This is a genomic window from Segatella copri, from assembly GCF_009495355.1.
Taxonomy (GTDB): domain Bacteria; phylum Bacteroidota; class Bacteroidia; order Bacteroidales; family Bacteroidaceae; genus Prevotella.
Genome location: NZ_VZAD01000091.1, coordinates 57,672 through 99,973, shown reverse-complemented (window position 1 = coordinate 99,973; position 42,302 = coordinate 57,672). Strand labels below are relative to the sequence as shown.

Below are 42,302 nucleotides of genomic sequence, written 5' to 3'. Positions count from 1 at the left end.
GCGGTTTCCTCTTCTTCCCTGAGGGGAGAAGACCGAGATGAGAGGTGGACCCTCCCTTAAGGGTAAGGGAGGACTGGTGGGTTTTCGAAAGCCCCTTCTTTAATGGGAAAAAGCGGTGCAAATGAGCGCAATGAAAGTTCACTTTCAAATTGCCGAGTGCAGCCCGCTTTATCAAAAAAAGAAGGACGGGTTGATTTTAGAAAAAACTTAAGGTTCAAGGAAGTTCTTGTAGTTTTTCGAAGGTTCAAGAATTTACTTTTAGTTTTTTGAATGTCAAGAAACTACTTTTAGGCTTTCGAAAAACCTCTCTTAATGCTTAGGAGGTTTTTCGAAAGCCTTTTTTAAGCCCTATTTCCTAAAAAAAATACCATATTTTTAAATTATAAGTAGAAAAAAGATAAAATCTTATACGTAATCCAACATAAATTAGTATTTTTGCAATAAAATCACACTTTTCATAAAAAAAGTGTGACGAAAGTAAAAGTCATGTGCATAGGCTGCGTGCCAGATAAAAACCCATAAATACAATTCAAATGATGCACATTATGCAAAAAGCGACAAAGCTACGACAACCATCGGGTATGGTTGCAGCAAAAGACATAAAGTAGAAAGCGAATATGACGCAGGATTGCTTGAATTCACCTTCTACAGCCGACGTAAGCTACCGCTTACCAAAGGGCATTCACGTAACTGGGGCTGACGACAAATCGGATCCAGCTATAGAAGGAATGCCCTGAAGTCATCTGTTCATTTTTGGTGATATACTGATTTACCTATGGAATAAGATACGTTAAAATCCGATAAATCCTTGGCGGTTTAGTAATAAATATTTTTGTCAAATTCAAGAAGAATAAGACAATGAAAACAAAAGATCAAATATTAAAGATTAAGGCTGTGGTGCTTTACATTCTGAAGGCATTTCCAGAAGGAGTGGATTATATCCACCTCTTCAAGGTAATGTATTTTGCCCAGCAGGATCAGCTGAAAGAGTATGGCTTGCCAATCGTCTATGATACTTTTGTGGCAAGAAAGCATGGACCAGTTCCAACGTTGACCTATAAGGTCTTGCGTGGTGTAGAAGGAAAGACCGAAATTTCTTCTGAATTGAAAGACTTTGCCGCTTCTTTGGATATAGAACTATCTAAGGAAGGTCATCAACTTATTTTGGCTTCAAAGAATGCAGTTTGTGATATGGACGAACTTTCAGTTGCAGACGTCAAGATGCTTGATAAGTGGATTGCCAAATGTAAGGATGTAGATTCTTTTGACTTGTCGGACAAGTCTCACGAGGATAAAGCTTGGAAACGAGCGAAGCGTCAAGCTGACAAAACGGGTGAGGACACCAAGATTACTATGTATGACATGGCTGACGCTGCTGGTGCCAGCAAGGCTATGTTGGCAGTTATCCGTGAGCGCCAGTCTGTTCAAAAGGCTTTGGCATGGATTTAAGGGAACTACAAAAGGCTTATCTCGACAATCTTCGTCAAGTTACAGAAGAGAAGTTGGAGATAGGTTCATTAATCAGAACCATCATTTCTGTTGACGAGGGTTTGGTATTTAAGGATGGAAGAAAGCAGAAGCCAAAGAAGTTGGTTATTATAGGAGTCGATAAGTTAAAGAAGGTTTGTTATGGTTTTGTTTTGGTAAATACCAAGAAGAGTCCTAAATCAGCCTATTCTGCCTCATTTCTCTCTGCCCAGTATCTCCTTCATCAGACCGATTATCCTGAATTTTTGAAGTATGACAGTTATGTAGATTGTGGTATGCTTTTTTCCATTCCGTTGGAGAAACTCATGGAAGGAGAGTACTTCGGCTCTCTGACCGATTCAGACCTTCAAGGCATTTTTGATGTTCTCAAAACAACCGAGACTCTTACGAACAAGGAAAAAAAGCGATTCGGTATTATTTAATAAGGTCTTTGTCATAATGATGTATTATGAAAGATGGGGATAAGAATTACCGAGCTATGCTTCCATGTTACTATGTTGAAAAATCCAATGAGTTGAAGGAGTGCGCTTAGGCAATCCTTCACCCTAAAAGATAATGCAAACGAGCGCGATGAAAGCTGGCATTCAAATTGCCGAGTGCAGCTTATCTTCTGCAAATCGATTATAAAATAACTTTTTTCAAAAACTGATAGGTGTAACTACTTGTAATATAGTGGGGACACAATATTGGTGGTTTACGATTAAAACTGCATAAATACTTTATGAATCATCTTCATATAGGATTAAGGATTTAACAAAATATATAATTAGAGGATATGTAAGCCTATGAAATCTCCAATTGATGATACATTAAGGCAAATGCTTCAAGCCAAGCTGGAAGCATTGGAACAGTATTTAAATGCTGATGTGTTTGTATATTATGGCAGCTTGGCTCCTGTCTCCGCCAATATGTTTGCCAAATTAGTGGAAGATTTGAAAGCAGATGTCGTGAAGAGAGATAAGCTTTATGTCATTTTGACGACACTTGGCGGAAGTGCTGAAATTGTAGAACGATATGTCAACATATTGCGATACCATTATTCTGAGATAAACTTTATAGTGCCTGATTATGCATATAGTGCTGGAACTATATTCTGTATGAGTGGTGATAGAATCTTGATGGATTATATTTCCGTATTAGGGCCTATTGATCCGCAAGTCCCAAATAAGGATAATAAGTATGTAGCAGCATTGGGTTATCTTGATAAGATCAATGAGTTTATTGACAAAGCCAGTAAGGGTACATTGACAAAAGCAGAACTAATATGGCTTAAAGAACTGGATTTGGGTGAGATTCGTAGCTTTGAACAGGCACGTGATTTGACAACGGATCTCTTGACTAAATGGTTGGTAAACTATAAGTTTAAAAATTGGACAAAGCATCAAGATGGATCTACAGTTACTCCTGATGAAAAGGAATTACGTGCGATAGAAATCGCTAAGAATTTGAGTGACAATAAAAAGTGGAAGTCACATGGTAAGGGAATTTCTATAGCAGAATTACGTGCTCTAAAATTAAAAATAGAGGATTATAGCAAAGATGCAAATTTACGCCCTCTGATTCGTGAGTATTATAATGCTATGGATGAGTACGTTAGAATGAAAAATATAAACTTGTTTGTTCAAAATAGAGTGTTTTTATAAATATGGATGAATCTATAAAAATAGAAGAACTGTTCCGTACATATCCAAGTTCTGATACGGATGACTCTATAGTTACTTTTTTGGAAGATTTCGATGCCTATTTGAAAGAGATGAAGATTCCACAAACAAAAAAGCAACTTATCATGAATAAAGAGGATGTAAAACCTTGCATATTGAACATCAATAGTTAAGCAGCATATGAAGCTCTATCATTATACAAGCATTGAGACTTTGGCTCTGATTTTAAAGCATAAGACAATACGTTTTTCTCGCTTAGACAGAGTTGATGATCCTGATGAGTATGCTTTCTCAGGTGATGGTGTTACTCCAGCTCATTATTGTTTCGTTTCATGTTGGACGAAAAATAGCCGAGAGAATCTTCCTCAGTGGTATATGTATGGAAATTCCACGCATGGTGTGCGTATCGAGTTGGATTCAGATATGTTTGAACTTCAGGAAAACAGAGTGTGTCCAAATTTCTTGAATAAGAAATATTTTGAAGATAATGGGATAGTAGTCATGCCAATACAGAATGATGGCTTTTTAAAGGAAATACAGTATGTCGATAATGCCCAAGACATGAAGACACAAATTTTCAAAGATTTGGGATTTAAACGTGGTATTGATTTTAAGAAAATAGGTATCTACAAAAGTATGGATTGGGCTTTCCAGCAAGAATGCCGTTTCATTCTTTGTGCTTTCCCTCTTATGCCAAATGGGTTGGTAAATCCTATTTATGTGCTACAAAACAATATAAGTCCTAAACTATCCTATATAGATGTGCCTATAAAAGAGGAATGTTTGCGAGCAATCAAAATAATGTTAGGACCTAAAATGTTTGAGGCAGAGAAAACAATTGTAGGATCACTTATGCAGACTTATTTACAAAGGAATGACTATATCTGTAGTAGCTATACTGGAAAGTTATAAATAAATTTATGTCCCTTCAATTAAATAACAACAAGCGAATAGCGAAGAATACAGGTAAATCACCGTTAGTCCGTATGGCGGTACCGATATAAAATATTACCTTTGCATCCGTAATCAAAACAGTTTGATAATGGAAACAAGGGAATATTTCTAAAAAGTGATGCAGGACTACAATCAAAAGAGCAAAGGTAGTAGTTTACGCAAGTATTGTAAGTAACTCACCCGACTGATGGAGGAAAGCAAGACTTCATGTCCCTAATCCCATGCAATTATAACTCAAACAAAAAGGTGAATGTCAAGGCTGCCTAATTGGCAGCTCTGGCAATACCATTTAATAACATGTTTTTTTGAAAAATGTTGGATGTGCTAACTGCTGAAAATCAGTAGTTACGTTCTAACGGTGATTTACGATACTTACGGTACAGCTTATATGTGGATATACAATAAGATAAATGAGTTTGCGATAATAGCAAGAAAAATAGAAAAGTATGCATAGTGGAAATAAACCTACACAAACTCATTTAGTGTATGTAATGGGCTTTAAAAAACAAATATTAAAATTAGGAGGAATATTATGGTTTCTATATTAGTTAAAATAGTCGTTATAGTTGTGAGTGCTATCGCTGGTGGTTTCTTTGGAGCATGGTTTTCTTACCGATTCCAAAGCCGAAAAATCGTCAAGGTACGTCGTATAGCAATCAAGGCATTGGAAATCTTCTTGAATTATGCAAAGAAAAGACAGACTTATGACTTGGCTGCTTCGGAATTTAACAATAAGATTAACATAGTAGAGAAAAGAGCAATATTGGTTGCATTATGTAAGCTTGGTATTCCTATTGCAAAACCAGTTGATGACGTGTTTTGTATTGAACATGTTCGGTTTGAGCACGAGGAAATTGACCGAGATACGATCAATTTGATGATAGAACAAATCAATAAGGGTAATTGTGATGAATTATTTTTCTCTGATGTTGAAGCCTATTTCTCATCAAATTCTCGTTTGTTGGCAGTTAGGGCTGTAGCTAAAAAATATGTAGATATTGACTTTTCTAAATGTGATTATGACAAAACGAATAATGTCATTAATCATCCTAATTTTCCTATAGAGTTGTTTACCCCAGGTGAATTTAATGTTATAAGCGTCTTTAGACTACGTACCAATTGGGATGCTTATTTCGATGCTAATGGAAAGGCAATTCCAGAGAAAATGACTACTCTAAAGAAAGAGATAGATTTAGGTATTTGGGATACCTATCTATTTTGGGATTTGGAATCTTATCAGAATATGCAAAATCAAAGCAATATGGCAAATGTTTTTGCAAAAGTGATGTTGCAAAACATGGGTATTCAGCTAAATGCAACAGCCTCTAACGAGAAGTTTGATGAAAAGAAATAAGATGTTTACAATCAAATCTCCATTAGTAAATCTGATAGGCTAAATCTTATATGCTTGTCTCAAAGTGAAAGTAAGTAATATTGCTATGCAAGGATGCTACTTCATTTTGCGATATACAATACGGAATTTATAGAGTAATAATATATTGCATTATGATTAAAAAAGAAGATTTAGGGCATCTAAAGGTTGCCTTTTTTCTCGACCAAAGTTTAATCAAGGAAAAGATAATAAGTAGTAAATATTAGTTATAAGAAAATATCTCATACATCAAATGTTATTTGTAAAAAAGTTTTATCAAATAGATGGTGATGTTGTATGACTTTATATTATGAATAAAAATTTATTATTTGAATATTTAGTATTCCGTTTGGATGAATGGAAGAAAAAAATAGAGAAAAGGAATGAGAAGGTTCCGGCGTTTACAAAGTTGCGTCTTCAGAAAATCCTTTTTCTTGTATGTGCTTGGAATGTTGAGAATACAAATCGAAAGTTGTTGAATATATTCGATCAATTCTATGCTCTACCATACGGTCCTGTAGAAATTGATATCTATGATGCAATGAAAAATAACAAGATTTTTCAGCATATCAATTTTAATGGTAATGAATGCATCTATAGTAAAATTGAATCTTCTGTGTTTACTTCTGTATCAAGCAGATATAGAAAATGGATTGACGAAGCTGTGGACAACTTTATAAAAAATGATCGGAAGTATTTGACGATGCCTGTATTTGATTTAGTTGAGTTGACGCATAAATGGTCGGTTTGGCAAATTGCAATGCAATATGCAAAGTTGTGCGGTCATAACAGAGAAAAGATGACTTCATTGGAAATTATAGAGAGTAAAAAATGTTATGACTAAAAAACGTGCTATTTCTTTAATAGAAAAGGTTGATGAACTTTTTAAAAGTTTATTTCCTGATGGTTGGATAGACTCTTTAGAATGGTCTGATGAAGAAAAAAGTAGAAAAAGTTTTTTCTTAGGCAAGGGTAAAATATCGGATGCAGAGAGTAAATTGTTTGTCCTTTTTAGTAATTTGGTAATGCAAGGAGATCATTTACGTTTTCCTACAGATGGCATAGATAGTTTATTGGATAAATGTACTTATGAAATAGTTGAAACTGGAGATAATAAGCAAAAAAACTCTTTGCAGAATGATTATCAGCAATTGCTGATAGAACTAAAGTCTGCAATCATGTTGACAAAGTTCTATATTTATATCACTTCTGAGATATATGAAAAAAGAGTTTCTCGAAAAAGAATATTGAATTTTATAGAAGTAGATAAACCCTCTTCTAAAAGGGATTCATGGTTAACATTACTCGATACTATAATAGATATTTGGCTATTTGAATATCGTTTTTCATACGATCAAAGAAAAATCAGAGACCTTCTTATTTGCAAAGAGCATCTGGAAAAAGCAGAAGGTAATATTGTAGATAGTGATGCAAAGAAAAATGTTGATTTAGCAATTTCAGAGATAGACATTTTACTTTTAAAACTTTCTCATTTTGCAAAAAATATGCGAATTGAGTATCAGTTTAATTTTAAAAATTCAGTAGTTGCTCCAAAAGGGATAGACATGTCTGCTAATGACGTGTATTCAAATTTTCTAAAATTTATTAATCCCGAAATATATATATTAGAAGAGGACGTTTATCAGTGGCAAAGTCATCCTAATAAGCGATGGGCTAAATTAGGTCAGATGGTCCTGCTGATGAGATATTATACAAAAGTGACAAAGAATGTAACGCAGGCAGAAAATTTATTAAAAGAATATGAACTTTTCTATGAAGATAAAGAAAAAACTATGTTCTATGAATTTAATAAATATGCTCTTCGGTCAGTTAGAGTTTATATGTATAATTGTCTATTTTCTTTAAAGTGTAAATATCCAAAAATATTTTCTTTCAAGGACATAAGAATATGTTTGGATAAAATTATTACCATTCAAAATATGTGTATGATATATAATTATCATCCATATCAAAAGGCTATAGAATATACCATCAAATCTATAAAAGAAGATATAGTCAATAGGGTTGACAAGAGTATCTTGATAGAGAAAATGGATTGCGTTAAACAATGGAATGAATTATTCCACGACAAAATTGAATGGAGTAAACAAAATCAATGTTATGCTTTTCAGCTAACATTTAATGAATGTACTGAAATTAACAATGAATATAGATTATTTCATCCCTCATCGTTTAGTCGTCCATTGAAATTTGATGATATTTTTAAGAAAAGGGACCAATTAGATTGGGAATATTCAATGCTAGAAAGCGAAATTGAACGATATGAAGATATTTTGTCTATACAAGAAGCGCAAAAGAAAATTAGCAATATGGAGCGTAAGAACATGGAGCAGATGGGATTGTTTATTACAATAACCACATTCCTTGTAGGCTTATTATCTATATTTATAGGAAATGATGCAAAAGTTTCTATTATAGAAAAAATGCGTTATGTTGTAGCGTTAGGTTGTATATTGATAGTTTTTGTCTGTTTGGGCTATTTTGCAGTAAAGGATAAGTATGATAAGACAAAATGTTGGCTATTTGGTATCTTAATGATATTATCATCATTGAGTATTTTATTTATTTGCAAATAGACATTGAAAAAGAATGATAGCAATCAATAAATGAGTTGTGAGAAGCTGATAATGTAAGCAGATACAGAACATCGGATAGAGTAGACTGGTGCATAGTTCCCCATGCGGTCCCATCCCGCACAAACACTCTGGCGAAACCTCAGATGCCCCGTCAACCATATAGCGCAGCGGATAAGAGCGACAGGAGGAGCGGTTTTCTCTTCTTCTCTGAGGTTCCTGTCCCCCGGAAACAGGAGAACCGAAGAGGGGCGTATAGACTATTGAAGAAGAACGAGAAGAGAGATGATGCCTTCTTTAATGGGAAAAAGCGGTGCAAATGAGCGAAATGAAAGTTCACTTTCAAATTGTCGCGTGCAGCCAGCTTTATAAAAAAAAGGACGGGTTGATTTTAGAAAAAAGAAAAAACACAAGAATCTGATTGAGGCTATCGTAGAGAGCAACCGTACCCGCAAAGACTATATCGCCGATGCCGTATTGCAGAAAGCTGGCTGGTATAGCTATACCGAGAACAACCAGTTTGGTGCCGAAGTCAGTTCATGCGTCATCGGTGTCTATTGCCTGACGATGAAATCCAATTCCGACAACTTCCGCCAGTCTGCCATTCAGGGCATCATGAAGCGTATCAAGGCAAAGGGTGCAGAGGTGATCATTTATGAGCCAACACTCGAAGATTGCAGCACCTTCTTTGGCAGCAAAGTAGTCAATGACTTGGAGACATTTCTTCACATTGCTATCCATGCAGCACTTCAAGAGAGTATCACCATAAACTCCGGTATGCTCAGCAACCAATACAGCATTGCTTGGAAGGGCTTCTAAAAACCTTCCGATATTCTTAAAATAGTTCTTTACAACCTTATGTGAAGGTTGGTTTGATACTTTTTTTGATGTCAAGTCGAAAAAACTTACGTCAAATTTCTCTTTTGCCAAATTTATTCCGTATATTTGCATATTGAATAAAGTTTTTTATAAGAAGGGTGCTCCGTTCTGAGCGGCTACAACTATACTACGAGTCCTGTCTTGTTCTACACAAGCAGGCTAATTTACTCTCAAGCTTCTGCTCAGAAAATATCCAGTTCCCCAAACAGGGCTAAGCCTTTACTATGTTAGAAAGGGCACAGGGTTAACGCTGGATATGGAGTATTCTTCTTTTTTATTGTACTTATCTATTTTCCTGCAAAGTTAACAAAAGTTTGCAGATATAAAGATTTTACCTCTTTATTTTTCCAAGTGCAAATATAATAGTAAGGGCAAAAGCTTTACATATCGCAAAGAATTTTCATTTTTTATTAGGTGTTTTTTTAAGCTTTTGCCCTTACAGGGCGCCAGGCTAACGCTCACAAACCCAGGGCGTTGCCCTGGGCTAAGAGCTTCTGCCCCTTCAGGGCGTGCTGCTTGCGTGAGCTTGGGCCTTCAGGGCGTGCTGGTTCTGTGAGCTTAACATTAAACACTAAAAATTCCCTTCAAGGCTGTTGTCCCTTAACTTCTTTAACTCCCCATGATATAGCAGAAAGGCTGTTGGCTATAACTTCTAACGACCGAAGGGAGTGATAACTTCTTTAACTTCTATAACTTCCCTTCCAAAGAAACTTCTTTAACTTCCCTCCCAAAGAAACTTCTATAACTTCTGGACTTGCTAAAGTTTACTCACAATAAAAGGAGAATAAAAAATCCCCGCAGCGGAGAAAGCTGCGGGGGAAGTAGTCAGAGGTTAGATGTGGAAGTCGATGTCTTCGAGCCAGTCTCGAACATCGAAGCACGGACAGTCCTTTCGGACATTAGGCAGGTCGCGGTGGCCCAGGATCTCGGCATCGGGATAATCCACGCACAGGCTATGCAGCAGTTCCTCCATCGTCACCTTCTGTGCCAGGGTACGGGTGTCGGCGGGATGGCCGTTCGCGTCGAGTCCGCCCTCATAGCAGATACCTATGGAGTGGGCGTTGTAGTGGCGGGCATGAGCCCCTGCGATGCGCTCCGGCCGGCAGGGATAGAGGGTGCCGTCCTTGGTGATGTAATAGTGATAGCCGATGGTGTCGAAGCCGCGGGCCTTATGACAGGCTTCCAGTTGTTCAACAGTGAAGTTCTGGTTCACTCTCGTGGCGCTGCAATGCACCACAATCAGATTGATGTCTCTCATGATATTCGTTTTTTACTCTTTTACCCTTTTTACCTTTTTACCCTTTTACCTTTTTACCTTTTTACCTTTTAAAGGTTCTGACAGGAGCTGACGCAAAAAGCGCTGGTTATCGCTGTGAGTACGGTGATGATGAAGTTGATGACTGCTTTCCAATTTTCTTTTTTCATGGTGATAAATGTTTTAAAATGTTTAGTGTTTAATTGAACTTTCGCATATCAGGAAGTTAAAGGAGTTAAGGAAGTTAAGGAGTTAAGACGTAAGTCTTGCTGCTTAAAAAACTACGCCAAAAAGACTGTTGTCTTAACTCCCCTCTAATTTAACTTCTGAAAGTCGGGCGATGGTTATTCTCCCTCGCCGCCTCCGGGATTGTCGCCTCCAGCAGATGGGGTGTCGCCGCCCTGAGAGGTACCGCCGCCACCAGATGGAGTGCTACCGCCACCCTGAGAGGTACCGCCGCCCGACGGAGTAGAAGGAGAGACCTTGTCGGTGGTGCCGTCACCAGTGAGCGCAGTAGCCTTCTTCAAGGTAGCATCGAGGTTGAGCTTGTCGCTCATCAACTCGCCAGTGGCACGGGCACGGAGCTTCACGCCCTCGATGTTCTTGGTGATGGAGAAGTCCTTCTCGGTGTCGGCACCCAGCTTGTTCTTGATGCCGATGGAGAAAATCGCCAGGTTGTCGATCTTCACGGCGATGCCTTGCAGGGCAAGTTCCCTGACGCAGATCACCATGTCGGTGAGCATGCCCTTGATGGCACCGGGCGAGAAAGGCGTGTTGTGGCCCGACATGTGGGTGGCAAGACCGTCCATTCCGATGGTTTGAGTTACTACAGGGTATGCGTAGTATTTGCCGTACGCATTCGGCATCTTCTTGTTCTTGTTTTTCTTTAAATTGTAGAGAATCATGGTGTTAAGTTATAAAAGTTAATAATATTTAGCGACAAAGGTCTGCGCGCTCGTCCCGATGTTTCGCTAAGTCACTCTCTCTGAATGACGATGCAAAGATACGACATTTTTGTGAGTCAACTATACGCTAATGGGCATAGGCCGAAAAAAAGTGCAAAAAAATTATGGATCACCTATAAAATCGTAAATAATCTCGCGCTGGGCGGGCGAAAAGTACCGTTTCTTGGTGCGATAGCCACAGGCCCGCAGCTTCTCAACGAGGGGAGGGCAGCGGTTGATCCAGCGCATCAGGTGGTTGACAGCCACGTGGCGCTCGGCATCAGGGAAAAATTCGTGGGCGAGGTCGTGCTTGCTGATGTAGTCTTTCTTCATGATAGATGTTTTATTTCTTCGTTAGCGATATAATGTTTGTCATGTCTCAATAAGTCACAGAGAAAGCTCAGTGACTTACCGGGAAATCTCTGTAAGTCATTGGCTGGCTTCCTGTTCCATCTTGTCGCTCGCACAATAGAAGGCTTCGGTGTTGATCTCGGCCCCCTCCTTCTCGACGACAAACCATCCGTTGCCCTTGCGGCGATGAGCCTTGGGGAATCCCAGCCTTGACATGATGCTGCCGATGCTCTGGTATTCAAAGTTCTTCCGCATGACAGGGTTGGTGCAGATGCGCTCCACAATCTCGGCGGTATAGCGGAACTTGATAAACCGCTCAGACGTGTCGGGAGTCGGAACACGATAGAAACGCTTGATTTGCTCCTCAGCATAGTTGGGCACCATGAAGAGCAAGTTGTGCTGTTGCATTTCGGCGATGTCCTCCTGGGTGAGCCAATACACCCATCCATCCTCGCCACGCATTTTCCGCTCCTTCACCTCCTTGCCAAGAGCCACGCACTGGGAGTAGATACCCACATAGTCCAACGGCTCGTCTCTCGGGCTCACGATGCTCTCCGCAATCCAGGGCGAGTAGCGTCGGTTCTCCGGGTCGGTGATGATCTGCTGGTTGTTGGTGGTACCCGCCACTGTGGCACGATGGTCCAGGTCGCTGCGGAATCGGTCGTAGGGCCTTCGGATGGAGAAATGCAGTTTGGTCATGTTGCTCTTGAAGGCATTGAGGTTCTTGCCGAAAGCGGTGTCGAACTCGTCGAGGCACATCAGGATCTTGCATGAGAAAGCCTCCATGAAGTCCTTGTCGGTGTATATCGCCGCCGACTCGTTGAGGTAGTAGTCGCGGAGCTGCGGCGGCAACAGGTAGTTGAAGAACGTGCTCTTGTAGATGCCGCCCTTTCCCACCAGGATGAGCATCACCTGGTTGACCACCTCCGGAGTGACCCATCCCACCACCATCGCCACGATCCACTTGCAGAAGTATTTCTTGAAGGTGGCCTGGTCGTGGTGGTAGCCCTGATGAGGGATGATGCGTATGCGGTCAGCCAGTTCGCCGATGTAGTCGCGTTTGCCGTCCCATGGCGGCAGCGACCGGAGGTAGTCCTCCACAGGGTCGCACTGCACGGCAAAATCGCTGTGTATGACAGAGATGAGCTTCTGCATGTTGATGTTCATGCCCTCTTCCTCCATCTTCACCCAGATCGAGTTGAGGATGTTGTCATCCAGGTTCACCCACTTCAGGAACTTAGGATTTCCCGCCATGCGGCTCATTATCTCGTGTCTGCCGGTCACCAAGTTGCGCTGTATCTGGTATCTCATCGAGAGCCACTGCTTGATATACTTCACGGAAGTTTGCCCGCGATACGACTCGCCCTCTCTGAAATAGTGCCAGGAGCCGAACCGCTCTGTCTTCTTGTAGCACGACTTGATGACGGCAGCCGTGTCGGGATATTCGTGAGAGAAATGAGCTTCGGCATAGTCGAGAGCCTCCCTGAATTCGATGCCATAGCGGTTGCAGATGCTTCCGAAGTACATCACATACTCGTTGTGGCGGTGCGGCTCGAAGACGAGCCCCCAGTTGTGGAGCGTTTCCATGACGTGCATCTTCACCTCCTCCATGGTAGGTTTCTCCGCCGACAGTTTGATGCCATTGGCTTTGCTTCCCCTGGCTACCTTGGAGCGCTCGGCAGCCTGCTTCTTGCTGTTCTTCTTGCGCAGCAGGGAGGAGGTGAACTTAGCCAGTTCCTTGTCGGTGAGGACTATCGGTTCAGCATCCCAGTTGAAGAAAGCCTGTTCGTCGTGGGCGAGTCCCGACAGCCGTAGGAAGTCCACGCACTGCCGGTCGGCCTTGATGCCCAGCAGGGAGTCGAACAGCGCCATCGCCTTCTGCAGCATCGCCTGGTGCAGTTCCACGAAAGACAGTTCGCATCCCTCGGGTCGCTGATAGCCCACGATGATGCGCAGCCCATTGCCGCTGATGGTGCGGTAGGCGATGAGGACGTGTGGAGAATGTCTGATGAGTTCGAAGAGAATCCCCATGGTCTCAGAGGACAAATGGTCGTAGTCGAGTCCCAGGCATCCCACTTCGCCCATCACGTTTTCCAGCAGTCTGCCCCTGCCGTCCAACTGTGCGGCGAAACAGATGCCAGTCGACAGCGGTTTTACCTTGCTGTCGGCAAGTTGCTTACTCACGGCCAGAGCCTTTCGATACGACTCAGTGATGGCAGCCAGTTCGTGGTTGCGCAAAATCAGATCCTCCAGCTCCTGACGGCAGCTTAGTGGGCGGCTCATCTTAGAGTCGAGCTGAGAGAAGACAGATGGCATGAAACCATCGCGTGACGTTGTGAACGCCTTTTTTAATATATTCATTCTTTTTTATATGTTTTATGGCATTACCCATATAGTTAAATTTCTTTCTTTATTTAATTTCTTTCGCGTATGCGTGTGAAAGTAAGAAACGAGGGTTCACCCTTCACATCAGCGTCGGAAGTCCGATAAACAGACGGGTTTCGGGGCGTGAACCCACCCTTCACAGGTATTCACGGAGATGTCACAAATAGCGTCAAACGGTGAACCCTTGGTGCAGCAAAAGTCCGAAAGGTGAACGCTCTTTATATAGGGAGTTTTCCAATAGGAAGTATGCTTAGACAGGTAGATTGTAACCGATGACAAAGATAAAATTAAATACATAAATAACCAAAATCTATATGTTCTACATGTAGAGTATAAAATTAACAAAAATTATGGCTTACATCAAGCATTTTACAAATCTTAACGCCTTTTTTGGGCATGTTTTGCACGCAGAAAAGCCCGGATTCGATAGGCGACGTAAGGAAGACCATGTCCGTCCGAAGACAATTAAGCGAGTCTAAGACGGAAAAGTTTTAGAGTTGGCCCAGGCCTATCTGCTCACCCGTCATACCCTCAAGACCGTATCGACGGACCGCCAGAAATTTGAGAAAATCTGCGAAATCCTCGACGCCTTGGAGGCCGACAACCAGGCAGCCAATCCCGGCGACGATCCCCTGTTCGAAGGCGGCTATCTGGCCGCCTTCCGCCGCCTGATGACTCAAGTCTGGGATAGATGATTCCGAATGTTCAGAAGTTATCTTTATGGGGAGTTAAAGAAGTTATCCCATAAGCATTCGTTCTGAGCAAATTGATGACAGCAGAGCAAAAGTACCTTTAGCTTGCATTGAGGAAAATAACTTTTTCCCAAAAACATTTGGAAGTATCACAGAAAAAGTATATCTTTGTATGCAAAGTTTAATTATAAGGAGGTTAAATATGAACATAGAAGAAAAAAAAGCAGATTTTATGCGTCGTTTCAAGGCTTCGAGGGAGCGAAAGGCTGAATACATAGCGCAAATGGAGAAGCGTATGCGTGAGGACTATCGTCGCAGAACAGGTAAGGAAGCAGAATCATTTTGTGTGTTGTAATAATGAAGCAATTAGATTTAGTGAAGATTAATAGGTGTGCACCTTATTTTGGTAGATGAATATGGAATAGACAATGTTGCTGCTGTAATCATCAGAAATGACAATCCTAACCTTGGTAAAGTATTGGCAGAATTTGGAGAAACAATAGAAATGTTTAGCCATAAACCAAGTATAGGTTAATAATGCAATATTCTTCATTCGAGTTTTGATAAGTGCAGAGCTATAGGCTTTGAGGAACCAAAATAACTTTTTCCAAAAAACTGATAGGTATCACTGCTTGTATTATAGTGCGGACTGTCAGTCTTGGTGTAATACTGTAGGTGTATCAACAATGTGATCTCAAAGCTGCAAGCAGCCCCTTAGCAAATCCTTGAGTGAAAGCGGGTTTATCCCCGCACAAAAAACTGCAGCTCCGCTGCTGGCGAAGACCTCTGATGGTCCGCCAACCTTAGAATGAAATGGTTACGAGCGACGTTTCTGTCCCCTACAAGGGGAACCGAAGGGGTCGTAAAGACTATTGAGAGGAGCGGTTTCCTCTTCTTCCCTGAGGGGAGAAGACCGAGATGAGAGGTGGAGCCTTCCTTAAGGGTAAGGAAGGACGGGTAGGTTTTCGAAGATCTCTTAAGGTTCAAGGAAGCACTGGTGGGTTTTCGAAAGACCCTTCTTTAATGGGAAAAAGCGGTGCAAATGAGCGCAATGAAAGTTCACTTTCAAATTGCCGAGTGCAGCCCGCTTTATCAAAAAAAGAAGGAGAATTGCAGAAAGATTCAGTTTGGGCAAAATTTGCCTGCACTGCCTCAGACGGCAAAACATATCGGTTTGATTATTATAATTTAGATGTTATAATATCTGTTGGTAATGGCGTAACGAGTCTCATGATCGTTGGCTCATTATAGATGATAGCCTCTATCATTGTGGTCATTCATTAAATGCCAATGGTGGTCACAAGATTTCCGCCATAGCCCTGATGGGAACCTCTCCAGAGTCAATCCTGTCCAAAGTCGAATAAAAAGTATTATCATCACCTATCAAGGCTGTCCCAAAGCAGCAAGCAGCCCTTTAGCAAATCCTTGAGTGAAAGCGGGTTCATCCCCGCACAAAAAACCGCAGCTCCGCTGCTGGCGTAGACCTCTGATGGTCCGCCAACCATATAGCGAAGCGGTTTGAGCACCGAGTAGGGCGGTTTCCTCTTCTTCCCTGAGGGGAGAAGACCGAGATGAGAGGTGGACCCTCCCTTAAGGGTAAGGGAGGACTGGTGGGTTTTCGAAAGACTCTTAAGGTTCAAGGGAGGACTGGTGGGTTTTCGAAGATCTCTTAAGATTCAAGGAAGTACTTGTAGTTTTTCGAAGGTTCAAAAAATTACTTTTATTTTTTCGAATGTCAAGAAACTACTTTTAGGCTTTCGAAAAACCTCCTTAGCATTAAGAGAGGTTTTTCGAAAGCCTTTTTTAAGCCCTATTTCCTAAAAAACACCATATTTTTAAATTATAAATAGAAAAAAGATAAAATCTTATACGTAATCCAACATAAATTAGTATTTTTGCAATAAAATCACACTTTTCATAAAAAAAGTGCGACGAAAGTAAAAGTCATGTGCATAGGCTGCGTGCCAAATAAAAACCCATAAATACAATTCAGATGATGCACATTATAAAAAAAACGACAAAGCTACGACAACCATCGGGTATGGTTGCAGCAAAAGACATAAAGTAGAAAGCGAATATGACGCAGGATTGCTTGAATTCACCTTCTACAGCCGACGTAAGCTACCGCTTACCAAAGGGCATCCACGTTACTGGGGCTGATGACAAATCGGATCCAGCTATAGAAGGAATGCCCTGGGGTTATCTGTTCATTCACAACAAGACAGCCCAGGCTTTTGAGCATGAGATGATTTCCCTTTATAGCTATAATATAGTAAGGAATGTGGTTCGATACCACCTAGAGGTACATATTTGAAATTGATTTGTTCTTGTGACAATTCTGTTATCTCTTAAATAATTACCAGAAGATGATTTACAAAAATACTGATTCGCAAAAGCTTCCAGATGCATTGGAACTCAGAAGAATTTTGAATATATTTCAAGACCGCTTCCCTGTTAAGCATTTGATGCCTTCCGAAAGTATAGTTGATGGAGCAGAAGATAAATACTTGTTGACTCAACTTTCTGATGGAATGACCGTGTTAAAGCCCAATATCACTCATCAGGGTCTTTTGTTCTATGGAAATTCTGAATTTAATTCGAAACAGTTTGTTCTTGCATATTTCAAAGCTCCTACTCATAACAATATGCTTGAAAGAAATGTCAAGTTAGAGCAGTTTAAATTACTTATAGAGTCTTTTCCACTTTATGCTATGCTTAAGAATGGTATAGATTTACCAAAGAGTAATACAAAGATAAGAATGGAAAATCCATACGGAATTGCATCTGCTTATCATTTGGATTCTCCTTTCTTAAATCTGACATCCTCTATAGATATTGCATTGTTTTATGCTACTCATAAATATGAAGATAATAAATATGTACCTGTAAAGGACGGTATTGGTGTTGTTTATTTTTATGTAATGGACAAGCCTTTTGGGCAAATACCAGGATTGTTCACTCTAGGTCTTCAAGTCTTTCCTCGAACCTTTTATAATAAACAGTTCTTGTTAAGATTGAAGCCTAACGAAGATTTCAATAAAAAAGACGGAGTGTTTGGATTCTCTTTTAGACAGTCAGAAAAGGCTTCTGAAGAAATCGCAGAAAAGATTAGTGCATATAAGAAAATTGGTGATACGAATGATTTCCTGGCAAAGAAGTTAGCAAAACTATCAGATAAGGTATATCAGAAAGCTGTTGAACTTAATTACTCATACAATCCTTCTGATGATTTAGTTGATAATATTAAATATTTGACTAATAATGGTGAAAAACCACTTCTGCCAGGAGCGCCACAGTTTACTAAGGACGATCTCAATGATGTGAACCTTTATGACTTGTGGAGTCGCTTTTGTGATAGTATTTATTGTGAATCAGAAAAAGAATATTTGATAATGGAAGAATTGCGTAAGGTTCCATTTATGGTGAAATATGAAAATCATTTTAAATAAATTGTATCATGAAGAAGGATAATTATTCCATTACATATATAGCAATAATAGTATTCGTTCTTATCTTTGGATGCTATTACATTTATATTGCTGAGTTGCCAGAAATTATTAAATATTCTGGTGATTTTAAAGGTGGCTTAGAAAAAACCGGTCAGTTAGGTGATAGTGCAGGCCTTATCAATGCTTTATTCTCAGGCCTCGCTTTTGGAGGTGTGATTCTTACCATCATTTGGCAGATCAACAATGATAGAAGAAATCGCATAGCAGATCAAAAAACACAATTTGAGAATACCTTCTTTAATATGAGTCAAACATTTGAGGATATAATTGAGGGTTTGACTTTAGAGAAAGAAGATAATGATGCTGATCATGTTGATAGTTTATTGGTTAATTTATATGGAACAGAATCAGGGGATGGCAAGTTATCTCAAAATTCTGAAAATATAAAGGGTCGTATAATATTTCGGTATCTCTTCATGGAACGTAAGGTAGAAGGTAAAACGCTTAGAGATAGTATCAAAGATAATGGTATAAGTGCCTTTGAGAAGATTATGGATGGTCTTCTAGATCATTATTTTAGGTATTTTTATCGAATATTGAAGTTTATAGATGGATCGGATTTGATTACAATAGAGGAGAAATATTACTATACTTCCATATTAAGGGCTCAACTTTCAGAGTATGAACTTGTTATGATTTATTATAATTCCTTATCGGAGTTTGGAAATGAAAAGCTCAAACCTTTAGTAGAGAAGTATAGTATGATGAAAAATTTGCGCAAAAATGATTTGGCTATATCATTAGAGGAAGAAGCGGAAAAGCTTCCTCGTCATTTCTCTGATTCTGCTTTTAAACATAAGGTAAGCTTTGAGGGTAATTGGATATCCATATTGATTCGATCAATATTTGCATCTATCGTTATTGTATTATTCTTGGAATTAACGAAGACATATTTGAATGACTTTATTTTCAGGGATATACTTTCGCTGAAACTTTTCAGGAATAGTTCAGGTACTTTTGTTGCACTCTTAATTGCTAGTTTATTGCTGTATGTTATCCAACTGTTTTTTGAAAATAAACGAGTTGAGATTATCAAACGCAGCTACACAAGAAAATGGGATGAAGCGAGATATATCTTGAGTCGTTATTATGATGCTGGAAATCTCACAGTGCTTATACCTATAATCGTTTCACTAGTATATCTTTGTGGAAGTCACCAATGGTACGGCTATGGATTTTTACTATATGTACATATAATAATTCTATGGTTAATGGTAAAGCCTTTGATGGCAGTGATATTTACTGGAGTTAAGATGTATGAAGTGAAGTGATTTTGACTTCTGGATTATTCGTGTAATTTTATGGTGACGCTGTATCTGGGAAAAACTAGATGTAGTGTTATTAAAATGTTTGAGTATTGAAGTATGGAAACGAAAAAGTATAAAATAGAGATAGATCCAAGAATATTAGAGCTATTGGGTCCTAATTTGTATACCAATATTTACTATGTGTTAGCAGAGTTGATAGCCAATGCTTATGATGCTGATGCCCACAATGTCTATATAATCTCTGAACCTAATGCCATTCGTGTTGAAGATGATGGTCATGGTATGTCATATAGTAAAGGTGGTATTGCAAAATATTTGGGTGTAGCAAAACTTTCGAGAACCAATGCAACAGATTCTTTGACAGAACTTGGAAGGCAAAAAATGGGTCGCAAAGGAATTGGTAAGCTTGCTGCACTATCGGTATCGGAGAATGTCGATATTTTGACCATTTCAGATGGTGAAAAATCGGGTTTTGTTTTATCTCGTCACCCCCATGAAGGAGGAACGCTACAAGCAATAAGTGAGCAGAATGTTGTCTTCAAAAAGGTTGAAAATCATGGTACTGCTATTATTATGAAGAATCCTGAATATCATCTTCATAAAACCAATGATGCAATAAAAAGAAATATAGTTAACATATTCCCTTTGATAGACAAGGATTTTAGAATCCATATAGTGAATACTAATGGCAAGGATGACATTATAGAACGTTTAGATGAGGTTTTTGCCAAGAGCTTATGCTCTATTATTACTCTAGGTGATGGATTTAAGGAATTAGCAAAAAAAGTTAAGGTCTCTTATGCGGAAAAGAAAGATTTTCTTATAGATGTTAGAGATAGTCATAAAATTCCACTTCGGATGAAAAATTCGCAAGGTGAATTTAAAACATATGAACTTATAATAAATGGCTGGATTGGAGCCTATGAGACAACTAAAGGTAGAAAGAAAGATACGTCTGATTTCCCAGATAATTTTATATCTTTGTATGCTCACAAGAAAATGGGTGAGTTTAATATATTGCCAAAAGTTGGTAAAAACTCCTTGATTGAATCCTTCATTGTTGGTCAGTTGTATGTAGATTTGTTTGAACTTTCTGAATTGCCAGATATGGCCTTAAGTAATAGGCAGGGGTATAAAAGCGATGACATAAGATATGAAGCAGTTATAGAGTATGTTCGAAAGATATTATTGCCTGCAATCATTAATAAAAGGGCTACTTATGCAGCACTTAAAAATGCTTCTGTTCAAAAAAAACAATTGAATGAACAGAAGAAAAAAGAGGAGACTCTTAAAAGAGCTATTGATAATTTTAGACGAAAAACTGGTAATGCTATTTCAGATAAAATTAAACTGAATTCTCAATATACCGCACAAGAAGTGCATGAAGTTGTAGATCAGGCAATCAATGATAATATTCCTGATTTTGGTATAAAAAAGAAAGTTGATTCTGCCAAAAAGAAATTATTGATTAGTCAGACAAGTGCAGATAAATCTTTGTCTGATCTGGTTTATAATTTTTTATTATTTAATGGTGTTCCTGCAAAAGAGATAATTTATTCAAATTGTGATGATTCAGTGTCAAGAATACCTGAAGATGTGCCTATATTTGACTATCTAAGAGATTTCTTTGTTAATAGTTACTCTGATCAGAAGATATATGTCATCTTTATTACAAGTGAGCATATTAAGGGTTCTTTTGGAACTATGGCGGAAATAGGAGCTGCTTGGATTACAAAAGCTGATCATAAGATCATCAATATCTCTGATTTTAGACCAGAAAAGCCATTGAATGATACAGTGACATGGCAAACTTCAATTGTAGATGAAGACGGTAATGTTTCCATGACAAAACTTAATGCAGATTTATTTTGTGCAAAAATAGAAAGCTTATGTGTTAAGTTAGGTTATACCCCAAAAGATAGGGAAACCAATATGACAAGATTGATTAGTTCTATTAAAATCGTAAAGTAATGCGTAGGGGGCGAAAAAGAAAACCATATACAGAAATAGATGTGGTAGATTTATTCTGTGGAATTGGTGGATTAAGCTATGGTATGAAATCGAAAGGTTTTCATATTCAGGGTGGTTTCGACTTGGATAAAACCTGTCGCTTCGCTTATGAGTATAACAATGAGGCACCTTTCTTTTATAAGGATGTCAAAGAGGTAACTAAAAAAGATATAACTTCGCTTTATCATGAGAATTCTGTGAGAATCTTGGCTGGTTGTGCTCCATGTCAACCTTTTTCATCTTATGCATTTAAGAATAAAGAAAAAGATGCAAACAAGTATGACTTGTTGTATGAGTTTGGAAGACTGGTATCCGAAGTAAAACCTGATATTGTTACGATGGAGAATGTACCTGCTATAAAAGCATTCAAGTTGAAAGATGTCTTGGGTGATTTTGTGGCATTATTAGAGAGCAAGGGTTATCATGTATCCGTCAATATAGTCTTTTGTCCTCAATATGGAATTCCTCAAACAAGGAAGAGACTGGTTCTTCTTGCCTCTCGTTTGGGTGAAATTAAATTGATTCCGCCAATAATAACGAATCCTAAGGATTATAAAACTGTAAGACAAACGATAGCAGAACTTCCACCTATAGTGGCTGGGGGGATGAACCTTCAAGATCATTTACATCAATCTTCGGCGTTAACTCCTTTGAATCTACGTCGTATTCAAGCGACAAGAGAAGGTGGAAGCTGGAAGGAATGGCCTGAGAACTTAAAGCTTCAATGCCATAAGTCAGAATCTGGACGAAGTTTTGGAAGTGTATATGGAAGAATGAAATGGGATGAGCCAAGTCCTACGATGACAACCCAATGTACAGGCTATGGTAATGGTCGTTTTGGACACCCTGAACAAAATAGGGCTATTTCTGCTAGAGAAGCTGCATTGTTGCAAACGTTTCCTATGTCTTATAGATTTTTTGAAGATGAAAAAAAAGTTTCATTGGTAAAAGCTTCTAGATATATAGGTAATGCAGTACCTCCTGTGTTAGGTGAGGTGGTAGCACAAAGTATATTGGAACATTTAAGCATATATTATTGATATGATGGATACGGGAACACTTAGGTGGAAATTTGACATCAGCGCCTTTCGTTTGATTGGTCGTGATCTTATTACTGATAGAGTAACTGCCTTATTTGAATTAGTGAAGAATTGCTATGATGCCAATGCAAACGTGGTGTCTGTACATTTTAATAATGTTAGTCCTGATAGTAAAGGCGTTAGTTCTATTGTCATAGACGATGATGGATATGGCATGTCTTTTGAGGATGTCCGTGATAAATGGATGGTAATTGGAACATCAAGTAAGCGTAGAAACAAGATTTCTCCATCACCATATTCAAGAAGATGTGTCGGTGAAAAAGGAATTGGGCGTTTTGCCGTTGATAAGCTAGGAGATTATATAACAATCAAGACAAAGAAAAAGGGAGAGAAACAATGGCTTACAGTAACAATAGATTGGACAAAATATGAGGACCAAACTATGGCAGAAGGAGAGCAAGATTTGTTGTTTACTGATGTTGATAATAAATTTCAGTATCAATCATGTGATGATGATAGCATTTCTGGAACCCAAATTACGATTTCCCATATTCGAGAAGCGTGGACCAAGAGTGATGTTGAACGTTTTCTACGTGAATCTTCTCGAATAACATCTCCATATTATCCTCAAATATATCCTTTTTTGATTCAGGTTTATGCTGATGAGTATGGTATTGATAACGAAACTGATCGATGCTTGAATATAGGTGAAGATAAACTTGCGACTCTTTCTGGTCATTTGTCCTTTACTGATGCTTATCAAGAAAGTTTTCTTTTTGATGAGAAATCAGAGAAGTTGGTAGTTCAGAGAGTTTCGTTAAAATCCTTTGGCGGAATTAAGATGAGCTTGTTTTACTTTGATGGCAATGCAAGAAAAGTGTATAACCGAACATACCGCTATAGTCATATTGACGGTATTAAAATCTATAGAGATGGACTTATAACAACACCATTTGCAGAGGCTGAGTCAGAGGTGGATAAGCAAAGAGACATTTTAGGCATAGAGAAAAATAGATGGCAAGACTTGTTTTATAAGGTAAGTACGCGAGAAATCATTGGCTTTGTGGAAATAACGAAGGATGGTAATCCTAAAATAATTGATGCTACAAATAGACAAGATTTTGTTGATACTCCAGAATATCGTGAATTGAAGAATTTTATCTTAGTTCAATTAGATTCTATTTCTCAATATAAAAGATATCTTAAGAAAAAGGAACAGAATGAATCTTCACGTAGAATGGAAGATGTTTCCGCAGGAGTCAATGAATTTGTTAGTGAAATTGATGCTGCAATAAAACAACAACCGCAGTTGGAAAAAGTTTTGTCGCCATTATATATCAAAGCAACAAAGGTTGAAGGAAAATTAAGAAAATTACAGAAGGCGCAGAGCAAAGAGCAGACAGAGTTTAAGCACAAAGAGAATATGTATTTGAGCATTATGTCAATGCAAGAATATGCTATTCAAGTGACACATGCTGTTAGGACATCTTTGGCACGAATAGAGCGAATGACTTTATATTTTTATGAGTTTTTTCCAAATCCAGAAGACGATGAGTTGTTTAAAGAATATGCCAAAGATATTTATGAGGAGATGAATACCCTAAATAGGGTTGTTGATTATATGCTTAGTTATTCTCAGTCAAATCTAGCATTTGAGGATTTTGATTCAAAAGCATTGTTTGATAGTATAGTTTCTGGCTATAAGTTAAAGCTTGCCTCTAAAGGCATAAAGCTTGAATGTCAATTTACGAATAATTTAATGATTAAATGCAATAAATTATTTATAAAAGATATCTTGCTTAATATAATAGACAACTCTATTAAGGCTTTGACAAATACGGAACTTAAAATAATAAAGTGTACATCTTTTATAGAAAGAAATAATCTTGTTATTGAAGTTTCAGATACAGGAATTGGAATTCCAAAAGAAAAATGGGATTGGGTCTTTGGTTTATACAATACAACTACAGAAAATATGGGTGGAGCTGGAGTTGGCTTGTATATAGTAAAATCAAGAGTGCAAGCTTTAAAAGGAAATGTTAAGGTAGTAGATAGTGAATTTGGAAATATTGGTACGACAATTCGTGTTGAGTTGCCTTTTAAAAATAAAAAATAATGGAAAAAGATTTCTATATAATTATCGTTGATGACAATATGAAACCAACTGATCCATTCATTATGTGGATGAAGAGAAAAGTGTTGAATGCAGATGTTGTTTCCTATAGAACAGTAGAATATGCTTTGGGTTTCATCTTTGAACATTTGGAGGAGAAAATGATAATATTTTTAGATTGCAAGTTTAATATGGGACTGCAAGGTGTTGATGGATTGAAAAGAATTCGTGAAAAAACATCTCTTGTAAGTATTGTCATGATGTCTGCAAATTCTCTTAATCAAATGGAAAATTCGGAGTTAGAAGCAATGATTAATTCTGATAAATTGTATTTTATAAAAAATGATGATTTAAGGAAAGCAGAGGAACTCGTTGCAAAAATTCAAAATAAATGGGTTTCTGAATTGGATTGCGTCTTAGAGCAATGGGTTAAGAGTCACAATAGTGAATTTCGCAGCAAACCATATATGGCAACTTCTGATGGAGTGTTGTCCTTAAATGATGTTTTAGTTCGAATAAGAAATAGAACACCGTTGGGACTTAAATTAGAAAAGCAGATATTGCAAGTTGCAGTTGATAGTTTGACTAAAGATATAAGGAAAAATGATAGATGTAATTAGCTTTACTGACGAAAAAGACAAAAAATTAGGTACGTATTTTCAAGATAGTAAAAATAGTCTAATTAATAATATAGGGTCGTTAGACGATGTTTGTGTTCTAAAAGAGGTTGGCTCCGAAATTTGCACAATGTCTAATGTTAATCAGATAATGTCAAATATAAATAATAAATGTATATGTGCAGTTTATACTCATGGTAACCCTTTTGCATTTATGGCAAATGGAAAGTCTTACATAACCAAGGAGAATACTCTGCATTTTAAGGATACATTTGTTTATTCTACAGCTTGTTTGACTGCAAGGGATATAGGAAAACAGTTGGTAGATGATGGTTGCTTGGCTTTTGTCGGATTTAAAGAAGAATCACAAGTCTTGTGCGATCCGGATTATGCAAACGTTATAATGAATTGCGATCAAGCTTGTTTATTTGCCTTCTTAAATGATAATATAAATTTAAAGGAAGCTCTCAAACTGGCTATTACTTATTATAATACGCAAATTGAAAACTGCTCAAGAAATGATAATATTATTTTGCAATCAATACTTATTGCTAACAGAGAAGCACTTTGTATGTATGGTGATGAGACTTTGACACGTAATGATTTTAACCATTAATTATTTTCATTATTATGCTTACAATATCAATTGAAATTAAGAGCAAATAGCGAACAGCATGCTTTTTCTTTTGTACTGGCAACACTTCATGGTGATGTAGTGTATTCTCTGTTTACATTATGAATATTTCAATGACCATATTGTCACTCTCTCTCTTTGTAGCCTTTGCAATAGGAGCTCTCATAGGCTATATCTTTCGTTAAGCACTCAAATTAAGGCTTAACGTACCTAAAGTGACCGCTTACAAAAATCAACAATATAATGATAAATACAGCCCTCACATATGGCATTATTCACTATTTTGTGATGTTGGGTAGGAGGACGGATCCTAATCCGATAGCTACGCTCCCGCCTTTATGTATGAGGCATAACTTACTTCACTATTTGACGAGTTTGCCTCATAATGTGTATCATTATCTGCATGGTTGCGACTATTTGCAGCGTGTGATGCTATCTGGGGAAAAAAGCGGATTGGAAGTAGATTTCATATTTAATGATTCTATAGAAGAGCCATCATTCAGTATGGTGCTTTCTAAAGGGTTGAATGTGTTTCTTATCTGCACCGATAACGATGATGAACTCATTGAGATGAATATTAGTCTGTCGAGAGTCTGTACTAAAAACTGCCTTTTCTGGCTTGATGAGAAAAAGAAGGAGATATTTATCATGCCGAGGGTTGTGACATCCGCTGAGGAGTTCTGGGATTACTTATTTGAGTATGCGCAACCGTTGATGAAAGACATTGAAACTCCGCTTTGTGTGCCTCTTTGTGGTGGTAGTGTTGAATTCCCATATTTTAGGCCAGCAAACATCACTTTCTTTACTTTGGCATCTGCCTTGGGAAACTGGGGTATAGGTTCTTATGTCAATAGTCACAAAGAAAAAGAGATTCAGATCAAAAAAACGCAAGAGGCTCTGGCGGACATGTATGGATGGAAGAGGCAAGAAAAAGCTGTTGATATATTAAGTCAGCTTTATGGATTATGTCAGGATGCTTTTAAAACGGCTTCTGGCAAAACTATAGGATTCCCTGATCAGAACTATCCGCCAATTGTTATTGCTGCACCATATACTACGAAGGATGTAAGGGATTTGTTTAAGATGATGGCTAAGAGCGAGAAACCACTTCAATCAATAGACAAGGTGGTAGAAATGGAACAGACGCCCAACTATTGCTATGATGTCAAAGTAGGAAATGTAGAGAATGATCTTCGAAAAATAGACGACTTTATCCGTCTCTTTCATGTAAGTAGACTGGACTTTCTAGACATTGTGGCGAATTTGCATTGCTCATTCCGTTTTTCTCCCTATTTACGATTGCCTTTACTTTGTAAAAGTCTCAATACGGAATTGTCGTTTGTAAGTGCAAAGAACAATATGCAGTTGGCCTATTCTAAAGACCGCATGGCATACAATAAAGCCATCCATAAAGTTGGAGAGACGATGGCGCAAAAGCTGTTGGCCCCTAAAACGGCAAAGATGCTGGAAAAGATGCCTGCACAGATAGTAGCCATGACAGACCTCCCGATAGAGTGGATGGAAGTGAATGGAGTTCCACTTGGCTTTACACACGATGTTTGCCGTATGCCAGAAACACCATCTTCAGGGATGTTGACTCACTATGGTATAGCAAGGTTTTCAAATATTTACAGAATACCTGAGGATATTTTGTCGAAAACTCTTGTGGTGTATGGTTGTAGGGAAGATGCGTTTAAGAAATGGCAAGACAAAGCAGATATCTGCGCCCAGACATTAGGTGCTAAAACTGTTGTTTGTCAGAGTATAGATGAGTTTGAAAAGGCTGTTAAGCAGCATAAGCCGGACTTGTTGATTATTGATACTCATGGCGGAACGGATCTTAGAAATCATCAAAGTTTTATATACATGGGCGATGATAAGGTGTATCCCAAAGACATTTCTACAAGAGGAATATCAGCCAGGCTGGTGTTTATCTCTGCATGCAATACAGCTCCATGTTATAATGATGTAAATACTGTAGCCAATGCACTTCTTGAAGTGGGCGCATCTGCAGTGACTTCTTCTTATCTGCCTTTGGATGTTATGGAATCATCAACGCTGTATATACGTATTCTGAATCAACTGAATCAAGCTGCACGGCAGGATATACACCGAAACTGGTTAGCCTTTATTTCTCATATACTAAGGACGTCGTTTATCATGACACCACTAGTGGAAAATGCTCAAAAGAAAAGTCCAGAGTCAATGGATCCGATGCTGTTAGGTAAGGTAAACATGTTATCAATGTCTTTTGAGAATAGGGCAGAGCTATACAGAAAACTCAAGGGTGGTGAGAAGGTGGAAGGATTGAAATATGATTTTTCGAAGGTAGTTCCTCATTATCTGATGTATACTACTATAGGTAGGGCGGATCTCATCATGTTTGAGTCGTCTATGAAGAAGAGGAAAGAAGAGTACGAGAAGATGATGAAGGATGAATAATTTAGTAATGATTATGCCACGTCCTAAAAAGTCAAAATCCAGCTTTAAAAAGATGGTCAGGCCTGTTGGTTCCACGCTCGCCATTATTTGGCGGATATCTATTTGGTAGATTCGCTATTTTGGAGATGGTACGGATGCAGAGGTATCGAAAACTTCCCAAGCCGTCTTTGGGTGACTATATATTGCAGGTTATCTTTAATTTGCAATCAGATTTCCCAGGAACAGAATTCTTTGGTGCAGAAACCTTTTTAAAAGAGGCAACAATCAATCATGGAATTTCTAAAGAGGTTGTTATGGAATTAGATGTAGATGCGTATAAGAAAATAGTGGATTCTATTGTTCGATATGCTGCCAAATTGAAAAGGGTATCTATAGAGAAAATACTTGATTCTATATAGCAATGGTTAGGGCAAAAAGGTATGATGCCTACAGAATTGAAAAAGGAGTTCTTTGAAAGTTATTATGATGAAAAAGTCAAAATAGGTGATAGACATGAGAAAAAACGCTTTGCTGTGGTTCTTACCCAGATTTTAGCAAAATACTATAAGAGTAAAGGCTAAATCCAAACAAAAAAAAGTTAAAACAAAAATAATCAATGGCTCTCCAGCCCCTGTTTATAAGGGGTTGGAAGCAATTGAGTGCTTACATTTACTTGATATGAGAAGTTTTGAACAAATACAATTAACATTGGGAATAGAGGACAGTTTAGTTCCTATAGACGAATTGATTTCAATTCTTGATGGTTTCCAAGGAGTTACTCTTTCGATAAATGAAACTTTAAATAAAACCTATTCATGTGGCTTTGATAAAGTAACAGTACAAGTATTAGGGTTTGAACATGGAAGCTTTAGAATACCATTTAGTATTGATAAATTTTCTGAACACATATTGTGTCCTGTATTATCTACAGTTATAGGTAGTTTGATAGTTTGGTATTTGACAACAGATAATAATCAAATGAGTATCCAACTGCCAAATGAACAAGTTTCGATAGATAGAACAGAATTTGATTGTAATAAAAAGGTTAGAGATTCTGTAAATAAAATAGCAAAAACTGTTATAAACTCAGAAAAAATTTCTAATTTGTCATTAAAGTATAGAGATGAGGATAACCAAGAGGTGTCAGTGCAGATAGACAAAAATCAGCTCGCTAATAGAATAACAGATATTGAAGGAGATGTGGTTATTCAAAACATATCAAATGTGCGACTTGAAATTGTATCGCCAACTTTGGAAGCAAAGTCTGTACAATGGAAGGTACGTTATGAAGGTAAGGTTCGTTCAATGAAAATGAATGATTTGGGATTCTTGGAGTTGATTGGGAGAAGAGACATTGCTTTTAGCAAAGGAGACATTATAACTTGTAATATCCAAATCACAGAAATAACAGAGATTGATGGTAGTGTAAAATTAAAATATGCAATAACGCAAGTTCATAATTTCCCACATTATCACAGAGTTATTAATGCTGAAGAACAAAACTTGAATCTAGAATAGTTGTAATGTAAGTATTCTTTTACCTTTGTATCGTCAATTTAAATATTCATATAGTACAAGAAAAGAAGCAAATAAGCTGCAAGCCAAAGTTCACCGAGGTCGTAATCGGTGAGAACTTAGATATTCTAGAGATACCATTAGATAACAATGAAACAGAGTCTCTAATCTGCGACATGGTAAAAGGGTATGAAGTCTAACTTATTTATGTGTTGGAAAGTATAAAGGCAATGTCAGAGGATAAACTTTATACTCTTTTTCTCGAGTTTTGGGATGATGAAGAATAATAAAAAATGAAATTAAATTTTAGTCAAGTTATGGTATAACCTCCACTGGCATTAGCTGGTGGAGGGCTAAGCCTTATATACGGATATGTAATATGAGGTGATACCGAATAATAACCATAAATATATGTGTGGAATAGTAGGATATATAGGACAAAACGAAGCATATCCAGTCCTGATAGCAGGACTGAAGAAACTCGAATATAGAGGATATGACAGTGCCGGAGTAGCACTCGTCAATGGAGAGGACAAACTCAATGTCTATAAGACAAAGGGCAAGGTAGCAAATTTGGAAGAACTCGCAGCAGACAAAGACTGCGGAGGCCATATCGGTATAGCCCACACCCGATGGGCAACACATGGCGAACCATCAGCCGAAAATGCACATCCCCATGTCAGTATGAGTGGTGACTTGGCTTTGGTACATAATGGCATCATCGAGAACTACCAGGTGCTGAAAGAACAACTCATAGCACGCGGTTATCAGTTCAAGAGCACAACAGATACCGAGGTGCTGGTACAGTTGATAGACTCATACTATCAGCAGAATGGTAAGGATTTGGTATCAGCCGTTTGCCAGTCACTGAAAGATGTCGTGGGTGCCTATGCCATAGCAGTCATCGAATGCAAGAACCCCACTCACATTGTGGCAGCCCGCCAGTCAAGTCCATTGGTGGTAGGAGTAGGAGCCGACAAGCAAGATTTCTATATCGCCAGTGATGCCACTCCTATCGTAGAATATACCGACCAGGTAGTCTATCTCGAAGACGGTCAGATAGCAGAAATCAGAATCGGCAAGGATATAGAGATGATCAATCTCAACCATAAGTTATGCAATTATGCCATTAAGACCGTAGACCTCGACATCTCCAAACTCAGCAAGGGAGGCTTCGACCATTTCATGCTGAAAGAGATCTACGACCAGCCCCAGTGCCTGAAAGACTGTATGAGTGGCCGCCTGTTTGCGGATAAGGACAATCCGTCCAACAACCACATCGTGTTGTCAGCCCTTACAGACTATAAAGACCGACTCATGTCAGCCAAGCATATCATCATCGTGGCATGCGGAACCAGTTGGCATGCAGCCCTCATCGGCAAGCAGCTCATAGAGAAGATGTGTCGCAAGCGAGTAGAGGTAGAATATGCCAGCGAGTTCCGTTATGGCGAACCCGTCATTGAATCCAATGATGTCGTGATAGCCATAAGCCAGAGTGGCGAGACTGCCGACACCTTGGCAGCCATTAAATTAGCCAAGCAGCATGGAGCATTGATCTTCGGCATCGTCAATGGCGTAGGATCATCCATCGCCCGAGAGACAGATACAGGTATCTATATTCATGTTGGCCCCGAGATAGGAGTAGCGAGTACCAAGGCCTTCACTGGTCAGGTCACCGTCCTTACCCTCTTTGCCTTGGCGTTAGGTCACGAGCTTGGCACCCTTTCCGATAAAGACTATGTAGAGACCATCGCCGAGTTGGCAGAGATACCCGGCAAGATGGAGAAAGTGTTGGAGCAGACATCATCGATATCCCGACAGGCTAAGGTGTTCACCTATGCACATAATTTCCTCTATCTCGGTCGAGGATTCAACTATCCCGTAGCCTTAGAGGGAGCCTTGAAGCTAAAGGAAATCAGCTATATCCATGCCGAGGGCTATCCTGCAGCCGAGATGAAGCATGGTCCGATAGCCTTGGTAGATACCGATATGCCGATCGTCTTCCTTGCCACACATCACCAGTTGTATGAGAAAATTATCAGCAATATGCAGGAAGTAAAATCCCGCAACGGACGCATCCTGGCTATTGTTACCGAAGGCGACAAACAAGTCAAGGCGATAGCCGATTCTGTGATAGAAGTACCGCAGACCCTCAATACTTTAGTCCCTCTTCTCAGCGTCGTTCCCCTGCAGATACTTGCTTATTATGTGGCCCTTTACAGAGGCTTGAATGTAGATATGCCAAGGAATCTGGCAAAGAGTGTAACGGTAGAATAAAACATTTAAAAAACGATATAAAGTTATGAATATACTTTTATGTGGTGGTGCCGGCTATATCGGTACTCATACTATAATAGAATTAGACAAGGCTGGTCACAGCGTTGTAGTAGTAGATAATTTTTCAAATTCAAAACCAGAAGCTTTAAAACGTGTTTCAGTATTGATAGGAAAAAAAATCAAGTTTTACAATATAGACATATTAGATAAGTCTGCATTAAATAAGGTTTTTAATGAAAATAAATTTGATGCAGTAATTCATTATGCTGGTCTTAAATCTGTAGGTGAATCTGTATCAAAACCATTAGAATATTACCATAATAATATGACTGGTACATTTATTCTATTAGATGTAATGCGTCATCATGATTGTAAGAATATTATATTTTCTTCTTCTGCGACTGTATATGGAGATCCCGCAGTTATTCCAATAACAGAGGAGTGTCCAAAGGGGCATTGTACAAATCCTTATGGACAAACAAAATCCATGCTTGAAGAAGTTTTGATAGATGTTCAGAAAGCAGATAAAACCTGGAATATAGTATTACTAAGATATTTTAATCCAATAGGAGCGCATAAAAGCGGTTTGATAGGTGAAGATCCTAATGGTATTCCCAATAACTTAATGCCATATATAACGCAGGTAGCAGTTGGTAAACGCGAGGAACTCGGCGTTTTTGGTAACGATTATGATACACCAGATGGAACAGGAGTGCGAGATTATATTCATGTTTGCGATTTAGCCGCAGGTCATGTATGTGCATTAAGGGCTATAGAGCGTAAATGTGGTTTGGCTATATACAATCTTGGAACAGGTCATGGTTATTCAGTATTAGACGTTATAAAAGCTTTTGAAAAAGCAAATGGTGTAACTATAAGATATTCTATTAAATCTCGTAGACCTGGTGATATAGCAACTTGTTATTGCAATCCAATGAAAGCCAAAGAAGAATTAAATTGGGTAGCAAAATATGGGATTGAAGACATGTGTCGTGATAGTTGGAATTGGCAAAAGCAAAACCCTAATGGTTATTAATGTTTAAATTCAAATATTTTTTAGAAGAAAAGAAAATGGTAAACTCTAAAGAGAATTCACGTATAGTATGGTTGGATGCTTTAAAAGGAATAGGAATTCTCCTAGTTATTGTAAGTCATTCAAACTGTCAATTACCATTTGTGAATTTCTTTATAGCAGGTTATATCCAATTATTTTTTATAGCTGCTGGATTCACTTATAGGTCAAGTTTGAATTCTATTAGTTTTTGTCGAAAAAAAGCTATAAGACTTTTACTGCCGTATTTTACTTATGGACTATTAACATTATTGTTCTTCACCTTAATGGGGGGGGCAAAATTTTCTTAAAGGAATATGCGGTTTGTTGTATGGTTGTTATTCTCTAGAAGCCTATCCTAATTGCGATTTTAAAATTTTACCTATAGGAACCCAACCATTATGGTTTTTGCCAGCTATGTTTTCGGCTTATATGGTATTATGTATAAAGGAACGGATTGCAAAAGAAAAAAGATTGTTTTTTTTCATCCTTATTCTCATGATACAGTTAGGTTTGTCCAGCCAAACGTATTTGTTGCCTTGGAGTTTAGATATAGCGATATACTTTGCCTTATGTATCTTGTTTGGAGCTTTATTTAAAGAATATTTTTTTCTCGAAAAGCGAAAAGGTATATTTTTTGTTGTTCTATTAATTTACGGATTATTAATATGTATAAATAAAAATATTAATCTCAGCATAAGGGAATATGGTAGTTTCCGATATATTAGCCTTATATTGAGTTATATCATAGGAGTATTTTATACATTTATTTTATCTTACATTTGTAGGCAATTTGAAAAGAATATATTTATTGGTGTTTTGGCAAAAATAGGAAATAGCTCAATGCGTTTAATGTGTATTCATTATCCAATCATGATTTTAGTATCAGATTTTTTATGGCATTTGAATATTACCGACATGAATCATATTCTATTACTGATGATTCAAATGATTGTTATTGGTTTGATTTCAATATTAATACAATTTATCATAGATCGCTTTTGTTCGCGCTTTCCTATACTGAAATACATATAAGTTTGAAAAGTATAATGATACTCTAAGTTTTTTAAAATCTTGACTTTGTTTATAAAGTTCAAATTATATAATATACAAGTTGTAAATTATTAAGATTTAAGATATGACAATAAATGATGTGAAATTAATAGAACTTCCTCGTTTCAATGACCCACGAGGGAGCCTATCATTTGTTCAAGAATTTGACCAAATTCCTTTCAAAATCCAAAGAGTTTATTGGATCTATGATGTTCCAGGTGGCGAGAATCGTGGAGGTCATGCTTTTAAGAAAACGGAGGAATTTATTGTAGCAATGTCTGGTGCATTTGATGTTGTTGTTAGTGATGGTAAAGAGAAAAAAGTATTCTCTCTGAATCGTTCTTACTATGGGTTATATATTCCAAAAGGACTTTGGCGAGATATAGAAAACTTTTCTACTAATTCTCTTGCTCTTGAATTTGCTTCAACTAAATATGATAGAAATGATTACGTAGAAGATTTTAATGACTACATAAAATTAAAGAAGGATGGAAAAATATAATGTTTTTGATTGTTCAATAATAGAATTGGATAGGCATCATTCTGAAAGTAAGGGCAACCTTACTGTAGTACAAAATGGTGATACTCTTCCTTTCGATGTTAAAAGGGTGTATTATCTGTATGATGTTCCTGGTGGTGAAGAACGCGGATCTCACGCGCATAGAGATTTGAGTCAATTAATTATAGCTGCTTCAGGCTCTTTTACCGTAACACTTAATGATGGTAAATGTAAGAGAACTTTTTTCCTCAATCGACCATATCAAGGTTTATATGTAAAACCAGGAATGTGGAGAGATTTAGGAGATTTTTCTTCAGGAGCAGTTTGCATGGTTTTAGCTTCTGATGTATATAAGGTAGAGGATTATATTCGTAATTATGATGACTTTTTAAAATTTAGAGATTCATTATGATACACCCACTTTCTGATTGTAAATCACTTAATATTCCAGATTCAACAAATGTTTGGCAATATTGTGTCATTTTTGCCAAAGCGAAAATAGGAGAAAATTGTAACATTTGCTCTCATTGCTTAGTAGAAAATGACGTTGTAATAGGTAATAATTGTACTATAAAATGCGGTGTTCAGTTATGGGATGGCATTGAATTGGAAGATAATGTTATGATTGGAGCCAATTGTACGTTTACCAATGATATGTATCCACGTTCTAAAAACAAGGATTGGCAATTATTAAAAACAAAGGTATGTAATGGAGCATCAATTGGGGCTGGTTCAGTTATTCTTCCAGGGCTTACAATTGGTAGTCATGCTATGATAGGAGCTGGGAGTGTTGTGACAAAAAATATTCCTAAAAATACTTTGTGGATGGGAAATCCTGCACAAATGAAAGGTTATATAACAAAAGACAATAAAACTCTTGATCTTCAACTTAGAGATAAAGAAGGCAAGATACATGATTTGTCGGAAATAGATTACTAATAATTTAAAACAGATGATACCATTTTTATCATTAAAAGAAGTTACTGCTCTTCATGGGGCAGAAATTAATGAGGCTGTAAGCCGAGTTGTCAATGGAGGTTGGTACCTTCAAGGTGAAGAAAACAAAAAGTTTGAAACCCATTTCGCAGAATTTGTTGGCTCTAAATATTGTGTAGGTTGTGCCAATGGTTTGGATGCCCTTATATGGATATTCAGGGCATATATAGAAATGGGAGTTATGCAGCCTGGTGATGAGGTGATTGTGCCTGCAAATACATATATTGCAACGATTTTAGCAATTACAGAGAATGGCTTGATTCCTGTTCTTGTGGAGCCTAAACCAAATACGTTGGAGATTGATGATGACTTAATAGAGTCTCACATAACTTCTAAAACAAAGGCTATAGCTATTGTTCATCTATATGGTCGTATAGCATATACCAATAAAATTGGAGAACTGTGCAGAAAATATCAACTTAAATTAGTCGAGGATTGTGCCCAAAGTCATGGATGTAGATTTGAGGATGGTCGTATGACAGGTAATTTAGGTGATGCTGCAGGTTTCTCTTTTTACCCGGGCAAGAATTTGGGTGCTCTTGGTGATGGTGGTGCTGTAGTTACTAATGACGAAGAATTAGCAAAGACGGTACGTGCTTTAGCTAATTATGGAAGCCAAAGAAAATATGTATTCAAATATGCAGGTCGTAATAGCCGTCTTGATGAAATTCAGGCAGCAGTATTGGATGTTAAGTTGAAATATTTAGTAGAAGATAACGCTCACCGCAAAGAAGTGGCTCATTATTATTATGAGCATATTAATAATCCTCTTGTTTCTTTGCCTGATTTATTGCCAGACGAGCAGAACGCTTATCATCTATTCCCTATAATTGTACGAGATGGCAAACGGGATGCACTTCATGATTATTTACAGAATCATGGTGTTGGAACGGTTTGTCATTATCCAATTGCGCCACATCTACAGGAATGTTATGCTAATGAGTCATGGAACAAACCAACGTTGTCTCTTCCTATTACTGAAAAATTGGCTAATGAGGAATTAAGTTTGCCTATGGGTCCAGTTATATCTATAAAGGATGTTGCTACAGTAGTATATCATATAAATAATTTCAAATGATGACAGATAGCTTGATAAGATTACTGGCAAAAGTTTTAATTCGTTTTCATCTCTTAAAGAAGATGATAATTGTACGAGTTGATGGCGGAATCTGTTCTCAAATGCATTTTTTCCTAATAGGACAACAACTCAAGGAGAAAGGATTCTTGGTAAAATATGATTTAGACTGGTTTAAAAAAAATGGTAAAGATTTAACAGGAAAATTCGCACGTAATTTTGATTTATTAAAGGCTTTTCCTGATTTGGACGTATGTGTAGCTAAGAAACATGAAATTTTTTTCTATTCCAGGTTAGCCTTTTCGTCTTCTTCATACCAAATTGCCAAAGCTCCTACTTATATGGAAGGCTATTATGCTAATGATCAATCAATGTATAGAAAAGATTTTCATAGATTTTTCAAATTTAGGAAATCAGTACTTGATTCTGAAAACAATAAATTATTTAATGAAATTCTTACAAAGAGTAACACAGTTGCTATCCATGTGAGAAGGGGAGATCTTGCGGTAACAAATGGAGCTTATGGCGCTCCTGTTAATACTGATTACTTTATAAAAGTTCTTCATAAAATACAAGAAGAAAAAGGCAGATTAAACTGCTACATATTCTCTGACGAACCCGAATGGGTTAAAAATAATATGATTCAAGAATTACCCTGTGAAAATTCATATTATTTAGTCGATATAAATGGTTCTGATAGAGGCTATATGGATATGTTTTTAATTAGTGCCTGCAAGTTTCAAATTACCAGTAAAGGCAGTTTAGGAAAATTTGGTGGCTTTTTAAACTCTGATATGGATGGTAAAATTTATGTGTATGATGATGAAATAGAACGCAAAAATTGGTCTAACGTTCATGATAAAATTGAATTTATTAATTAATGGCACAATATAGAAGTATATTAAAAGCAACGTCAATATTTGGGGGAACCCAAGTGTTGTCAATGTTTGTAACAATTATACGTTCCAAGTTTGTAGCTATTTTGATAGGAAGTACAGGCATGGGATTGTCTTCGATGTATATGTCTTCCCTGACAATGGTTATTACAATATTTGGTTTGGGAATTGGTACAAGTGTTGTTCGTGAATTGAGTTCTTGTCGAGAAAATGGAGATATAGAAAGATTTACTCTGATTGTAAGTGTTTATAAAAGAATTTTGTTGTTTTCTGCTATAGCAGGAACAATATTTGTTATATTATTATCGCATTTCTTTAGTGAGTGGGCATTTAAAACCAATGAACATACCATAGATTATTGTTTTCTTTCTTTGATCGTCCTTTTTACTTTGCTCAGTTCAGGTAACAATGCTTTGCTGGTATCTATGCGTAAAATTAAGGATACTGCATCATGTGGTATTATAGGCTCTATCGTATCTCTCTTAACCAGTATTCCGCTATTTTATTTTTGGGGAATTGATGGTATAGTTCCTGGTCTTATTATTTCTACATTTGCAAATTATGTTATAACTTTCTTTTATGCAAGAAAACTTAAAATTAGGACCAAATATGTGTCCTTACACGAAATATATAAATATGGGCGGCCAATGGTAACATTAGGCGTAGCTATGATTGTAGCAAGTCTTGTTGGACAGCTTGTAACTTATCTCATAAATATTTCGATATCTCGTTTAGGTGGATTATCAGACATAGGCTTTTTTAATGCAGCTATGGGTATCACTTTACAAGTAATAGGTATGGTTTATGCGGCTATGGCTGCTGATTATTATCCGCGCTTAGCAGGTGTTATGAATGATAGAGAAAAAATGAGTGAGACAATCAATGAGCAAAGTGAAATACTATTGCTTCTTACTATGCCTATTTTATCAATATTTATTATTATAGCCCCTATAGTGATCAGAATACTGTTGAGCAGCGAGTTTTTGGTCATAACTTCATTTATTCGTATTGTATGTTTAGGTATGTTGTTGAAAACTGCAGCTTATGCATTAGGATATGCATCATTTGCAAAAGGAGACAAAAAAATATATCTTTTTTTAGAAGGGGGATATTCTAATGGAGTCAACTTGATACTTTCTGTATCTTTTTATTATCTATGGGGATTGATAGGGTTAGCTTGGTCTTTTGTAGTTAATTATTTATTATACTATATAGTAATTTCTTATGTCGATGTTAAAAGATACCAGTATTCGATGTCTAAGGAATTAAAACATTTGACGTTTCTTTCTTTTGTGGTATTAGGTGTAATGTTAGTATTAGATATGACAACAGAAGGAATTATCTATTATTTCAGTTCTTCTATTATTGCTTGTGCAGTATTGGTATATTATCTCTATTTACTCAATAAAAAAACTGGTCTTTATCAAGTTGTTAAAACTAAAATTTTAAAGAAATGAAAGAGTATCCATTAGTGTCTGTGGTAGTTGTTACATATAATTCATCTCAGACGATTTTGCAAACACTTGAAAGTGTGAGGATGCAAGATTATGAAAAAATAGAATTGATAATTTCGGATGATAACTCTTCTGATAATACAGTCGCAGTTTGTGAAGAGTGGATTAACAATCATAGAAATCGCTTTGTAAAGCCTAAAATTATCACCACATCAAATAATACAGGTGTTACAGGTAATGTTAACAGAGGTTGGAGGTCATGCAGTGGTGAATGGGTGAAGATTTTTGGTGGTGATGATTTATTTTTGCCTCATGCAATTAGTGCAGTTATGGATTTTGTCACACCAGAGAAAAGTATTATAGTTTCACAGTATAATTCATTCACGGAAGTAAATGGTAAAGAAATAATAGGTCCTTTGCATCCTAAATCTGAACTTGCTACATTTTATGAAGAGGAAAATCCTGAAATCCGAAAAAAGCTTATTCTTCATACCTTTATAGAGGCAACTATCGGATATTTTATACGTCGAAAAGTTTTGGAAAAGGTTGGTGGATATGATGAACGCTTCTCGATGTTTGAGGATGCTCCTCTCTTTTTCAAACTAACTTACATGGGATATAAGTTTTATCTATTGAAAAAGCCTTGCTTCCTCTACCGTATCAGTGAAAGTATTACGCATCCATCGACAGATAAGGTGTATAATGTGAGATTCAAGGAAAGTTCACTCCTCTATCATCGAAAAGTTGTGAACAAGCATATCCCTTGGTGGAATATCGTTTATCATCAATCCTTTTGGATGGCATTCTTGCAATTTCATCTAATCGTGAAGTTGGCTCATAACCGCAATAATAAGCTTTCACACTTTATAAAAACAACTATCTATTACTTGACAATAGATAATTACTTGAAAAAAGAGCAATAGAAATGAAAAAAATAAAAATATTCTTGGGTGCATTCGTCAATTATCAAGCTGCCCAAAACATCAATTGTCGTTCTTTATCTAAGCATCTTGACAAAGATAAATTTGAGGTTTCTACCATCTTGTACCCATATCCCAATGCTACTGATTTTGTAGAGGAAGAAGGGGTTAGGTATATCAAGATGAGTCCTCACATGCGCAGTTTGGGATGGTGGGCTGTGGTAAAAGGGATTATTCAATGTGATGTGGTATATTGGGTAAAATGTGAATACAATACGTTGGCGTATATTACAGCCAAGTTATTTCGCAAAAAGCTTTTTACAACAGTAGAAGGTATCCTTGTAGAGTCTGATATAAAGAAAGCTAAGAATGCGGAAAGGTATCTTCATTCTTTCAGAAGGGTTTCTCCATATCTCTATGCTATTACTCAACATATAAAGGAAGATGTAGGAAGAAGGCATCATTTTCAGTTTGCTGATACAATTCTATATCTTGGTGTGGAAACTCAAAAGTTTCTAAACTGTCAAAATGAATTGAGAGACGGCAAGTTGAGAAATATTTGTTTTATAGGCAATAACCTTGTCAATAAGGGAATAGAGGACTTTTTTGATATGTCTAAAGAATTTCCTCAAATTCAATTCCATATTATTGGTACAAATGCACTATGGAATGGTACAAAATTAGAGGACTATTTGGAAGATAACGCTCTAACCAACATTACTTATCATGGCAAACTGAATCATACAGAGTTGGCTAATCTATTACGAAAAATGGATTTGATGTATTTTACCTCCAGAGCGGAAGGTTTTGGTAAGGTGACATTTGAAACGGCGTGTGCAGGTTGTCCAACACTTTGCTATTCTGATTATGGGGCTACAGAATGGATAAACAATGGCGAAAATGGTTTTGTGGTTGATACATACGAAGAGGCAAAAAATGTTATAGCTGCACTTTGTGATAATCCTGCAAAATTGAAAGCTATGTCGGATAAGGCGATTGAATTAGGCAAGAGTTTCGATTGGGCACAATTGGTTGGCACATGGGAAGACGAGATAATTCGGATTTATAATTCTTAAATAGCAATATGAAGCGAATAATAGGATTGGATTATCTTCGGGTATATACCGTATTCATGGTGTTCTTGTTCCATTCTTGGATGCATTTAGGTTGTTCTTTTGGAAAACTAACATCATTTGTTAGTGAAGGAGCTGTCTATATGACACTTTTCTTTATGATGTCTGGCTATGTCTTGGGGCTGAAATACAAAGAACTTCCTATGGATGGAGCAGCATTATTGACATTCTATAAAAAACGTTTGGTATCGGTATTGCCTCTTTATATAGTATGTGTAATACTATACCCCCCCCATATTCGGTGAAGAGACGTTGTTGCAGAACTTGCTGATATTACCAGTTGAACTGTTTGGGATACAATCTGTATTTCCTTCTTTAATGACTGTTACTCATAATGGTGGAACTTGGTTCGTGTCATGTATTGTTATCTGTTATCTTCTTTTCCCTTTGGCAATATTGTTGATAAGAACCATTTCTAAAAAGTGTCTTTGTTTTGTCATTTCTATGGCGTATTTGGTTCTATTACTGTCACCATGGATAGTATATATCTTTCATATAGAACAGATTTACAGTAATCCGTTCTTTCGATTTCTGGAGTTCTTGATGGGAATTGTCATGGCTGTAAATGTAAAAAGCTTGCAAATTAAGTATGGATGGCTGAATAAGAAAATAAGCATATTAGCCTCTTATGTCTTTATTGTAGGTGTTGTTATGTTGTTGCTAAAAATACAAATCCCTCATGTCACATATATGAGCTATAGCGCAGTATTGCTTCCTTTCTTTGCTTGGCAATTATTGGCACATACAACAAAACCTCAGCTTGCCAAGAATAAAATTTTGAAATACTGTGCGGATATATCTTATGCGTTTTTCTTGATGCAACTGTTTGTGTTTAAGCTAACCTTAAATATATCTGCATATTTTGATTTGACCAAGCACATCTGTTTGTTCTTAATAGCCCTTTTGCTTTGTTTTTGTTTTGCTTCATTAGGCCATGGTATTATAGAACACCCCTTGGCATTGAGGTTGAAAAAGAAAATGTAAAATGATGAAAGCATTATTTTTTGTTTATACTCCTTTCCAATTCTTGGTGGCTCAACTCATTGCGCGTCAAGAAGGATTAGAGGAAAGTGTATTGGTAGAGGGATATGTAGGAAACAATAAGCATTTCCTTGAAATATACAAGATTCTTAAAATCGATTCTTTATGGGGAAAAACTTATGTGTTGCCAGAATTACCCTCTTGGGATGGATTGGTAATAAGAAACTTACAGGATGTGAAAAAAGCCTATTCTAATTATAAATGG

43 protein-coding genes and 1 pseudogene (1 of these 44 only partly in view) are annotated in these 42,302 nt (G+C 37.3%); 39 read left to right on the top strand and 5 right to left on the bottom strand.

Annotated elements, in window-relative coordinates; genetic code table 11:
• The first annotated feature begins 858 nt into the window (after positions 1-858).
• From F7D20_RS12140 to F7D20_RS12100, 9 genes and pseudogenes are all read left to right on the top strand, one after another.
• Complete coding sequence (locus F7D20_RS12140; RefSeq protein WP_158464273.1) at positions 859-1,449, top strand: Panacea domain-containing protein; 591 nt, start codon at positions 859-861, stop codon at positions 1,447-1,449.
• Positions 1,440-1,910 (top strand): hypothetical protein, encoded by a 471-nt coding sequence (locus F7D20_RS12135; protein WP_158464272.1) that lies wholly within the window; start codon positions 1,440-1,442, stop codon positions 1,908-1,910. Before F7D20_RS12140 ends, F7D20_RS12135 begins: the two co-directional genes overlap by 10 nt.
• A 363-nt stretch (positions 1,911-2,273) precedes the next feature.
• A complete protein-coding gene (locus F7D20_RS12130) occupies positions 2,274-3,131 on the top strand; it encodes an SDH family Clp fold serine proteinase (protein WP_158464271.1) in 858 nt (285 codons plus the stop codon).
• A 2-nt stretch (positions 3,132-3,133) separates the two neighbouring features.
• On the top strand, positions 3,134-3,322 hold the full coding sequence (locus F7D20_RS12125; RefSeq protein ID WP_158464270.1) for a hypothetical protein: 189 nt from the start codon (positions 3,134-3,136) through the stop codon (positions 3,320-3,322).
• Between the two features lie 7 nt (positions 3,323-3,329).
• Positions 3,330-4,061, top strand: coding sequence for a DUF2971 domain-containing protein (locus F7D20_RS12120; protein WP_158464269.1), 732 nt, complete (start codon positions 3,330-3,332; stop codon positions 4,059-4,061).
• 574 nt (positions 4,062-4,635) lie between these two features.
• Positions 4,636-5,457: a hypothetical protein gene (locus F7D20_RS12115; RefSeq protein WP_158464268.1), complete on the top strand. Its 822-nt coding sequence runs from the start codon at positions 4,636-4,638 to the stop codon at positions 5,455-5,457.
• A 328-nt stretch (positions 5,458-5,785) separates the two neighbouring features.
• Positions 5,786-6,319 (top strand): Panacea domain-containing protein, encoded by a 534-nt coding sequence (locus F7D20_RS12110; RefSeq protein ID WP_158464267.1) that lies wholly within the window; start codon positions 5,786-5,788, stop codon positions 6,317-6,319.
• Complete coding sequence (locus F7D20_RS12105) at positions 6,312-8,072, top strand: hypothetical protein (RefSeq protein ID WP_158464266.1); 1,761 nt, start codon at positions 6,312-6,314, stop codon at positions 8,070-8,072. The genes F7D20_RS12110 and F7D20_RS12105 overlap by 8 nt, the downstream gene beginning before the upstream one ends.
• Before the next feature lie 408 nt (positions 8,073-8,480).
• A pseudogene (locus F7D20_RS12100) lies at positions 8,481-8,792 on the top strand (UDP binding domain-containing protein); the annotation flags it as partial.
• Between the two features lie 988 nt (positions 8,793-9,780).
• Here the strand turns inward: F7D20_RS12100 and F7D20_RS12095 are convergent.
• The 5 genes from F7D20_RS12095 to F7D20_RS12075 form a co-directional block, all read right to left on the bottom strand.
• Positions 9,781-10,206, bottom strand: a complete 426-nt coding sequence (locus tag F7D20_RS12095) for an N-acetylmuramoyl-L-alanine amidase (protein ID WP_158464265.1) — start codon at positions 10,204-10,206, stop codon at positions 9,781-9,783.
• 68 nt (positions 10,207-10,274) lie between these two features.
• Positions 10,275-10,373 (bottom strand): smalltalk protein, encoded by a 99-nt coding sequence (locus F7D20_RS12090; protein ID WP_022251684.1) that lies wholly within the window; start codon positions 10,371-10,373, stop codon positions 10,275-10,277.
• 174 nt (positions 10,374-10,547) lie between these two features.
• Positions 10,548-11,108: a DNA-binding protein gene (locus tag F7D20_RS12085; protein WP_158464264.1), complete on the bottom strand. Its 561-nt coding sequence runs from the start codon at positions 11,106-11,108 to the stop codon at positions 10,548-10,550.
• Between the two features lie 162 nt (positions 11,109-11,270).
• Positions 11,271-11,480: a DUF4248 domain-containing protein gene (locus F7D20_RS12080; protein ID WP_158464263.1), complete on the bottom strand. Its 210-nt coding sequence runs from the start codon at positions 11,478-11,480 to the stop codon at positions 11,271-11,273.
• Between the two features lie 96 nt (positions 11,481-11,576).
• On the bottom strand, positions 11,577-13,859 hold the full coding sequence (locus F7D20_RS12075) for a VapE domain-containing protein (RefSeq protein ID WP_158464262.1): 2,283 nt from the start codon (positions 13,857-13,859) through the stop codon (positions 11,577-11,579).
• 521 nt (positions 13,860-14,380) lie between these two features.
• On the opposite strand from F7D20_RS12075, the gene F7D20_RS12070 reads away from it, so the two are divergent.
• The 30 genes from F7D20_RS12070 to F7D20_RS11930 form a co-directional block, all read left to right on the top strand.
• Positions 14,381-14,578 (top strand): hypothetical protein, encoded by a 198-nt coding sequence (locus tag F7D20_RS12070; protein WP_158464261.1) that lies wholly within the window; start codon positions 14,381-14,383, stop codon positions 14,576-14,578.
• Between the two features lie 199 nt (positions 14,579-14,777).
• Positions 14,778-14,930, top strand: coding sequence for an ABC transporter ATP-binding protein (locus tag F7D20_RS12065; protein ID WP_144152593.1), 153 nt, complete (start codon positions 14,778-14,780; stop codon positions 14,928-14,930).
• 668 nt (positions 14,931-15,598) lie between these two features.
• Positions 15,599-15,826, top strand: coding sequence for a hypothetical protein (locus tag F7D20_RS13295; protein WP_437182672.1), 228 nt, complete (start codon positions 15,599-15,601; stop codon positions 15,824-15,826).
• An 826-nt stretch (positions 15,827-16,652) separates the two neighbouring features.
• Positions 16,653-16,889 carry a hypothetical protein gene (locus F7D20_RS12055; RefSeq protein ID WP_158464260.1) on the top strand — a complete coding sequence of 79 codons (237 nt, stop codon included), beginning with the start codon at positions 16,653-16,655 and terminating at the stop codon, positions 16,887-16,889.
• A gap of 52 nt (positions 16,890-16,941) precedes the next feature.
• Positions 16,942-18,024 (top strand): hypothetical protein, encoded by a 1,083-nt coding sequence (locus tag F7D20_RS12050; RefSeq protein WP_158464259.1) that lies wholly within the window; start codon positions 16,942-16,944, stop codon positions 18,022-18,024.
• 8 nt (positions 18,025-18,032) lie between these two features.
• A complete protein-coding gene (locus F7D20_RS12045) occupies positions 18,033-19,355 on the top strand; it encodes a putative phage abortive infection protein (RefSeq protein ID WP_158464258.1) in 1,323 nt (440 codons plus the stop codon).
• Positions 19,356-19,448: 93 nt separating this feature from the next.
• Positions 19,449-21,323, top strand: a complete 1,875-nt coding sequence (locus tag F7D20_RS12040) for an ATP-binding protein (RefSeq protein WP_158464257.1) — start codon at positions 19,449-19,451, stop codon at positions 21,321-21,323.
• Positions 21,323-22,402, top strand: a complete 1,080-nt coding sequence (locus tag F7D20_RS12035) for a DNA cytosine methyltransferase (RefSeq protein ID WP_158464256.1) — start codon at positions 21,323-21,325, stop codon at positions 22,400-22,402. The genes F7D20_RS12040 and F7D20_RS12035 overlap by 1 nt, the downstream gene beginning before the upstream one ends.
• 1 nt (position 22,403) lies before the next feature.
• On the top strand, positions 22,404-24,518 hold the full coding sequence (locus tag F7D20_RS12030) for a sensor histidine kinase (RefSeq protein WP_158464255.1): 2,115 nt from the start codon (positions 22,404-22,406) through the stop codon (positions 24,516-24,518).
• The gene (locus F7D20_RS12025; RefSeq protein WP_158464254.1) at positions 24,518-25,135 is read left to right on the top strand and encodes a hypothetical protein; all 618 of its coding nucleotides are present in this window, start codon (positions 24,518-24,520) and stop codon (positions 25,133-25,135) included. The genes F7D20_RS12030 and F7D20_RS12025 overlap by 1 nt, the downstream gene beginning before the upstream one ends.
• Positions 25,119-25,748 carry a hypothetical protein gene (locus F7D20_RS12020; protein WP_158464253.1) on the top strand — a complete coding sequence of 210 codons (630 nt, stop codon included), beginning with the start codon at positions 25,119-25,121 and terminating at the stop codon, positions 25,746-25,748. Before F7D20_RS12025 ends, F7D20_RS12020 begins: the two co-directional genes overlap by 17 nt.
• Positions 25,749-26,219: 471 nt before the next feature.
• On the top strand, positions 26,220-28,208 hold the full coding sequence (locus F7D20_RS12015; protein WP_194253563.1) for a CHAT domain-containing protein: 1,989 nt from the start codon (positions 26,220-26,222) through the stop codon (positions 28,206-28,208).
• Between the two features lie 167 nt (positions 28,209-28,375).
• Complete coding sequence (locus tag F7D20_RS12010; RefSeq protein WP_158464251.1) at positions 28,376-28,606, top strand: hypothetical protein; 231 nt, start codon at positions 28,376-28,378, stop codon at positions 28,604-28,606.
• 21 nt (positions 28,607-28,627) lie between these two features.
• Positions 28,628-28,768, top strand: a complete 141-nt coding sequence (locus F7D20_RS12005) for a hypothetical protein (protein WP_158464250.1) — start codon at positions 28,628-28,630, stop codon at positions 28,766-28,768.
• 64 nt (positions 28,769-28,832) lie between these two features.
• Complete coding sequence (locus F7D20_RS12000; protein WP_158464249.1) at positions 28,833-29,705, top strand: hypothetical protein; 873 nt, start codon at positions 28,833-28,835, stop codon at positions 29,703-29,705.
• A 408-nt stretch (positions 29,706-30,113) separates the two neighbouring features.
• Positions 30,114-31,979 (top strand): glutamine--fructose-6-phosphate transaminase (isomerizing), encoded by a 1,866-nt coding sequence (glmS, locus tag F7D20_RS11995; protein WP_158464248.1) that lies wholly within the window; start codon positions 30,114-30,116, stop codon positions 31,977-31,979.
• Positions 31,980-32,004: 25 nt separating this feature from the next.
• Positions 32,005-33,015 (top strand): UDP-glucose 4-epimerase GalE, encoded by a 1,011-nt coding sequence (galE, locus tag F7D20_RS11990; protein ID WP_158464247.1) that lies wholly within the window; start codon positions 32,005-32,007, stop codon positions 33,013-33,015.
• Between the two features lie 35 nt (positions 33,016-33,050).
• On the top strand, positions 33,051-33,341 hold the full coding sequence (locus F7D20_RS13105) for an acyltransferase family protein (RefSeq protein WP_228114187.1): 291 nt from the start codon (positions 33,051-33,053) through the stop codon (positions 33,339-33,341).
• A gap of 13 nt (positions 33,342-33,354) precedes the next feature.
• Complete coding sequence (locus F7D20_RS13250; protein WP_158464246.1) at positions 33,355-34,065, top strand: acyltransferase family protein; 711 nt, start codon at positions 33,355-33,357, stop codon at positions 34,063-34,065.
• Between the two features lie 103 nt (positions 34,066-34,168).
• On the top strand, positions 34,169-34,585 hold the full coding sequence (locus tag F7D20_RS11980; protein ID WP_158464245.1) for a sugar 3,4-ketoisomerase: 417 nt from the start codon (positions 34,169-34,171) through the stop codon (positions 34,583-34,585).
• Entirely contained in the window at positions 34,572-34,994 is a 423-nt protein-coding gene (locus F7D20_RS11975; RefSeq protein ID WP_158464244.1) for a sugar 3,4-ketoisomerase, read from the top strand. Before F7D20_RS11980 ends, F7D20_RS11975 begins: the two co-directional genes overlap by 14 nt.
• Positions 34,991-35,521 (top strand): acyltransferase, encoded by a 531-nt coding sequence (locus tag F7D20_RS11970; RefSeq protein ID WP_158464243.1) that lies wholly within the window; start codon positions 34,991-34,993, stop codon positions 35,519-35,521. The genes F7D20_RS11975 and F7D20_RS11970 overlap by 4 nt, the downstream gene beginning before the upstream one ends.
• Before the next feature lie 13 nt (positions 35,522-35,534).
• The gene (locus F7D20_RS11965; RefSeq protein ID WP_158464242.1) at positions 35,535-36,656 is read left to right on the top strand and encodes a DegT/DnrJ/EryC1/StrS family aminotransferase; all 1,122 of its coding nucleotides are present in this window, start codon (positions 35,535-35,537) and stop codon (positions 36,654-36,656) included.
• A complete protein-coding gene (locus tag F7D20_RS11960) occupies positions 36,653-37,534 on the top strand; it encodes an alpha-1,2-fucosyltransferase (RefSeq protein WP_158464241.1) in 882 nt (293 codons plus the stop codon). The genes F7D20_RS11965 and F7D20_RS11960 overlap by 4 nt, the downstream gene beginning before the upstream one ends.
• Positions 37,534-39,006: an oligosaccharide flippase family protein gene (locus F7D20_RS11955; protein ID WP_158464240.1), complete on the top strand. Its 1,473-nt coding sequence runs from the start codon at positions 37,534-37,536 to the stop codon at positions 39,004-39,006. Before F7D20_RS11960 ends, F7D20_RS11955 begins: the two co-directional genes overlap by 1 nt.
• Complete coding sequence (locus F7D20_RS11950) at positions 39,003-39,926, top strand: glycosyltransferase family 2 protein (RefSeq protein WP_158464239.1); 924 nt, start codon at positions 39,003-39,005, stop codon at positions 39,924-39,926. The genes F7D20_RS11955 and F7D20_RS11950 overlap by 4 nt, the downstream gene beginning before the upstream one ends.
• A gap of 2 nt (positions 39,927-39,928) precedes the next feature.
• Positions 39,929-40,999: a glycosyltransferase family 4 protein gene (locus F7D20_RS11945; RefSeq protein WP_158464238.1), complete on the top strand. Its 1,071-nt coding sequence runs from the start codon at positions 39,929-39,931 to the stop codon at positions 40,997-40,999.
• A gap of 8 nt (positions 41,000-41,007) precedes the next feature.
• Positions 41,008-41,301, top strand: coding sequence for an acyltransferase family protein (locus F7D20_RS13245; protein WP_158464237.1), 294 nt, complete (start codon positions 41,008-41,010; stop codon positions 41,299-41,301).
• A 73-nt stretch (positions 41,302-41,374) separates the two neighbouring features.
• Complete coding sequence (locus F7D20_RS13165; RefSeq protein WP_262884597.1) at positions 41,375-42,040, top strand: acyltransferase family protein; 666 nt, start codon at positions 41,375-41,377, stop codon at positions 42,038-42,040.
• Between the two features lies 1 nt (position 42,041).
• On the top strand, positions 42,042-42,302 hold the beginning of the coding sequence (locus tag F7D20_RS11930) for a polysialyltransferase family glycosyltransferase (protein WP_158464235.1). It continues 873 nt past the right edge of the window; 261 of the gene's 1,134 nt are visible here — the first part of the coding sequence; the start codon lies at positions 42,042-42,044; its stop codon lies off the right edge, out of view.

Bases quoted from the DNA above. Each gene is read 5' to 3' on its own strand.
- F7D20_RS12135 (WP_158464272.1), top strand. From the start codon at position 1,440: ATGGATTTAAGGGAACTACAAAAGGCTTATCTCGACAATCTTCGTCAA.
- F7D20_RS11955 (WP_158464240.1), top strand. From the start codon at position 37,534: ATGGCACAATATAGAAGTATATTAAAAGCAACGTCAATATTTGGGGGA.
- F7D20_RS11950 (WP_158464239.1), top strand. From the start codon at position 39,003: ATGAAAGAGTATCCATTAGTGTCTGTGGTAGTTGTTACATATAATTCA.
- F7D20_RS12110 (WP_158464267.1), top strand. From the start codon at position 5,786: ATGAATAAAAATTTATTATTTGAATATTTAGTATTCCGTTTGGATGAA.
- F7D20_RS13165 (WP_262884597.1), top strand. From the start codon at position 41,375: ATGACTGTTACTCATAATGGTGGAACTTGGTTCGTGTCATGTATTGTT.
- F7D20_RS11945 (WP_158464238.1), top strand. From the start codon at position 39,929: ATGAAAAAAATAAAAATATTCTTGGGTGCATTCGTCAATTATCAAGCT.
- F7D20_RS12075 (WP_158464262.1), bottom strand. From the start codon at position 13,859: ATGAATATATTAAAAAAGGCGTTCACAACGTCACGCGATGGTTTCATG.
- F7D20_RS12040 (WP_158464257.1), top strand. From the start codon at position 19,449: ATGGAAACGAAAAAGTATAAAATAGAGATAGATCCAAGAATATTAGAG.
- F7D20_RS12025 (WP_158464254.1), top strand. From the start codon at position 24,518: ATGGAAAAAGATTTCTATATAATTATCGTTGATGACAATATGAAACCA.
- F7D20_RS12085 (WP_158464264.1), bottom strand. From the start codon at position 11,108: ATGATTCTCTACAATTTAAAGAAAAACAAGAACAAGAAGATGCCGAAT.
- F7D20_RS12120 (WP_158464269.1), top strand. From the start codon at position 3,330: ATGAAGCTCTATCATTATACAAGCATTGAGACTTTGGCTCTGATTTTA.
- F7D20_RS11960 (WP_158464241.1), top strand. From the start codon at position 36,653: ATGATGACAGATAGCTTGATAAGATTACTGGCAAAAGTTTTAATTCGT.
- F7D20_RS12020 (WP_158464253.1), top strand. From the start codon at position 25,119: ATGATAGATGTAATTAGCTTTACTGACGAAAAAGACAAAAAATTAGGT.
- F7D20_RS12095 (WP_158464265.1), bottom strand. From the start codon at position 10,206: ATGAGAGACATCAATCTGATTGTGGTGCATTGCAGCGCCACGAGAGTG.
- F7D20_RS11970 (WP_158464243.1), top strand. From the start codon at position 34,991: ATGATACACCCACTTTCTGATTGTAAATCACTTAATATTCCAGATTCA.
- F7D20_RS13245 (WP_158464237.1), top strand. From the start codon at position 41,008: ATGAAGCGAATAATAGGATTGGATTATCTTCGGGTATATACCGTATTC.
- F7D20_RS12050 (WP_158464259.1), top strand. From the start codon at position 16,942: ATGATTTACAAAAATACTGATTCGCAAAAGCTTCCAGATGCATTGGAA.
- F7D20_RS11965 (WP_158464242.1), top strand. From the start codon at position 35,535: ATGATACCATTTTTATCATTAAAAGAAGTTACTGCTCTTCATGGGGCA.
- F7D20_RS12140 (WP_158464273.1), top strand. From the start codon at position 859: ATGAAAACAAAAGATCAAATATTAAAGATTAAGGCTGTGGTGCTTTAC.
- galE (WP_158464247.1), top strand. From the start codon at position 32,005: ATGAATATACTTTTATGTGGTGGTGCCGGCTATATCGGTACTCATACT.
- F7D20_RS12055 (WP_158464260.1), top strand. From the start codon at position 16,653: ATGACGCAGGATTGCTTGAATTCACCTTCTACAGCCGACGTAAGCTAC.
- F7D20_RS12080 (WP_158464263.1), bottom strand. From the start codon at position 11,480: ATGAAGAAAGACTACATCAGCAAGCACGACCTCGCCCACGAATTTTTC.
- F7D20_RS12030 (WP_158464255.1), top strand. From the start codon at position 22,404: ATGATGGATACGGGAACACTTAGGTGGAAATTTGACATCAGCGCCTTT.
- F7D20_RS11980 (WP_158464245.1), top strand. From the start codon at position 34,169: ATGACAATAAATGATGTGAAATTAATAGAACTTCCTCGTTTCAATGAC.
- F7D20_RS12115 (WP_158464268.1), top strand. From the start codon at position 4,636: ATGGTTTCTATATTAGTTAAAATAGTCGTTATAGTTGTGAGTGCTATC.
- F7D20_RS11975 (WP_158464244.1), top strand. From the start codon at position 34,572: ATGGAAAAATATAATGTTTTTGATTGTTCAATAATAGAATTGGATAGG.
- F7D20_RS12125 (WP_158464270.1), top strand. From the start codon at position 3,134: ATGGATGAATCTATAAAAATAGAAGAACTGTTCCGTACATATCCAAGT.
- glmS (WP_158464248.1), top strand. From the start codon at position 30,114: ATGTGTGGAATAGTAGGATATATAGGACAAAACGAAGCATATCCAGTC.
- F7D20_RS12035 (WP_158464256.1), top strand. From the start codon at position 21,323: ATGCGTAGGGGGCGAAAAAGAAAACCATATACAGAAATAGATGTGGTA.
- F7D20_RS13105 (WP_228114187.1), top strand. From the start codon at position 33,051: ATGGTAAACTCTAAAGAGAATTCACGTATAGTATGGTTGGATGCTTTA.
- F7D20_RS12045 (WP_158464258.1), top strand. From the start codon at position 18,033: ATGAAGAAGGATAATTATTCCATTACATATATAGCAATAATAGTATTC.
- F7D20_RS12005 (WP_158464250.1), top strand. From the start codon at position 28,628: ATGATGCCTACAGAATTGAAAAAGGAGTTCTTTGAAAGTTATTATGAT.
- F7D20_RS12065 (WP_144152593.1), top strand. From the start codon at position 14,778: ATGAACATAGAAGAAAAAAAAGCAGATTTTATGCGTCGTTTCAAGGCT.
- F7D20_RS12105 (WP_158464266.1), top strand. From the start codon at position 6,312: ATGACTAAAAAACGTGCTATTTCTTTAATAGAAAAGGTTGATGAACTT.
- F7D20_RS12090 (WP_022251684.1), bottom strand. From the start codon at position 10,373: ATGAAAAAAGAAAATTGGAAAGCAGTCATCAACTTCATCATCACCGTA.
- F7D20_RS13295 (WP_437182672.1), top strand. From the start codon at position 15,599: ATGGGAAAAAGCGGTGCAAATGAGCGCAATGAAAGTTCACTTTCAAAT.
- F7D20_RS12130 (WP_158464271.1), top strand. From the start codon at position 2,274: ATGAAATCTCCAATTGATGATACATTAAGGCAAATGCTTCAAGCCAAG.